Genomic DNA, 55,640 nt, shown 5'->3' with positions numbered 1-55,640 from the left:
CGCCGAGATGCCGAGCCGGCGGGCGCGGGCTCGCTGTGCTTCCGGCAGCTTGTTGGTCAGGATCGAGATGAAGATCAGGTTGTCGATGCCGAGCACGATCTCGAGCACCACCAGGGTCAACAGCGCGACCCAGGCGGTGGGATCGGACACGAAGGCGAAGTGCGGCGCCAGGAACTCGATAAGCTGCATGGAGGTCGTCCCCTCTACGATCTAGAGCAGTGTCGCCGGCAGTTAGGTATTGAGAGCCCCTATATCAATGTCACGTCCAGAAGGACGGCGCCGTTTCCTCGAGCCGCGGCCCGCGGCGAAACGGCGCGATCTTCTCGGTCAGCCCCGTGCGGTCGGAAATATCAACGCCGACGCCGCACAAGGTCGCGGGTCCGGTCGCCGCCTCGAAACGCCCCTTCGGCACTTTCGACAGGAACCGGTTGAGCGGCTCCTCCTTGTCCATGCCGAGCGACGAATCATAATCGCCGCACATGCCCGCGTCGGAAATGTAGCCGGTGCCGCCATTGAGGATATGGTGATCGGCGGTCGGCTGGTGGGTGTGAGTGCCGACCACGAGGCTGGCGCGACCGTCGACGAAATGCGCGAAGCACATTTTTTCGGAGGTCGCCTCGGCGTGGAAGTCGATGACCACGGCATCCGCCTGCTCGCCGAGCGGACAGGCGGCAAGCTCGCGCTCGCCAGCCTGGAAGGGATCGTCGAGCTCGGGATGCATGAACACCCGGCCCATGATGTTGGCGACCAGCACGCGCGCGCCGCTCCTGGCGATGTAGACGCCCGAGCCGCGCCCTGGCGTACCCTTGGGAAAATTGGAGGGGCGCAGGAAGCGCTCTTCGCGCGGCGCGAAGGCGAGCGCATCGCGCTGGTCCCAGACATGGTTGCCGGTGGTGACGACATCGGCGCCGGCCGCGATGGTCTCGCGAAAAATCTCCTCGGTGATGCCGAAGCCGCCGGCCGCGTTTTCGCCGTTGACGATGACGAAATCGAGCTTGAAGTCCGAGATCAGGCCCGGCAATTGCTCCCACACCGCCGTGCGGCCTGTCTTGCCGACCATGTCGCCGAGGAAGAGAAGTCTCATCACGCTTGACCCCGAAAAGTGGCATGACTTTCGGCAAAGATCATGCGTTCCAAAGAACTATCTACAATTCTGGCTCGAACCGGCGCAACCCGCTCTCGGTGAGTATTTCCGGGATGATGACGTCATGGTCCTCATTGGGAACCATCGTCACTTCCTGGCAGTCGAAAGCAATGCCGATCAGCCGGGGCGCATGCCCCTTGTCGACAAGCTTGGCGATCGCACGGTCATAATAGCCCGCGCCGTAACCGATGCGGTGGCCGCGCGCGTCGAAGCCGGCGAGCGGCACCAGCATGACGGAGGGGTCAAGAACTTCGGCCTCCTCATGCGGCCCGACGGTGCCAAATCCCATATCGATCATCGGCGCGCCGCGTACCAATTCGCGAAAGACGATGGTCGTCTTGTCGAGGATCGCCGGAAGGCAGAGCCGTGCGCCCTTTTCGCGCAAGGCGAACATCAGCGGCCGGACATCGACTTCCGAGCGCATTGGCCAGAAGCCGGACACGATTTGGCCTGGCTCGATGGCAAGCTGGTCGCGCGCGGTTTCGGCCATATCGAGCGCGACTTCCACCCGCCAGAATTCATCGAGCGCGTCGCGGCGGCCAAGTGCTTCCTTGCGCAGCTGTTTTTTCAGGTCTTTTGAGGATGCCATGCGCAGACGCTAGAAAAAGCCAGACCTGAATGGACGTTTTGGGAGCGACGTTTTCCATCGCATGATCCACGAAATACGTGGATGTGGCGAATAAGTGACGATCCACACAACCGGTGGAGAAGTCGATCCCGGGTGCCTACAAAGTAGGTGGGCGCCGTGTGAGAAAACCCACGGGTCTTCCCAGGGACAGCTCCCTAAGGATCGTTAAGGCCCCGGGGAAAAGTGTCTCCTGCCGGGAAGCGCAGACCGTCAGCCCCAATATAGGCCGATGCCCTCCCAAGCGCCAGAGACTTGGCGCCAGAGAGTTGGCGCTCTTGCCCTGCCGGCTTCACACTTCGCCGCCGCCAACCCACCCTTGCATGGGCCAAGCCGTCTCCTTACGGTCGTCCGTACTGAACCAAGGAGCAAAAATGCGTTTCGAAGGCACGGCGGCCTACGTCGCCGACAAGGATCTGATGGTGGCGGTCAACGCGGCGATCGCGCTGGAACGGCCCTTGCTGGTCAAAGGTGAGCCCGGCACCGGCAAGACGGAGCTTGCCAGGCAAGTGGCGGCGGCACTCGGGCTGGAACTCATGGAATGGCACGTCAAATCGACGACGCGGGCGCAGCAAGGCCTCTACGAGTACGATGCAGTGTCGCGGCTGCGCGACAGCCAACTTGGCGATACCAGGTTCAACGATATCAAGAACTACATCAAGCGCGGCAAATTGTGGGAAGCCTTCGCCGCCGGCAAGAAGGTTGTGCTTCTGATCGACGAGATCGACAAGGCCGATATCGAATTTCCCAACGACCTCTTGCAGGAACTCGACCGGATGGAGTTCTTCGTCTACGAGACCGGCGAGACGATCCGCGCCGCGGTGAGGCCGATCGTCATCATCACCTCCAACAACGAGAAGGAACTGCCCGACGCCTTCCTGCGTCGCTGCTTTTTCCACTACATCCGCTTTCCCGACGTCGAGACGCTGCACAGGATCGTCGATGTGCATTATCCCGGCATCAAGCAGAATCTGGTGCGGGCGGCGCTCACTCAGTTCTACGAAATCCGCGACGTGCCGGGACTGAAGAAGAAGCCGTCGACCTCCGAGGCGCTCGACTGGATAAGGCTGCTGGTCGCCGACGACATCGCGCCCGAGGATCTGCGCGCCGACCGGAAGAACGCGCTGCCCAAGCTGCATGGCGCACTGCTGAAGAACGAGCAGGACGTGCATCTGTTCGAACGGCTGGCCTTCATGGCGAGACGGCAAGGGTGACGAGCGGCTCGGCGTCCTGAGGCCGAGCCGCAAGGCATTGCTAGGAGCGCACCTTGCCAGCACCCTGCGCAGGACGCCCGCTTCGCTGCTGCGGCGCGACATGTTTTGGACCGAAGATAGCAAAGCTGATGACGGCAAGAGCCAGAACGCCGATCCCGCTATAGAGCATGACCCAGCCAAAACCGTTGACCAGGGAGGCATGAACGATGGCGCCCGTCGGGTCGAGGGTCGCAAGCTTGGGCGAGTATTGCGCCAGGCCGTCGAGATTGCCGGCTGCGATCTTCTCTGCCAGGGCGCGCAGTTCGTTCGGGTCGATAGCCGTGCCGAAGGCATTGCGCAGATAAGAAACGATCCCTTGCGTCAGCAGCAGTCCCAGCACCGCGATGTTGATGGCAAGGGTGATCAGCCGCGCACTGATATCGATGCCGGACGCCATGCCGGCACGATCGGGTGACACCGAGCCGGTCGTGGTGTTGGTGGTCGGCGAATTGGTCAGGCCGATGCCGATGCCGGCGATCAGCGTGCCGGGCAGCATGGTCAGCCAGTTGCCCTCGAGCCCGGAACCTATCCACATGGCGATGAAACCGACCCCCAATGTCAACAAGCCGAGCGGGATCGCCACCCGCGCCTGATAGCGTGCCCGCAGGCGCTCGGCGATCGACGGCATCAGCATGAAGGGTAGCGTGTAGACGAGCAGCAACAGCCCGGTCGTGGTGCTGTCGTAACCGAGGACCCTCGAAAAATAGATCGGCAGATAGATGATGAACGGCCAGTAGCTGAAATTCATGCCGATGCCGCCCATGATCGCTCCCGAGAATTGGCGGATGCGGAAAACGGAGAAATCGAACATCGGATAGGGATTGATCTTCTCGGCTACGAGGAACGCGACGAAGGCCAGCACGGCCGCGCTTGCCACGCCGATGCGCGCGCCAGCGCCCAGATCGGCCCCTTGCGTGATCAGATAGGAGAAGCCGAACACCGCGAACGACAGTGTCAATATGCCGGCCCGGTCAAGCTTCTGCGCGTTGCGATCGCGCGATTCGGTGACACCGGCGCCGATGAAAGCCAAGGCAAGAACGGCAAGCGGCACATGGATGAGGAACACCCATTGCCAACTCGACAGCGTCACAATCAATCCGCCAATGGCGGGGCCGAAGCCAAGGCCGATGCCCGAGACGACGCTCCAGGCGACGAAGGCTTTGCCGCGTTCACTGCCGTCTTGAAACTGGTGGGACAACACCGCCACGCTGCAGGTAAACATCGCTCCGCCCGCCAGGCCCTGAAGAAACCGGGCGATGATCAGCAGCGGAGCGCTCGTTGCGAGACCGCATAGCAGGGAGGCGAGGCCAAAGGCGACGGTGGTGCCCACCATCACGCGTTTGCGGCCGAGACGGTCGGCCAATGTCCCCGTCGCCATCAACACCGTGGTGCAGGCAATGGTGTAGGCATTCATGATCCATTGCAGATCCTTGAAATCAGCGCCAAGCACGGTTTCCAGTTTCGGCAGGATCACCGGGACGCTGGAGATTTCGAGGCCGAACAGCAGCGAGGCGAGGCAGACCCCCGCAAGAGCAACGGTGTTTCGGTCGATTGGAAACGTCATGTCGGTCACTTTCAGTCGGAGCATTCGGAAGTGGCTGCGAGCGTCGCTCTTCACACAGCGGTCGACATGACTTAAATGGCTTCCGATCATGAAAAAAGACTATGCATTTCTATTTCAGAAATGACAAAATGGAATGATTAGAGATGACCAGTCTTGATGTCGATGCCGTGCGGACCTTCGTCATGGTGGCCGACCTGCAGAGCTTCACGCGTGCGGCTGCCGCGCTGGGCAGCACCCAGGCGACGATCAGCGTCAAGCTGCGTCGGCTGGAAGAGAAGCTCGGCGCGCGTCTGATCGAACGAACGCCGCGCCGCGTGGCCCTCTCGGCAAGGGGAGCGGCTTTTCTCCCGGCGGCGCGTGAATTCCTTGCCTCCCACGAACGAGCCGTCACGGAATTTTCCGACGCGCCGTGTCGGCTTGCTCTCGGCTTTGTCGATCACGTCGCCGGGCCCGAGCTGTCCATATTGATAGCCCAGTTGCATGCCCATGATCCGTCGCTCGCGCTCAACATCAGGATCGATACGAGCTCCATGCTGGAGGAGGCTTTCGATCGCGGTGAGCTCGATGCGGTGATTGTCCATCAGGAAGACGACAGCCGCCGCGGCGAAGCCTTGTCGCGCACCCATTATGGCTGGTTCGCCGCCCCGGCCTTCGAATGGCGGCCGGGAACGCCATTGCGCTTGGCGCTGCTAAGCACCGTATGCAATTGCCCTGACCGCGTGAGAGCTGTCGAGACGCTGGATAAGGCAGGCATTGCCTGGAACGAGGCTTTCGTGGGCGGCGGCGGCGCAGCCGTCAATATCGCGGTGTCGGCCGGCTTCGCCGTCGCTGCGCTCGCCTACCGTGTCGCGCCGCCCGGCCTGGTCGAGGTGGGCCGCAAACTCGGCCTGCCGCCAATTCCCCCTTCCGAGATCGTTTTGCATTCGCACGGCTTGGCGCCAAGGGCACGAGAGGCGCTGCACATGCTCGCGACCGCTTTTCGCGAGTATAATTCGCCGGCGGGATAGGCAAGGGTGTTCCTGATCCCGATTCTGTTGGTATGGATTGGGTTCCAGACTTCAGAGGGAACGAAATGGCCGAGATCACTATCCGCCCGCTCACAGAATCCGACCACGCCGACTGGCGCCGGCTTTGGACCGCTTACCTTGCTTTCTACGAGACGAAGCTGCCGCAAGAGGTCTACGAGGTCACCTGGAAGCGCCTGTTCACGCAAGGCGAGTTCGAACCGAAGGGCTTCATCGCCCTCCTCGACGGCAAGGCTGTCGGCCTCACCCACTACCTGTACCATCGCTCTTGCTGGTCCGAGAAGAACAACTGCTACTTGCAGGATCTGTTCGCCGACCCCGAAGTGCGCGGCAAGGGGATTGGCGCTGCGCTGATCGAAGCCGTGAAGCAGGAAGCCGGCAAGATCGGCGTCAGGAATGTCTACTGGATGACGCACGAAACCAACGCCACGGCGCGCAAGCTCTATGACCATGTCGCGCGCCGCACCGGCTTCATCGAGTACGACCTCTTATAGACAGAAAATGTTCATCCCCTTCTTCCTCGAACTGAAGGCTGCACGCGTTCCCGTCTCTTTGCGGGAATACCTGTTGCTGCTGGAGGGGTTGGAAGCCGGGCTGGTCGACTATGACGTCGAAGGTTTTTACTACCTCGCTCGCGCCGCGCTGGTGAAGGACGAGTGCCATATCGACCGCTTCGACCAGGTGTTCGCGCATGTCTTCAAGGGTGTGGAGGCGCTCAGCGGTCCGAATGCCGTCAACGTCGCTGATATCCCCGAGGAATGGCTGCGCCGGCTGGCCGAAAAGCACCTGACCGAGGAAGAGAAAAAGCTGGTCGCGGCGCTCGGCGGTTTCGAGAAGCTGATGGAGACGCTGAAGCAGCGGCTCGAGGAGCAGAAAGGCCGCCACCAAGGCGGCTCGAAATGGATCGGCACTGGCGGCACCTCGCCTTTCGGCGCCTATGGCTACAATCCCGAAGGCGTGCGCATCGGCCAGCATGAGAGCCGCAACCGCCGGGCCGTGAAGGTCTGGGACAGGCGCGAGTTCAGGAATTTCGACGACGCCGTCGAGCTCGGCACCCGCAACATCAAGATCGCGCTGAAGCGGCTGCGCCGCTGGGTGCGTGAAGGCGCCGAGGAGGAGTTCGACCTGCCCGGCACCATCCACGCCACCGCCGAGCACGGTTATCTCGACGTCAAGACGCGGCCAGAGCGGCGCAACGCGGTGAAGCTTTTGATGTTCTTCGATGTCGGCGGCTCGATGGACGACCACATCAGAAGCGTCGAGGAATTGTTCTCGGCCGCCCGCGCCGAATTCCGCCAGCTCGAATATTTTTATTTCCACAACTGCCTCTACGAGGGCGTGTGGAAGGACAATCGCCGCCGCCATGCCGATACGATCCCGACCTTCGATCTCCTCCACAAATATGGACCTGACTACAAGGTGATCGTGGTCGGCGATGCCTCGATGAGCCCTTACGAAATCGCGCATCCCGGCGGCTCGGTCGAGCACTGGAATCCGGAGGCGGGCGCCGTCTGGCTCGGCCGTCTGCTGCGGCAGTGGCCGAACGCGGTATGGCTAAACCCCGAGAGCCAGAAGAACTGGGGTTTCACCCATTCGATCGCTATGATCCGCGACATGTTCGGCGGCCGCATGTTTCCGCTGACGCTGGCCGGGTTGGAAGGCGCCACCAGGCAATTGTCGCGCAAGCACTAAGCCGGGACAATGACGGGAGGTTCCATGACCTGTTTCCTCTGCCTGCAATGCGGCGTCCAGTTCGCGCAGAGCGAAGCGCCGCCTCGGCATTGTCCGATCTGCGAGGACGAGCGGCAATATGTGCGCTGGGAAGGCCAGGCCTGGATCACACCGGAAGAGCTCGCCGCCGGGCATCGGATCGTGATGAAGGATGATGCCGGCGTGCTCGCCTTCGGCATCGAGCCGCGCTTCGCCATCGGTCAGCGAGCGCTGCTGGCGCAGACGCCGCACGGCAATGTGCTGTGGGACTGCATCTCGATGGTGACCGACGAGGCGGTGGCCGAGATCAATCGCCGCGGCGGCCTTGCCGGGATCGCCATCTCGCACTGCCACTACTATTCGGTGATGGTCGAATGGAGCGAGGCGTTTGGCGGCGTGCCGATCTATCTCCATGACGACGACCGGCAGTGGATCATGCGGCCACACCCGTCGATCGTCAGCTGGCAAGGCGAGACACTGGACCTGAACCCGGCGTTGACGCTCATCCGCTGCGGCGGCCACTTTGCCGGCGGCCAGGTGCTGCACTGGAAGCGCGAAGGCGGCAATGCTCTCCTGGCCGGCGATATCTTGCAGGTGACGCCGACCCGCCGCCACGTCAGCTTCATGTACAGCTATCCCAACTACATCCCGCTCAATGCGGCCGCCGTGCGCCGCATCGCGGCCGCGCTGGAGCCTTTCACATTCGATGACATCTACGGCGCGTGGTGGAACCAGAACGTTATCGGTGGCGCGAAACAGGCGCTGGCGGCCTCCGTTGCGCGCTATCTCACGGCGATCGCGTGAGGAGCGCAGGCGGCACGCTCGAAAATGCGGGCAAATCTCGTAACAAACGCCTATCTTGTTGCGAATAGAGATTGCAATCAACAATGAGCCGTCAAGGCCGAGGAGTTTTCTGCATGGACACCCACACCTATCCCGTCACCCGCACCGACGCCGAATGGCGCGCCCGGCTGACGCCTGAGCAATATGCCGTCATGCGCAACCATGGCACCGAACGCCCGGGCAGCTGTGCGCTGCTTCACGAAAAGCGCGCCGGCACCTTCTTTTGCGTCGGCTGCGACCAGCCGCTGTTCGAATCCAAGCTGAAGTTCGAGAGCGGCACCGGCTGGCCGAGCTTCAACGACCCCGTTCCCGGTTCCATCGAGACCACGACCGACCGCAGCTACGGCATGGTCCGCACGGAATGCCATTGCGCTCGCTGCGGCAGCCATCTCGGCCACGTCTTCGAGGACGGCCCGCCGCCGACCGGGCTGCGCTACTGCATCAACGGTGTGGCGCTGAGATTCGAGCCGGCGGCCTGAGCGCGGCCTCGCCAACGCTTCCTGCGAAGGGCGGCCTCGGCCGCCTTTTTCGTGCAGCATTGTCAGACGACGACTGTTGCGATCAGCCAGAGCGCCGAACCCAGCATAGCAAGGGAGGCCTTGGCGCCCCCGGTTCGCTCCGCCGTCCGCCAGACGGCCGAGGTCAGGAAGATGTTGTAGGGCACCGGCGCGAAATGCACCGCCAGCACAAGACCGAGCGGCGTCTTCACCCCCAGCAGAATGAGCGCCGCCACGGACGATGCAATGTTGATCGCCGTGCCGACGAGCACCATATCGCGCCAGAACAGCCGGTCGAGCCGCACCTGGCCATCCCAACGCGAGCGGAAGAAATCCGCGAGCATCGGCGGCCTATCCCTGTCCCAGAACTTCGGTGACAGCGCACTCGAACCGCGAGCATTCGGTCACCAGCCAGTCCGTCATGGCCGGCCAATTGTCCTCGGCAAAGCAGTTGACCCGCCACTGTGAATTGATGCCGAGGTTTTGTGCGCTCTGCTCCGGCCTGAGCTTCAGCCGTTCCTCGATCGCCGGCTGAAACGGCTTGAGGCGCACCCAGACGTCGGTTGCGCCAAGCTTCTCGTTACGGCCGAAGAAGACGCCGACCACATTCTCGCTCGGCGCCACGTACATGGAGAGCACCAGCGCAAATTCCGGCAGCCCGCGCTGCCAGAACCAGGGCCCTCGCCTCGCCAGCCGGGTTCTTTCTTCCGGGTGACGCTCGGCAAACAGCGTCCAGAAGCCGCGTTGGCGGAACTCCGAGGCCCTTCGGCCGCCGAAGTCGAACTCACTCATCGCCGACCCCGGACGTCACGAGATGCCTCGCCTTACACCATGCCGAGGGCGGCCTTGTAGAGGTCCAGGATGGACTCCTCCTCCTGGCGCTCGGCCTGGTCCTTCTTGCGCAGCCGGATGATCGCGCGCATCGCCTTGGTGTCGAAGCCGGTGCCCTTGGCCTCGGCGAACACTTCCTTGATGTCGTCGGAAATGGTCTTCTTTTCCTCCTCGAGCCGCTCGATGCGCTCGATGAAGGCACGCAACTGGCCGGCGGCAACAGTCTGGCTGGTCTCTGTGATATCGTCGGCCATGTTTTTCTCCAAAAAAATCGGTGCTTCGCCGCGACTCGGGGGAACCGTGCCGCCGCAAATTTCTGCGGTTCGATGCCCGACCAGGGACCGCGGGTCAAGCGGTTATCGAACAGGCCGTCAGGGCTGCCGACAGAAGCCGACAGTCTGTGCCTCTCTCTTGCGAGCTCTCAATTGAAGGCGATCAGCAGGTCCTTGGCATCGATCTGGTCGCCGGCCTTGACCAGCACCTCGGCGACCGTGCCGTCACGCTCGGCATGCAGCGCCGTTTCCATCTTCATCGCTTCGATGGAGAGCAGCACGTCGCCGGCCTTGACGGCCTGGCCGGCGGCCACCGCGAGCGCCGAGACGACGCCCGGCATCGGCGCTCCGACATGCGCCTCGTTGCCGGGTTCGGCCTTGCGCCTTGCCTTGGCGGCGGACGCGCCATGCGCCCGGTCGGGCACCTTGACGCGGCGCGGCTGGCCGTTGAGTTCGAAGAACACGGTGACCATGCCCTTGTCGTCCACGTCGCCGATCGCTTGGCAGCGCACGACCAGCGTCTTGCCCTTCTCGATGTCCACGAACACCTCGTCTTCGGGCTTCATGCCGTAGAAATAGGTCGGCGTCGGCAGCACGCTGACGGGACCGTAGGTTTCCTGCGCGGCCGCGAAGTCCGAGAAGACCTTCGGATACATCAGCCAGGAAGCGAACTCGTATTCGCTGAGCTTGCGCTCGAGCTTCCGTTCGATCTCCTTGCGGCTGGCCTTGAGGTCTGCCGGCTTCAGCAGCGAGCCCGGCCGCGCCGTGATCGGCCTGTCGCCCTTCAGCACTTTCTTCTGCAGCGCCTGCGGCCAGCCGCCAGGCGACTGGCCGAGATCGCCGCGCAGCATCGAGACGACCGAGTCCGGGAAGGCGATGTCCCTCGCCGGGTTCTCGACGTCGGCGACGGTGAGATCCTGGCTGACCATCATCAGCGCCATGTCGCCGACCACCTTGGACGACGGGGTCACCTTGACGATGTCGCCGAACATCAGATTGACGTCGTGATAGGTCTGCGCCACCTCGTGCCAGCGCGTCTCCAGCCCAAGCGAACGCGCCTGTTCCTTGAGGTTCGTGAACTGTCCGCCCGGCATCTCGTGCAGGTAAACTTCGGACGCCGGCCCCTTGAGGTCGCTTTCGAAGGCGGCATACTGGTTGCGCACCGCTTCCCAATAGAAGGAGATCCTCCGGATCCATTGCGGGTCGAGCCCGGGATCGCGCTCGGTGCCCTTCAGCGCCTCGACGATAGAGCCGAGGCAGGGCTGCGAGGTGTTGCCGGAGAACGCATCCATCGCCGCGTCGATGGCGTCGACGCCGCTCTCTACCGCCGCCAGAACCGTTGCCGCTGAGAGCCCCGATGTATCGTGTGTGTGGAAATGGATGGGCAGGTCTGTCGCTTCGCGCAGCGCCTTGAACAGCACGCGCGCGGCGCTCGGCTTCAACAGCCCGGCCATGTCCTTGACCGCTATGATATGGGCGCCGGCCGCCTCGAGCTCTTTCGCCAGCCCGACATAATATTTCAGGTCGTACTTCGCCCGCGTGGGATCGAGAATATCGCCGGTGTAGCAGATCGCGGCCTCGATCAGCTTCCCCTCGGCGCCGACCGCGTCCATGGCGACGCGCATGTTCTCGACCCAGTTCAGGCAGTCGAACACCCGGAACAGGTCGATGCCGCCTGATGCCGCCTGTTTGACGAAATGCTGCACGACATTGTCGGGATAGTTGGTGTAGCCGACGCCGTTGGCGCCCCGCAGAAGCATCTGCAGCAGGAGGTTGGGCGCCGCCTCGCGTACCAGCGAGAGCCGCTCCCAGGGATCCTCGGTGAGAAAGCGCATGGCGACGTCGAAAGTGGCGCCGCCCCAGCATTCAAGCGAAAGCAACTGCGGCAGGGCACGCGCATAGGTGCCCGCTATGCCGGCGATGTCGTGCGTGCGCACACGCGTCGCCAGCAGGGATTGATGGCCGTCGCGCATCGTCGTGTCGGTGACCAGCACCTCTTTTTGCGTGCGCATCCAGGCGGCGAATTTTTCCGGACCGAGCACGTCAAGCTTCTGCTTGCTGCCGCCGGGCACATTGCCGTTGAGGTAGGGCACCACGGGTGCGGCGGCATCGGCTTTCGGCTGCGGCCGGCCGCGCGTCTCGGGATGGCCGTTGACGCTGACGTCGGCAAGATAGTTGAGCAGCTTCGTGGCGCGGTCCTGGCGCTTGACCTGCTCGAACAGCTCCGGCGTCGTGTCGATGAACTTGGTCGTGTAGGAATTGTCGGCGAAGTTCGGGTGATTGATGATCGCTTCGAGGAAAGTCAGGTTTGTGGCCACGCCGCGGATGCGGAATTCGCGCAGCGCCCGGTTCATGCGTGCGATGGTCTCGGCCGGCGTCGGCGCCCATGCGGTCACCTTTTCCAGCAACGGGTCATAGAAGCGGGTAATGACCGCGCCCGAATAGGCGGTGCCGCCATCGAGGCGGATACCGAAGCCGGTGGCGCCGCGATAGGCAGTGATGCGGCCATAGTCCGGGATGAAATTGTGCTCGGGATCCTCGGTGGTGATGCGGCACTGCAGCGCGTGGCCGTTCAGCCTGATGTCCTTTTGTGCCGGAACGCCCGATTCCGGCGTGCCGATGGCGAAGCCGTCGAGAATGTGGATCTGCGCCTTGACGATGTCGATGCCCGTCACCTGTTCGGTGACGGTGTGCTCGACCTGGATGCGCGGATTGACCTCGATGAAATAGAACTTGCCGGTGTCGGCGTCCTGCAGGAACTCGACCGTGCCGGCGCCGATATAGCTGGTTTCGCGCGCGATCTTCAGCGCATGGCCGCACAGCTCCTGGCGCAGCTCCTCGCTGAGATAGGGCGCGGGCGCCCGCTCGACGACCTTCTGGTTGCGGCGCTGGATCGAGCAGTCGCGCTCGAACAGATGCACCGCATTGCCACTGGTATCGCCCAGGATCTGCACTTCGACATGGCGGGCGCGCTCGATCAGCTTTTCGAGATAGACCTCGTCCTTGCCGAAGGCGGCTTTCGCCTCGCGCTTGCCCTCCGTGACCTCGCGGGCGAGATCGGCCTCGGCTCGGATGGCGCGCATGCCGCGGCCGCCGCCGCCCCACGAAGCCTTCAGCATCAGGGGATAGCCGATCTCCGTGGCAAGTTTCTTGAACGCCTCCATGTCGTCCGGCAACGGATCGGTGGCGGGAATGACAGGCACGCCGACCTCGATGGCCAGATTGCGCGCCGCGACCTTGTTGCCAAGCCGGCGCATCGTCTCCGGCTTGGGCCCGATGAAGGTGATCCCGGCTTCGGCACAGGCCTCGGCGAATTCGGGGCTTTCCGAAAGCAGTCCATAGCCGGGGTGGATCGCATCGGCGCCCGACAGCCTGGCGACGCGGATCACCTCCTCGATCGAGAGATAGCTTTCGATCGGCCCCATATCCTTGTTGAGGTGCGGCCCGCGCCCGACCTGGTAACTCTCGTCGGCCTTGAAGCGATGCAGCGAATATTTGTCCTCCTCGGCCCAGATCGCCACCGTTTTGAGGCCGAGTTCATTGGCCGCGCGAAACACGCGGATGGCGATTTCGGACCGGTTGGCGACGAGGATCTTCGTGATGGCCAAGGATTGGGCTCCAGCAGCGGAAGGGAAGAGCAAGCGGCGCCATGATTAGCGTGAAAATGCTGCAGTGCAAACAAAATTTGACGCACGTTTAAACCGATTTAAACCCGAGTCTTCGCCTTGAGAGCGTGGTCCCAAACGGCTGAACATCAGCGGAAAGCCGCCGCTGGCCTCAAAACGAGGATCCTCGCCAGCCAATAAACGCGCGATCGCTGCTTCAGCAAAAGAAAATGCCCGGCGCGAGGCGCCGGGCATTCCGTGAAGTCAATGCGGACAGGCTTACATCTTCTGGACGTAGGTGTACTTGCCGTCGTCGCCCTTCTTCCACTCGTACATGACGTAGCCGGGCAGCGTCGGGTCACCCTTGGCGTCGTAGGAGAGGTCGCCGAGCACGGTCTTGAACGGACCCTTCTCATGCAGCGCCTTGGCAACTTCCTGCGGGTCGTTGGACTTGGCAGCGGTGGCTGCCTCGGCGATCGCCTGCATGGCTGCGTAGGCGTAGAGCGTATAGGCCTCCGGCTCGAATCCCTGCGCGCGGAACTTCTCGACCAGTTCCTTGTTGGCCGGGATCAGGCGAGGGTCCGGGCCGAACGTGTTGAGTGTGCCCGCGACCGCGTCGCCAGCGATCGAAGCCAGTTCGTTCGACACGATGCCGTCGCCGGAAACCAGCGTCGCCTTGAGGCCCTGGTCGGCCGCCTGGCGGATGATCAGGCCGGCTTCAGTGTGCAGGCCGCCCCAGTAGATGATGGAGACGCCGGCTTCCTTCATCTTGGCGATCAGCGCCGAGAAGTCCTTGTCGCCGACATTGACGCCTTCATACATGACTTCCTTCACGCCCTTGGCGTTCATAGCCTTCTTGGTCTCGTCGGCAAGGCCCTGGCCGTAGGTGGTCTTGTCGTGCACGACGGCGATCTTGGCGTCCTTGAAATTGGCCGCCAGATAACCGCCGGCGATGCCGCCCTGCTGGTCATCGCGTCCGCAGGTGCGGAACACGTTCCACAGGCCGCGCTCGGTGAACTGGGGGTTGGTCGCGGCAGGCGTAATCTCGACGATGCCGTTTTCCGCGTAGACTTCCGACGCCGGAATGGAGACGCCCGAGTTGAAGTGGCCGACCACGAACTTGACGCCGTCGCCGACGAACTTGTTGGCGACCGAGATGCCTTGCTTCGGATCGGAGACGTCGTCGCCGACTTCGAGCTTGATCTGCTCGCCGTTGATGCCGCCCGCCGCATTGATGTCGGCGACCGCCTGCTCCGCGCCCTTCTGCAACTGTGCGCCGAAGGCGGCATTCGGACCCGTGATCGGGCCAGCAACGCCGACCATTAGATCAGCCCACGCATTGCCGCTGAACGCGATCAGCGCGGTCAGGGCGACGGCGGACAAAAGTGATTTTTTCATTTAAACGCTCCCATTAACGGAGTGGGCGTGGATGAAGCTTTCATGCGATGCCCACCCTTATCGCAGAAAGCATAGTTTGCCGATTTTCAGGCACTTGTCACGCCGATTCATCCCCGAAACGGCGTTAATGATGAACGTCAACCTTTCGGTTTCCAGCTCAAGATTGAAGCTCTTTCGTAGAGCCAATTATACTGTGTCACCATCTGGTTGGTTCGTGTGTATTGATAGCCGACGAAGCCGAGGATCATCAGCACGATGGTGTCGACGACATAGTAATGCAGCGAGAACATCGTGCCGTTGAACAGCGCGTGATGGATGAAGCGGATGCCGATGCCGAGACCCAGCAGATAGGCGAACAGCTGGACGAAGCTGCGCCAGGTCTGGGCACTGGCCTTGCCGGTCATCCATGCCGCCCAGCCGCCGAGCAGGCAGGTGACGAAGAAGAACTGCCAGATGGACGGTTCCTCGTAGAGAATGCCTTGCATGGTAAGGACTCCTGAACTCAGTGATGGCCGCCTTCGAGATAGGCGGCGCGCACTTCCGGGTTGGCGAGCAGTTCCTTGCCGGTGCCGCTCATGGTCACATTGCCGTTGACCATGACATAGCCGCGCGTCGCCAGCTTCAGCGCGCCGAAGGCGTTCTGCTCGACCAGGAACACGGTCAGCCCCTGCGTGCGGTTCAGCTCGCGAATGGCATCGAAGATCTGTTTGACGATCAGCGGCGCAAGACCGAGCGACGGCTCGTCGAGCAGAAGCAGCTTCGGCCGCGCCATCAGCGCGCGCCCGATCGACAGCATCTGCTGCTCGCCGCCCGACAGCGTGCCGCCGCGCTGGGCGATGCGCTCCTTCAGGCGCGGGAACAGCACGAACACCTTCTCGACGTCCTCGTCATAGTGCTTGAGGTTGTCGAGGCTGGCGCCCATCTGCAGGTTTTCCATCACCGTCATGCGCGGGAAGATGCGCCGGCCTTCGGGAGACTGGGCAATGCGCAAGCGCGCGATCTCGTGCGTCGGCAATTGGGTGATGTCGGCGCCGGCGAAGGTGATGGTGCCCGCGCGGGCGCGTGGCGCTCCAAAAATGGTCATCATCAGCGTGGATTTGCCGGCGCCGTTGGCGCCGATCAGCGCCACGATCTCGCCCTCGTTGACGGTGACGTCGACGCCGTTCAGCGCACGGATGTTGCCGTAATAGGTCTGCACGCCCTTGATATCGAGCAGCGTCTTCCCGGCCATCACTTGCCCCCTCCGCGCTTGGCCCGAACGGGCTTGCCCGCTCCTGTCGCGGGCTTTGCTGTCTGCTTACCGGAAGCATGGCTCGTCGCCACCTTGCCGGCGTCGACGCGGCGCGAGAATTCCGTGTCCTTGCCCTGGCTAAGCAGCCTGGCCTGCTTGACCCATTCTTCGCGGGCGATGCGTCCGTCAAAGGCGAGATACGCTTCGACGGCCTCGACATCGGCCTTCTTCCAAGCGCCGATCTGGTCGAAGTGGAAGATGCCGTGTTCGTTGAGCTTCTTCTCGTTGACCGCGCCGATCCCCTTGATGCGGGTGAGATTGTCGGCCTTGCCGCCGCGGGGCGCCGCCAGGCGGTTCGAGATGCCCGCGGCCTTCGCGGCCGGCGTCTTGGCCCCTGTCTTGACGCTCGCCTTGGTGGCCGGCTTCGCCACCGGCTTGGTCCGCGAAGCAGGTGCTGGCGCGACAGCCTTGGCCGCAACGCTCGCCGCCCGCGCATCGACCTGCGCCGCCTTCGAGGCGCCCTTCGACACCGTGATGCGCTCGCCTTCGCTGTGGCCGACCGTGTCGCTCACCGGGCCGGCGAGATAGGACGACGATGTTCCCGGACCATGCGCGGCATCGGGACCGGTATCGAGTTGCTCGATGACGTCCTCGTCGCCGACTTCGGTCAGCACGGTCTCGACCTCCTCATCGTCGACGCCGAGATAGGCCGCGATGACGCGCGGATCGGTGCGCACCGACTGCGGATTGCCGTCGGAGATCTTGCGGCCGTATTCCAGCACCACGACGTGATCGGAGATCTGCATGACCACCGACATGTCGTGCTCGATCAGCAGGATCGAGGTGCCGGTGTTGTTCTTGATGTCCATCAGCAGGTCGTTGAGCGCGGCCGATTCCTTTGGATTGAGACCGGCGGCGGGCTCGTCGAGGCACAAAAGCTCCGGGCCGGTGCACATGGCGCGCGCGATCTCGAGGCGCCGCTGCGCGCCATAGGGCAGGTCGCCGGCCGGATCGTCGGCGCGGTCGACCAGATCGGCTTTCTCAAGCCAGTGCTTGGCAAGTTCGACGGATTCGGCCGAGGCCTTGCGGTAACCGCTGAAGCCGAACAGGCCGAGCACCGTATAGCCCGAAGCCTTCATCAGCTTGTTGTGCTGGGCAACGAGCAGGTTCTCGAGCACCGTCATGCCCGAGAACAGGCGGATGTTCTGGAAGGTGCGCGCCACCTTGGCGCGCGCCGGGATCTCATGGTTGGGCAGCCGTTCGAGCAGGTAGATCGAGCCGTCCTGCCGGGTGAGAGTGATCATGCCTTCCGACGGCTTGTAGAAGCCGGTGATGCAGTTGAACACGGTGGTCTTGCCGGCGCCGTTGGGCCCGATCAGCGCGGTGATCTCGCCGCGCCTGGCGGTGAAGGACAGGTCGCCGATCGCGACCAGGCCGCCGAACTTCATCGACAGGTGTTCGACGTTCAGGATGGCGTCGTTCATGGAGGGGTTCGCGTTCATCAGCCGTGACCCTCCTTGGTGAAGGAACTTGAGACAGCCCTTCGCACCTTGAGGAAGGCGGTCGGCTCACGGCTGCCGACAAAGCCGCGCGGCTTCCACAGCATGACGATCACCATGGCCATGCCGAACAGCAGCATACGGTAGAGTTCCGGCGTGAAGTCGGGTCCGAAGACCTGCTTGAGGAAGTCGAGTTCGCGCAGCACCTCGGTGCCGCCGATCATGACCAGAGCCGCGACGGCAATGCCGACCAGTGATCCCATACCGCCAAGCACGACGATGGCCAGGATGATCGCCGATTCCAGGAAGACGAAGGATTCGGGGCTGACGAAGCCTTGCCGGGCGGCGAAGAACGAGCCGGCAAAACCGCCGAACATGGCACCGGTGGCAAAGGCGGTCAGCTTGGTGGTCGTGGTGTTGATGCCGAGCGAGCGGCAGGCGATCTCGTCCTCGCGTAAGGCTTCCCAGGCGCGGCCAACCGGCATGCGCCTCAGCCTGACCGTGACGAAGGCGGTGAGCAGCGCCAGCCCCAGGATGAGGTAATAGAGGAAGATCTTGTAATAGGCGCTTGATGTGGCGATGTTCAGCACCTTGCCGATATAGTTCGGATCCGAGACGTTGAAGCTCATCAGGCCGAAGAAGGTGACCTTCGGGATGCCGGAAATGCCGGCCGAGCCATTGGTCACCTCGCGCCAGTTGATGATCACCAGCCGGATGATCTCGCCGAAGGCAAGCGTCACGATGGCCAGGTAGTCGCCGCGCAGGCGCAGCACCGGAAAGCCGAGCAGCACGCCCCAGAAGGCGGCCATGGCGCCTGCGGCCGGCAGGAGGATCCAGAAGGAGAGGCCGTAATGCGTGCCGAGCAGCGCATAGGCATAGGCGCCGACGGCATAGAAGGCGACATAGCCGAGGTCGAGCAGGCCGGCCAGACCGACGACGATGTTCAGCCCCCAGGCCAGCATGACATAGATCAGGATCTGGATGCCGAAATTATCGACCCATTTCAGCGACCCTTGCAGCCCGCCGACGAGCGACCACGACATCAGCGACAGCATGCCCACGACAATGATCGGATAGAGCACCAGTGCGGCGATGCCGAGTTTTGTGAAGTTGGCATGGATGAAGCCGCGGAAATAGTAGATCACGCAGGCCAGCGCGTAGATGACCGCAAGGGCGCGCAGGAATTGCAGATAGCCGGCCGGCTCCGCCCCTACCCAGCCGGCGAGAGACCTGCTGAAGACGAACAGCAGCGCCGCGACGATGACGGCCACGATGAAGGCTGGAAAGAGGAAGAAGCGCGACGCCACGCTGGCCGGCAGCAAGCCGGTGGCGACGTCGGCGATCTTCTGGTTGGCCAAAAAGGGCTGGCCGTAGGCGACATAGAGGAAGCGGCCGACGGCGGTGGCGATGACCACTGCGGCGAGCAGGCCCCAGCGCTGCACCAGGATCAGCTCGTTTGAGATGTTCTGGTCGGTCTTGAGCCCGATGAACAGCACGAACAGGCCGAGCGCGATGGCACCGGCATAGAAGGCCTCGCGCAAGGCGCGCTGCATGGGCGTGGCTGCGACGGTGTCGCGCTCGGGAGATACGGTGACGGCCATGATCTCAGACCTTTTCGACTTCTGGCCGGCCGAGAATGCCGGAAGGCAGGAAGATCAGCACGATAGCCAGGATCGAGAAGGCGGCGACATCCTTGTAGTCGATCGAGAAATAGGCCGACCACATGCTCTCGATGAAGCCGATCAAAAGGCCGCCCAGCACCGCGCCCGGCAACGAACCGATGCCGCCCAGCACCGCTGCGGTGAATGCCTTCACGCCGGGCACGAAGCCGTCCGAGAAGGCGATGACGCCGTAATACATCAGGAACAGCGTGCCGGCGACGGCGGCAAGTGCCGCGCCCATGATGAAGGTGATCGAGATGGTGCGGTCGACATCGATGCCGAGCAGCGCCGCCATCTTGCGGTCCTGCTCGCAGGCGCGCTGCGCCCGGCCAAGCGAGGTCTTGTTGACCAGGTACCAGAACAACACCAAGAGCAACGCGGTGACGACGACGATGATGATCTGCTTCAGCGACACGCTGATGCCTTCGATGTTGTAGACCTTCGACACCATCGGCGGGATCGGCTTGTTGCGCGGGCCTTGCGTCACCTGCACGAAATTCGACAGCGCGATCGACATGCCGATGGCGGTGATCAGCGGCGCCAGCCGGAACGAGCCGCGCAGCGGCCGGTAGGCCACCTTCTCGATCGTCCAGTTGTAGAGGCTGGTCAGCAGCATCGCCACGATCATCATCACCAGCAGCGCGATGACCACGGGAACCGAATAGAACAGGGCACCCAGGATGAGGAAAACGATCAGCGCCGTGAAAGCGCCCACCATGAAGATATCGCCATGAGCAAAGTTGATCATGCCGATAATGCCGTAGACCATCGTGTAGCCGATCGCGATCAGCCCATAGATCGATCCCAGCGTCAGCCCATTGATAAGCTGCTGGACAAAATACTGCATGTGTACATGGCTCCCCTGGAATGTCGCCCATGCAGACGCATTCCTTTTCGTATTTCCCCTAGTCGTAAGGTTTCGAGGCGGGATTGCAACGTCATTTTTTGATCGTCATGCGTGTTTCCGACTGCACGCCGTTCGATTGCCCGTTTTTTCGCACCCGCCCCCTGGACTATCGCGGACCCTATCATTGGCATAACGCAATGTCTTTGACGATTAAGCGTCATCATGCGCTCCATTTCGAAGAAATCGCCGTCAAAATAAGTTGATGAGACGATTCGTTGCGCTCGTGACAGCAATCCTTTTTGTCCTTCCCGACCTTCCGCAGCGTGATGAATCGCCTATTTGACGACGAAGCCGTGCGCGAACGGATCGCGGTCATCGATGAAGATCGTGTTGAGCCCGGTCATGCGCGCCCAGCCGCCGATCGAGGGAATGATCGCCGGCTTGCCTGCGACCGTGACGTCTTTTTCAACCTTGCCCTTGAACAGCGAGCCGATGATCGATTCATGGACGAACGCATCGCCGGCCTTGAGCTTGCCCTTGGCATGGAGCTGCGCCATGCGTGCCGAGGTGCCCGTGCCGCACGGTGAGCGGTCGATCGCCTTGTCGCCGTAGAAGACCGCGTTGCGCGCGTCCGCACCCGACACCGTCGGCTCGCCGGTCCACAGCATGTGCGACAGCCGGTTGATGCCCGGATTCTCCGGATGCACGAAAGAGTATTTCTCGTTGAGCCGCTGCCGCACCACCGGGCTCCAGGCGATGAGGTCGCCCGCCGAATGGTCTGCCATGTCGCGATAGTTTTTCTGCGGCTCGACGATGGCGTAGAAATTGCCGCCATAGGCGACGTCGACGACGATCTCGCCGAGCCCGGGGCATTCGACCGTCAGGCCCTCGGCATGGAGGAAGGAGGGCACGTTGGTGATGCGCACCTCTTCGACATATTCGCCGACCTGTTTGTATTCGGCGATGACCAGGCCGGCCGGTGTGTCGAGCCTGAGCACGCCGGGCGTCGTCGGCTTGATCAGCCCGTGCTCGATAGCCATCGTCACCGTGCCGATGGTGCCGTGGCCGCACATTGGCAGGCAGCCCGAGGTCTCGATGAACAGGATGGCGATGTCGCAATCCTCACGCGTCGGCGGGTAGAGGATCGAGCCGGACATGACATCGTGGCCGCGCGGCTCGAACATCAGGCCGGTGCGGATCCAGTCATATTCGGCCAGGAAATGTGCGCGCCGCTCCATCATCGTCGAACCCTGGAGCAGCGGGCCGCCGCCGGCGACCAGCCGCACCGGGTTGCCGCAGGTGTGGCCGTCGATGCAGAAGAAGGATTTCCTGGCCATGACGCTCCTCGAAAAATCAAAACCGTTGTGGACTGAAGGGGGCCACGTCGATCGGCGGAGTCTGCCCCAGGACAAGCTCGCGGATCAACCGTCCCGTCGCAGCAGCCTGGGTCAGGCCAAGATGGCCGTGGCCGAAAGCGTAGACCACCGGCCGGCTTCCCGATGCGCGGCCCACGACAGGCAATGAATCCGGCAGCGAGGGACGAAACCCCATCCATTCGCGGCCGCCCGAAGGATCGAGGCCCGGCAGGAAGTCTTGCGCCTTGCGCAGCAGCGCCTTCGAGCGCGCGTAGTTGGGCGGCCGCTCGATGCCGCCGAGCTCGACCGCGCCGCCGATGCGCAGGCCCGTGTCGAGCGGCGTGATCACGAAGCCTTGGCCGGAGAAGATCAGCATCCGCTTCACCTCGAAGGCGGTCCTTGGCAACGTCGTGTTGTAGCCGCGCTCGGTTTCGAGCGGAATGCGATCGCCGAGCTGCCGCGCCAGCAGATGCGACCAGGCGCCGGCGGTGACGACCAGGTGCCGGGCTTGCCGCGTCGTGCCGTCGGCCAGGGTCAACGTCGCGCCGTTCCCGTCCGCGGCGACGCCGGCGATGCGGGCCTTCTCGAACCGCGCGCCCTTGGATTGCGCATAGTCCCAGATCGCCTTGCCGAGCAGTTTTGGATCGGCGATTGTCTTCCAGCCCGGCACGAACGTGCCTTTGCCGAAGCGCGGCGACAGGCCGGGCTGCAGCTCCGCCAGCTCCTCGCCGCAGACATGGCGGAAGCCGATGCCGAAGCGCTGGCGCGCCGCCCAGCCGGACAGCGAGGCCTGGAATTCGGCCTCGCTTTCGTAGAGTTCGAGCGAGCCATCCTCGCGCAGCATCCGCCTCGTGCCGGAGCGGTCGAGCAGGCCCATCCATTCGGCCTCGGCGAGCGCCATCATTGCGGCCTGCGCCACCAGGCCAGCCTCGTAGTGCTTCGCCGAGCCGGCACGCCAGAAGCGGATCAGCCAGGGCAGCAGCTTCGGCAGGTAGGCGGGCGGGATGGCGAGCGGGCCTAGCGGGTCGGCCAGCCATTTCGGCAATTTCCGGAGCATGCCCTTGTGCGCCAGTGGCAGCACGTCGGAAAAGGCGAAGGCGGCGGCATTGCCGGAGCTCGTCTCCTCGCAGATGCCGGTGCGGTCGTAGACCGTGACGTTTCGCCCCGCCTCGGCAAGAAACGCCGCCGCGCAGATGCCGATGATGCCGCCGCCGACGATGGCGATATCTATTTCTTCTCCCTGTTCACGGGGAGAAGACGCCCGCAGGGCGGGGCGCCGCCGCGCTTCCATCGATTTGGAACTTCCTGTCACCTCGGCGCCGCCTCTCGGAAGAAAGCCTCAGAACGCCGGTAGTGTCGGCCGCACCGCCAGTGCGTCCTTGACGATCTTCTCGACCGCCTTGCGGCGCTCGCCCGACAGCGGCTGGCGCGGCATGCGGACGCGGTCGTTGGTTTGAATGGCGAACACCTCGGCAAGCTTGATGTTCTGCACCAGATAGGTCGAGACGTCGAGATCAAGCAGCGGCCGGAACCAGCGATAGATGGCGAGCGCCTCTTCGCGGCGGCCCCGCTGCATCAGCTGGTAGATCGCCACCGTCTCGCGCGGGAAGGCGGTGACGAGACCGGCCACCCAGCCGATGGCGCCCACCGACAGCGCCTCGAAAGCGAGATTGTCGACGCCGGTAAACAGGTCGTAGCGGCTGCCCAGGCGATTGATGATCTCGGTCGAGCGCCTGATGTCGTCGGAGGATTCCTTGATGGCGACGAAGCGCTCGTCCGACGCCAGCTCCTCCATCTGGTCGACGGTGACATCCACGCGGTAGGCGAGCCGGTTGGAATAGATCATGACCGGCAAGTCGCCGGCCTCCGCGACGGCGCGCAGCGCCGCCACCGTCTCTTCCGCATTGGTATGGTAGATCGGGCTGGGCACCACCATCAGGCCGTTGGCGCCTTCCTTGGCGGCGCGGCGGGCGATGCTGGCGGCCTCGCGTGTCCCGGCCTCGTTCACCGTCAGCAGCACCGGTTTCTTGCCAGCCACCTTCTGCGCGGTTTTCAGCACTTCAATCTTTTCGTCATGGGACAGCATCGGCCCTTCGCCGAGCGATCCGCAGACGATGATGCCGTCGCAGCCGGCCTCCATCTGCAAGCCGAAGCAGCGCTCCATCTCGGCATGGTCGAGGCGGTCGTCCGTGGTGAATTTAGTCGTGACGGCTGGGAAAATTCCGGTCCACATGGTCATCGCTCCTCTGATATATCAGCCGTATATCTATTAAGAAAGCCGCTGTCAACACGGATTCTCCTATGATATATGCAAAATATATCAGGAGACCGCCTTTGATATCCATGCAAATGAGCACTGCATTCGAGCCGGCTGCGACCAAGGCCTACCGCATGCTCGAGCATATGATTGTCACGCTCGAACTGGCGCCGGCGAGTTTCGTCACTGAAGGCGGCCTGATCGAGAAGCTGGCGCTCGGCCGTACGCCGGTGCGCGAGGCGATCCAGAGGCTGGCCTGGGAAGGACTGCTCGACGTGCGGCCGCGCGCAGGCATCGCCATCGCGCCGCTGCACCCCGGCGACTGGCTGCGCGTCCTCGACGCGCGCCGCGGCGTCGAGGTGGTGCTGGCCCGCTCCGCGGCGCGCTTCGTCACCCGCGACGCAGCCGACCTCTTCCACGATGCCGCGCTTGCCATGCAGAAGGCTGTCATCTCCGGCAACGTGCTTGCCTTCATCCAGGCCGACAAGACGCTGGACGAGGCGCTGGCGCGGGCTGCCGACAACCCGTTCGCGGCCAGGCTGGCTGCCCCGCTGCAGACCCACAGCCGCCGCTTCTGGTTCCGCTACAAGGCCGATACCGGCCTGGCGGAATCGGCCGAGCATCACGTCGCGCTGATCCGCTCGATTGTCGACGGTGACGAGGAAGCCGCCGCGAAGGATGCCAAGCGGCTGATGGCATTGCTGCGCGCCCATGCCGAGGCGGCCGCCACACGTTGAAGCGTACCGCCAGACACCGACCCCGGTTCAGGACAGTGCATGCCCAAGCCTACGCGTCGCCTGAACCGCTTAGACGCGATGCGCCTCAGGCTCCTGGCAAGGCCGCCTTGATCGTCGGGCTGTCCCAGCCCTCGCCCACGGACAGGATGCAACTCTGGCCCTTGGTGTCGGAGGCGAGGACGGTCCAACTGCCCTGTTCGGAAACGAACACCTCAAGCACCACGTTGGGATTGATCAGACCACGCCCGGCCTCGCTTTCGTGGAAATTCTCGCCGAGCGCCTTGACGATGTCGGCGCGTGCCGCACATTGCCCGGCTGCATTCGCCGGCCCTATCGATAGCGCCGCCGCGGCGCATAGCAGCATGGACATAAGACGTTGTGCCATCGGACACCTCCTTGCGCCCGACGATGCGATGCTAACGGTCAGCCGTCGGCGCTCTGGTTGCCTGCCATGCCTCCTCCAGGGCAGGATCGTAGCTCTAAGTCCTGGCGCCCTCGCCGGTTCCATCACATTAGCGTTTGCAAAATAAACGGCCCGAGCCAGGGGACTCGGGCCGTAGATTTTTGGGTGGTCCTGCCGGCCCGCGCGGCCGCAGCCGAAGGACGCGCAAGCGGACAAGCGTCCGGCCAGTTCATCGTCGGGATGACGAACTCGGCGCCGTCCTTGATGCCGGCCCGCGCGCCCGCAGCCGAAGGCGAGGACGCGCTATCGGACAAGCGTCCGGCTAGTTCATCGTCGGGATGACGAACTCGGCCCCGTCCTTGATGCCGGACGGCCAGCGCGAGGTGACCGTCTTGGTCTTGGTGTAGAAGCGGAACGCGTCCGGACCGTGCTGGTTGAGATCACCGAAGGACGACGCCTTCCAGCCACCGAACGTGTAGTAGGCGATCGGCACCGGGATCGGCACGTTGACGCCGACCATGCCGACCTGCACCCTGGAAGCAAAGTCCCGCGCGGCGTCGCCGTCGCGCGTGTAGATGGCGACGCCATTGCCCATCTCGTGGTCATTGGCGAGCTTGATGGCGTTCTCGTAGGTCGGCGCGCGCACCACCGACAGCACCGGCCCGAAGATCTCTTCCTTGTAGATGCGCATGTCCGACGTGACGTTGTCGAACAGGCAGCCGCCCATATAGTAGCCGTTCTCGTAGCCCTGCATCTTGAAGCCGCGACCGTCGACGACCAGCTTGGCGCCTTCCTTGACGCCGATATCGACATAGCCCTTCACCCGCTCCAGCGCCTGAGCGGTGACCAGCGGGCCAAAATCGGCGGCGGAATCCGTCGAGGGGCCGACCTTCAGGCTTTCGACGCGCGGCACCAGTTTTTCCATCAGCCGGTTGGCGGTGTCGTTGCCGACAGGGACCGCCACCGAGATCGCCATGCAGCGCTCGCCGGCCGATCCGTAGCCGGCGCCGATCAGTGCATCGACGGTCTGGTCCATGTCGGCGTCGGGCATGATGATCATGTGGTTCTTGGCGCCGCCGAAGCACTGCACGCGTTTTCCCGACGCTGTGCCGCGCGAATAGATGTAGTGGGCGATCGGCGTCGAGCCGACGAAGCCGATAGCCTTGATATCGGGGTCGTCAAGGATGGCGTCGACGACTTCCTTGTCCCCGTTGACGACATTGAGGATACCGGCAGGCAGGCCCGCCTCGATGAACAGTTCGGCGATGCGGATCGGCACGCCCGGGTCGCGCTCGGAAGGCTTCAGGATGAAGGCGTTGCCGCAGGCGATCGCCGGCGCGATCTTCCACAGCGGGATCATCGCCGGAAAGTTGAACGGCGTGATGCCGGCGACGACGCCGAGCGGCTGGCGCATCGAATAGACGTCGATGCCGGGGCCGGCACCGTCGGTGAATTCACCCTTCATCATGTGCGGCGCGCCGATGCAGACCTCGACCACTTCGAGGCCGCGCTGGATGTCGCCCCTGGCATCGGCGATCGTCTTGCCGTGCTCGCGCGCCAGGATGTCGGCCAGTTCGTCATAGTCGCGGGCGACCAGTTCAAGGAACTTCATAAGGACGCGCACGCGGCGCTGCGGGTTGGTCGCGGCCCATTTCGGCTGCGCCGCCTTGGCGCTCTCGACCGCCGCGCGCAGTTCCGCCTGCGAGGCCAGCGCCACCGTGCCGCGCACAGAGCCGTCCATCGGCTGCATCACGTCCTGCTTGCGACCGCTGGTGCCGGCGACACGCTTGCCGCCGATGAAATGACCGTATTCGATCATGATGTCTCTCCCTGGGTTTGTGATGGTGCATTGTCCGCCTTTGGCACGCCGATGGCAACGCGAGGGAGAACGCAACCGTTGTGCGGAAAATAGACAACGGTTGACGGGAGAGCATCAATTCTCGCAAATGGGAAGGATCACGAAGACGACGCCAAGGATTGGCAGGTTGAGTTCCTTCACCACAGAACGCGACATTGAAAATTGTCATCCGGACCATCCCCATGAACTGGGATGACGTCCGCATCTTTCTCGCCGTGGCGCGCGCCGGGCAAATCCTTGGCGCGGCGAGGCGCCTGGAACTCAATCACGCCACCGTCTCGCGCCGCATCGCCGCACTTGAAGACGCGCTGCGCACGAAACTCTTTCGCCGGCTGACCACCGGCAGCGAGCTGACGCCCGCCGGCGAGCGCTTCCTCGACATTGCCGAGCGCATGGAGGGCGACATGATCGCCGCCCGCTCGACAATATCAGGCGAAGGCGACGACGTTTCGGGCACGGTGCGGATCGGCGCGCCGGACGGGTTTGGCGTCGCGTTCCTCGCCCGGCGCCTCGGCGCACTGACCGCGCTGCACCGTGAATTGACGATTCAGCTCGTACCGGTGCCGCGCTCCTTCTCCCTGTCTCGCCGCGAGGCCGACATTGCCATCACCGTCGAGCGCCCGACCGAGGGCCGGCTGGTAGCGGGCAAGCTGGTCGACTACTCGCTCGGCCTGTTTGCCTCACGTGCCTATGCTGAAGCCCACGGCCTGCCCCAGACCGCTGCCGAGCTGGGACGGCACACATTGATCGGCTATGTGCCGGACCTCATCGTCAGCCCATCGCTCGACTACGCCGCCGAATTCAGCGCGGACTGGCGCACCAGCTTCGCCATTTCCTCCGCGCTCGGGCAGGCCGAAGCGGTGCGGTCGGGCGCCGGCATCGGCATCCTGCACACTTTCGTCGCCCGCTCGATGCCGGAACTGGTGGCCGTCGACGTGGTGGCGCCCATCCGCCGTGCCTACTGGCTGGTCTATCACGAATCGGTCAGGCCGCTGCGCCGCGTCCAGATCGTTGCCTCCTTCATCACAAAGGCGGTGGAGCGGGAGAGAAATCTTTTCGTCTGACGCATGTCGGCCATCGCAGCTTCCTCCACGACACGGAGAACGGCATGATGGTGCTCGACCCCGCCTTCTTCGCCAGATGACGAGTATCTCGCCCATTCCAATCGGTCGCCACCGAAGTGACCATCCCGTGGGCCTACCGGCTGCTGTTCGACGAGGGTTGGTGAAACAGGCGTTCTGACGCGATATCCCCCGGCCGCGCCCGCCGATGGCGAGCGGGCGGCGTCTATTTCAGATAGCGCTCCTGCGCCAGCGCGCGGGCGTCGATATCGGGCACTTTGTTCGAGATGATGTCGGCCAGCACCTTGGCCGAGCCGCAGGCCATGGTCCAGCCGAGCGTTCCATGGCCGGTGTTGAGGTAGAGGTTGGAAAGCTCCGTGCGCCCGATCAGCGGCGGCCCGTCCGGCGTCATCGGCCGCAGGCCGCACCAGAACGTCGCCTCCCGCATGGCGCCGGCTCCCGGGAACAGGTCGCCGACCGAGTGTTCGAGCGTGCGCCGTCGCGATTCGTGCAGCCGGAGGTCGAACCCGGAAATCTCGGCCGTGCCGCCGACGCGGATGCGGTCGCCGAGCCTCGTGATCGCGACCTTGTAGGTTTCGTCCATCACCGTCGACACCGGCGCGGCGGCGGCATCCTTGATCGGCACCGTGATCGAATAGCCCTTGACCGGATAGACCGGGATCGGCCGCTTCATCCGGCGCATGAAGTCCGCCGAATAGCTGCCCAGCGCCATCACATAGGCATCGGCGGACAGCCAGCCCTTGCTGGTGCTCATATTGTTGACGCGGTTGCGGCTGCGGATGACGCGCCATATCGTCGTGTCATATTCGAACTTGACCCCGCGTGCCACGCAAAGCTCGGCCAGCCTGTCGGTGAACATCTTGCAGTCGCCGGTCTCGTCGCCCGGCAGTCTCAGGCCGCCGACGAATTTTTCGCGCACCGCGGCCAGCGCCGGTTCCGCCGCGATGCAGCCGTCCTGGTCGAGAATTTCGTAGGGCACGCCATATCTCTTCAGCACCTCGACATCGCCTGATGTGCCGTCGAGCTGCTTTTGCGTGCGAAACAGCTGCAGCGTGCCCTGCGTCCGCTCGTCATAGGCTATGCCGGTCACCTCGCGCAGCGCCTTCAGCGTGTCGCGGCTGTATTCGGCCAGCGGCACCATGCGCGATTTGTTGACCGCGTAGCGTTCGGCAGTGCAGTTGCGCAGCATCTTGACCAGCCACGTCCACATATGCGGATCGAAGGCCGGCCGCACCACCAGCGGACCATGCTTCATCAGCAGCCATTTGATCGCCTTGAGGGGGATACCGGGCCCGGCCCAAGGCGAGGCATAGCCGGGCGAAATCTCGCCGGCATTGGCGAAGCTGGTTTCCAGTCCCGGCCCTTTCTGGCGGTCGATCACGGTCACCTCGTGGCCAGCCTCGGCGAGATAATAGGCCGTGGTCACCCCGATCACGCCACTGCCCAGCACCATGATTTTCATTCATTCACTCCTTGCCGCGCCGAGCGTCCTCAGGACGCCCGTGGACGCGGCCGTATTTCGATTTGCGCATGATCCCGAGCGAAAATCGATGTCGATTTTCGAGACCACGCGCCGTTGCCCATTCACGCCGCCGAGGGACCGGGGTCGTCTTCTTCTGTCTGCCGCATTCCGGCCGTCTCGCCAAGAGGCCGCCAATCGGCTGCGGCACTGTAGACGAGCCTGAGCCCGTGCGGTCGCCGCTCGTCAGCTTGGTCTGTTTGCCTGACCGTGCGCCGGGCAGCTTCGGGCTGGTAGAGCACGGCCTTGATCAGGATCGACTCCCGCCTGCCGTCGGCGTGTTCGACCGTTGCCGTCTGGCCTTGCGCCATGCCAAGCATGCAGAGCCCGCGCCTCGTTGCGACCGACAGGCTCGAGCCGACCGGCCCGCGCACCTCGTGCTGCACCAGGGTTCGCGTCTCGGCGGGACCGGCATCGACGCCGAACACCACCCTGCTGTTCAGCGTAACGATGTCGGGGCCGACCGAATCGATCGGCACGACATCGGCGCCTGAAAGCTTGTGTTCGAGCATGCGCACGATCGGATCCGCGAACGCCCGTCGGCGCTCCAGCATGAATTCGAGAACGGCGAAGTCCTTCGTCGTCAGGCAACAATTCGTGCTCGTCATCACCGCCTCGCCATCAAGCTCGTTGCGGGCCGGAAGCCGGCGCATCGACGGCCTCGACGGTCACTGACAGTTCCCGACCGCCACGACCGTTCCAGCAAACCGCCTGCCCAACACTCGCGCCAATGAGCGCGGTTCCCATCGGCGTCAGCACCGAGATGCGGTTCTCGGCTATGTCGGCCTCACCCGGGTAGACCAGCATGATGCGCTGGGCGTCGCCGCTTTCGCCGCGCACGATCACCGTCGAACCCATTCGCACCACACCGGCCGGCATCGCCGCGGCGTTCGTGACGACGGCCCTGTCCATTTCCGAAAGCAGCTCCTCGGCCGTCTCGGGCGCGTGATCGAGCAAAGCCCTCGCCAGCCCCGTTAGCCTGTCATGGTCGGCGTCGCTGATCAGAAGATGGCTGTTTGGACGCAGTTCTTTCGCGTGTTGCATGGCAAACCTCATGGACCGGCGCATCGAGCGGATGCGCGCCTGCCGGCGCGCTGGCGGCGGCGTGATGAAAGGCCGGCAGCCGCGAAGGGCTGTTCGGCTTGATGGCGATTGTGGATGGATGGATGCCCCGGTACGGACGGACGCCGGAAGGCGGCCGCGCCGGGGCTACGATCCCGCGATCGGGCAGACCCTGAAGAAGGTTTTGATATAAGCGAGCTTGCTCATGTGCCAAAGCTTGCCGAATGGCGCCCGCTTGTCAAGCGCGGCCAAACCGCTCAGCCGCCCAGATAGCGCCGGTGAAAACGCGTTCCGAGGCTGGCCAGGATTTCATACCCGATGGTGCCGGCATGGTCGGCAGCATCATCGACGCTCTGTGAGGGCCCTAGCAACTCCACCAGGTCGCCCTCTCCGAGCCGGCCGGGCGGCAAGGCGGAAATGTCGAGAATGATCGAATCCATCGACACGCGCCCGAGGAAAGGCAGGCGCACCGCCTCGAACCATGCGGCCGAAGCGGAGCGGCGCAGCCAGCCGTCCGCATAGCCGAATGAAATCGTCGCCAGGCTGAGCGGGCCCTGCGCATGGTAGCTGTGGCCATAGCCGACGCCAGTGCCCTTTTGGACACTGCGCGTCTGCGCCACCTTGGCCTGCAGCCCGACCACGGGCAGCATCGGGTTGGCTTCGCCAGGCGTCGGGTTGATGCCGTAGAGGGCGGCACCGGGCCGGGCGAGATCGCAATGATAAAGCGGGCCTAAAAAGATGCCGGAGGAGTTGGCGAGCGAGGCCGGCGCCACGGGTAGCATGGCACGCAACCGCGCGAATGCCAGCCTCTGCTGTTCATTGGCCGGGTGGCGCGGTTCATCGGCGCAGGCCAGGTGGCTCATCACATATCTGACGTCGATGCCATCGAAAGCGCCGAGATCCCCGGCCACCGCCTCGACCTCGGCTGGCGCCATCCCAAGCCGCGACATGCCGCTGTCGACCTGGACGGCAGCCGGGAGCCGGCGCCCGGCGCGGTGTGCCGCTGCGCGCCAGGCTTGCAACTGTGCGCCACTGTTGATGACAGCGCACAAGCCAGCCGCCATCGCTTCCGGCTCGGAACCCGGCGGCAGCCCGTTCAGCACGTAGATGTCCGGTCCGGCCCCCACCGCCTTGCGCAGCGCGATGCCTTCGGACAGCAGCGCGACGAAGAAGATGTCGCAGCCTTCCTTCATCAGCGCCGATGCCACTTGCGCGGCGCCGAGACCGTAGCCGTCGGCCTTGACCACGCCCGCGCAGCGCACGCCGCCCAGCCGCGCCTTCAGCCGCCGGTAATTTTCGCGGATCGCGCCAAGGTCGATGGTGAGGATGGCCCCGGCAGCAGCCTCGCTTGTGGCGTCGGCTTCCTCGGGCAGCGATCTTTTGGGGGCGTCGTGCATGGCGGCCCTTCTTGTGGCGGATGGACATCAATAAGACGGTCGAACCGGCGCGGCAACCGCTGGCGTTTGAACCGCGGCCTCGGCCCGTCCAGCTATGGCACAAGGTGACGGAACGCCGTCACCACGTCTTCATAGACCTTGCGCTTGAACGGCACGATCAGGTCGGGCAGCTCCTGCATCGGCCGCCACGACCATTTGTCGAATTCGGCGGTGTGGCCGCCGGGCGGCGGATTGATCTGGATCTCGCTGGTATCGCCATGGAAGCGGAAGGCGAACCATCGCTGCGTCTGACCCCGATAGCGCCCCTTGAAGGCGACGCCGACGAGGTGGTCCGGCAGATCATAGTTGATCCAGTCCGGCGCCTCGGCGAGCAGCGAGACGCTGCGCATGCCGGTCTCCTCATAAAGCTCCCGCTCCGCCGCCTGCAGCGGCTCCTCGCCCTTGTCGATGCCGCCTTGCGGCATCTGCCAGAGCTGCGTGGTGCCGGCGAATTCGCTGTCCGGCTCGGCGATACGATGGCCGACCCAGACCAGGCCCTCGGCGTTGAGGATCATCAGCCCGACACAGGGACGGTAGGGCAGCGTCTCGCGGTCGACCTTCTTCGTCTTCGGCATCATTCAGTCTTTCAAGCTGTTTCCCGGTGGCTAGCCCTTTTGCGGATCGATCGCCACCGCTGAAATCGGCACGATCTCGATGCCGCGTTTCTTGGCCTCGGCCGCCCATGACGACACCGTGTCGACCGTCAGGTCGAAAGCGGAGCCGATGCCGACCGCAGTGCCCTTGGCACGGGCGGTCGCCTCCAGGCTGTCCAGTTTCTTCAGGATGGCGCCGCGATCCTGCACGGCGTCGATCGCCGTGTCGCCGGCGACGAAGGGCACGCCGTCCTTCAGCGCCAGATCCGGCGCCAGGCTGCGCGCCGACGAGCCGTCGTCGATATAGGCGAGCCCGCGCTTGCCGAGCTCGGCCATGAAGGGTTCCATTGCCGCCGGGTCGGCGGAAAACCGCGCGCCCATATAGTTCATGACACCGGTATAGTTCGTCGTCCGCGACAGTGCCCAGCGCAGGTTCTTCAGGTTCTCTTCCGCGCTCGCCGCCACCGTCAGCGTGTTGCGCCCAGGGTTGACATTGGGATAGTCGAACGGTTCGAGCGGCACCTGCATGACGATCTCGTGGCCGCTCTGCCGGGCGGCCTGCATCCAGCGGCCGATGCTGTTGCCTTGCGGCGCGAACGCCAGCGTCACTTCCGCCGGCAGCTTGGCGATGGCCGCCTGGGTGCCGGTCTGTGAAACCGCGAGCCCGCCGATGACGATCGCCACGCGGGCGCCGCGCGCGCCTGACCACGGCCGCGCGTAGACATCGAAGGGCCGCCGGCCGTCTGCGGCGCGCACCGGCAAGGGGCCGGCATCGCCGGCCTCGATCAGCGCCCTGTCGGGAATATGCGCGATCTTCAGGTTTTGGCCGATGGTCGACGGATCGCGGATGACGATTGCCGCCTTGGGCGGACCATCGCCTTCCTCTGTCTGCACATGGATGATCTGCGGGCCCCCAGCCTTGGCCGGCATTTCCGCCTTTGGCGTCGTGACCGGCGCTAGAGCGGACGGCGCAGCGGTCGGCTCCGGCACCACTTTCGGCGTCGAAACCGCGACTTCCTGCGGCTTGCGAAACGGCTTGTCCCTGAGCGCGATCGCGCCGGAGACGCCGACAACGGCCAGCACGACGAACGCAGCCACGAGCGCACCCGCGCTGACCTTGCCGGCAGTGCGCGGCGGACGGACAGTCAGCCCGAGCGGTCGTTCGATGTCCTTGCCGATATCAGCCAAGCCCTGTCCCCGTCCGCATGGCTTCGAACATGGAACCGTTTCGAAGAGACATGCGCGAATTCTTCATGCCGGCGCACCCCTGGCGCCCTGTATCGAGGGATTCGCGTTACCCCCGAATCAAACTGCCGGAACCTTTCGGTCCCGGCAGCATCGCATTGCTTCCATCGGGCGGCCAGACCCGTTGTTGGCCGCCACCTGTTACTGGTTGAGGACAGCCTTCTGCGGATTGGGCGGGAAGGACGGATCGGTCTTCTGGCCGCGCAGAAGCTGCTCGGCATAAATGAGCTGGAGGTCGTTCTTCGGATCCGGCGGCACATAGGCTGCCGAGCCCGAACCGGTCGAGCTCTCGTCGGCACCCTTGATGTGGCCCTTGAGGTCGGATTCGCCGCGCGTCAGGTCCCTGCCCTGCAGTTCCGGCGGCAGCGGCTGGTCGACCTTGATGTCGGGCGTGATGCCCTTGCCCTGGATCGACTTGCCGGACGGCGTGTAATAGAGCGCCGTCGTCAGCCTGAGCGCGCCGTTCTCGCCAAGCGGGATGATGGTCTGCACCGAACCCTTGCCGAAGGACTGCGTTCCGACCACCGTGGCGCGGCGTAGGTCCTGCAGCGCGCCAGCGACGATTTCGGACGCGCTCGCCGATCCGCCATTGACCAGCACGATCAGCGGCTTGCCGCCGATATCGTCGACCTGCTTGGACTTGGCGTCGAAGCGGGTAACGTCCTTGGGATCGCGGCCGCGCGTCGAAACGATCTCGCCACGGTTGAGGAAGGCATCCGATACGCTCACCGCCTGATCGAGCAGACCGCCGGGATTGAGGCGCAGATCGAGCACATAGCCCTTGAGCTTGTCGTTCGGCACCTGCTTCTTGATGGTGTCGATGGCATTCTCGAGGTCGTCATAGGTCTTTTCGGTGAAGGAGGTGATCTTCATGTAGCCGATGTCGTTCTCGACCCGGAACTTGACCGCCTTGACCTTGATGATGTCGCGCACCACCGTCAGCTCGATCGGCTTGTCGGCGCCCTGGCGCAGGATGGTGAGCTTGATCGGCGTGTTGACCAGGCCGCGCATCTTGTCGACCGCGTCGTTCAGGGTCAGGCCGCGAACCTCCTCGCCATCGATCTTGGCGATGTAATCGCCTGCCAGCACGCCCGCCTTGGCGGCCGGCGTATCGTCGATCGGCGTGATCACCTTGACCAGGTCGTTCTCCATGGTGACCTCGATGCCGAGGCCGCCGAATTCACCCTTGGTCTGCACGCGCATGTCCTGCGCCTGCTCGGCGTTCATGTACGAGGAGTGCGGGTCGAGCGAGGCAAGCATGCCGTTGATGGCGTTCTCGACCAGCGATTTGTCGTCGGGCGGCGTCACATACTGCGCCCGCACCCGCTCGAAGATATCGCCGAAGATCGCCAGTTGCTTGTAGGTCTCCGACCCCGCAGCGTTCGCTGCCGAGCCGGGCGCGCCATAGACCAGGCTCATGGCGGACGCGCCCATCAGCGCACCGGCAAACAGAAGCGACAGTTTCCGCATCATTTCACGTCCTTCCAGAAAAACGGTCCGCCCACCATGGGGTCGGATCGACGGGTTTTCCATCCTTGCGGAACTCGACATAGAGCTCCGGCGTGGCATTTCCATTCTTCGAAGCCGAGGTGCTTGCCACCCGGGCCTCTCCCATCGCACCGACCGGCTCTCCTGCGAGCACTGATTGGCCGGTTGCGACGCTGATTCTGCTCATCCCCGCCAAGACGACATGATAACCGTCGCCGGCATTCAGGATCAAGAGTTGACCGTAGGAGCGAAACGGCCCCGCATAAAGCACATTCCCATCCGCCGGTGCGGTGACGATGGCGCCCGATTGTGTCGCAACCATGTCCCCAAGCATCACCGCGCCGTTACCGTCTTCGGCGCCGAACCGGCGTTTGATGCGGCCGATGACCGGCAGCGCGATCTGTCCTTGCAGCGCCGAGAAGGGTGCCGCAGCGGCAAGCCGGTTGGCCTCGGGAACCGGCAGCGACGCCGTCATATCGCCGCCCGCCTTATCCCTGCCCGCCTTGTCGCCGCCCGCCTTGTCGCCGCCGGCTTGGCCGGCCTCCGCGGCCTTTGCGGCATCCGCGGCCTTGCGGTTGCGTTCGGCCTGGGCTTCGAGCGAGGCGATCAATTCCTTCAGGCTGCTGGCCTTGGCCGCGAGCTCCTCGGAATGCTGTCGCTCGGCCGACAACTGCGCCTGCGTGTCGGCTTCGAGCTTCTGCTTGGCTTCCAGCAGCATGCCGAGCCGCTTCTTTTCCGCAGTCTGCTCGCCGACTGCCGCCGTCAGCCGTGCCCGCTCGGCCTCGATCGAGGCCGTCACTCTTGTCTGCTCCTTGAGGTCGGCCAGGAGCCTGTCGGTCTGCTGGCGCAATTCAGGCACCACGGCGCCAAGCAAGATGGCGCTGCGCACCGACGACAGCGCGTCCTCCGGCTTGACCAGGATCGCCGGCGGCGGGTTCAGCCCCATGCGCTGCAATGCGCCCAGCACCTCCGCCAGCACGTCGCGCCGCGCCATCAGCGAGGCGCGGATCTTCTGCTGCTGGGTCTTCAGCCCTTCCAGCTTGGCGCCGATGTCCTCGATGTCCTGCCCAAGCTTTTGCTCGGTCATTGCCGACTGGATCAGCGCGGCGGTGATCGAGGCGTGGTCCTTCTTGACTGCGGCGATGTCGGCGGCCAGCTTGGCCAGCCGCTCGGACGACAGGCTTATCTCCTTGGAGATCTGTTCGTATTCGGCGCGGCTCTGGTCCGGATCGGGGGCCATGTCGAGCGTGTTCTCGGCCCATGCGGCATTGAGCGAAAGGATGACCACCGCCGCCGCGATGCCGCAGCGCGCGCGCCAGGAGCCCGCTGTCGATGAGCCCGTCGTCGATTTCCAGCCTTCAGCCATGCGGGATGGACTCTATCTGCGGCTTCGTTAACGAACCATCAACCATATTAATGCGCATCGCCCAAAACTGTGCAGCGGTTTCGCACACCGGTGAGCAAAATAGGGAAAGCCGGCCCGAAGCCGTGATCTTGCGCGGCATTGGGGCGGAATTCGGTGCGATGCGACCTTCAGGTTCTGTGATAGGGGTGGCCGGACAGGATCGTCGAGACCCTGTAGAGCTGCTCTGCCAGCATCACCCGCACCAATTGGTGCGGCCATGTCAGCGCACCGAAAGACATCACCAGCTCGGCCTGGGCGCGCAACGACGGATCGTGGCCATCGGCGCCGCCTATGGCCAGCGCCAGCGCCTTGCGGCCAGCGTCGCGCAATTGGCCGATGCGGCCGGCGAAATCTTCCGAGGACAGGTTCTTGCCGCGCTCGTCGAGCAGGATCAGCGCCGAGCCGGGCTGCAACTGCGCCTGCAGCCTTGCGCCTTCATCGCGCCGGCGTTCATCGGCGTTCTGGGCGCGGCCTTCGGCGATCTCGGCGATGCCGGAGAATTCGAGGCCGACAGCCGGGCCGCTCTTGGAGAAACGCTCGAAATAGCGGTCGGCGAGTTCTCTCTCGGGGCCGCTTTTCATCCGGCCCACGGCATGAACGGTAATCTTCATCCTCGCCTCAGAGGGCCGCCGATGCGTGTCGCCCGAAAATCGTCAATGGGCCAGGAACCACGGCACGCATCCAACCAACCGGCTCAGTGCAAGGTCTCTTCCTCGAGGTCCGGCGCCTGCCACATCTTTTCGAGATTGTAGAATTCGCGGACTTCGGGGCGGAAGACATGGACGATGATGTCGCCTGAATCGATCAGGACCCAGTCGGCGCCGGACAGCCCCTCGACGCGCGCCGTGCCGAGGCCGGCATCCTTCAACGCCTTGAGGAGATGATCGGCAACAGCCGACACATGACGGTGCGATCGGCCCGACGCGACTACCATGTAGTCGCCGAGGCTCGATTTTCCCTGGATGTCGATTGAGACGATGTTTTCGGCCTTGGAGTCTTCCAGACTGGCAAGGACTGTCTTGATGGCGCGGGACACGGCGTCGTTTACGCTGATCCCGGCCGGCGAAGGCACGATGTCGGCCTTCTTCCGCAGTGCTGTTCTCAGTGTATTTCCTTTCGCAGCAAGAACAACCAAATCACCCCTGAAAGCGGGTGACACCGCTTAGATAGGCAGAGTTCCGTTGCAGTTTCAAGACGGAGCCCCGCTTCCATGCGAACTCATTGAGGCTCCGCTTGTTCCGCGCGACACGCAAAAGATCGGAACCCAGGCGTTCCGCAGGGGTTATCGGCTGATTGATCAACCGGAATCCCATTATGCCGATCGACCCGCAAAATGCCCTCCTGACCGTGCAGGCGGGGCTCTCTCAGCTCAGCGCGCTCATTGTCTCCTATTCCCTTTCGGCGGTCGGCGCCGTCATCCTTCTGGTTGTCGGCTACATCGTCGCCGGCTTTGCCGAGCGCTCGATCTTTGCCGGCCTGGGCCACATCCACGGCTTTGACCAGACGCTGCGGCACTTCTTTTCCAAGATCGTCCGCTACGCCATTCTCGTTCTGGTCGTCATCATGGTGCTCGGCCAGTTCGGTGTGCAGACGGCCTCGATCATCGCCGCGATCGGCGCCATCGGCCTGGCCATCGGCCTGGCGCTGCAAGGCACGCTGCAGAACATTGCCGCCGGGATCATGCTTTTGGCATTGCGGCCGTTCCGCATCGGCGAATCCGTCGAAGTCGGGTCCATTGCCGGCTCGATCGAGGAAATCGGCCTTTTCGCCACCAAGCTCCGGAGCGCCGAAGGCGTCTACATCCTGGCGCCCAACTCGACGCTGTGGAACCAGCCGGTGCGCAATTTTTCGCGCAACGGCGTGCGGCGCGGCGACATCACCCTCTCGATCGGCTCCTGGAACGACATCGACCGCGCCCAGAAGACGCTGCTTGCGATCGCCGCCGCCGAGCGCCGCATCAGGCGTGAGCCGGCGCCGACCGCCTTTGTCGCGGCATTGGGCGAAAGCACCGTCTCGATCACCTTGCGTTACTGGACATCATCGGCGGATTTCTTCGCCACCCAGGCCGATCTCACCAAGCGGGCCAAGCAGGAATTCGACCGCGAACGCATATCGATCCCGCTGCCGCCACCGCAGGCTCCGGCCCCGGAAACCCGCCGGCAATAGTCAATCGCTCCCGTGCCGGTGCTGTTCGTCCGGCGCGAAGGCCAGTTCCACCGGCAGCGGCGCTTGCGCCGTCATCGGCGCGAAGCTGCCGGTTTCGGTTGCCGGCACCGGCCGCGTGGTGAACACGCGCAAAAGCACGAACAGGCAGAAGACGCAGGCGATGACCACAGTCACATAGATGAAGGCCTGCGTGCCGAAGACGGCCGACAACGCGGTCACGATGCCCGGCACGATGAAGCCGGACAGCGACCAGGCAAATAACAGCGAACTCGACAGCGCCACCATGTCGTCCTTGCCGGCGCGGTCGGCGGCGTGCGCACTGGCCAACGAGTAGATCGATTCCGAGGCGCCGTCCCACATCACATAGATCACCAGCAGCACCGCCAGCGTACCGCCGTCGAAGCCGAGCGCAAACATCCCTGCCGCCGCGGCGATCGCGGATGCCGCGACCAGCACATAGCGGCGATCGGTGCGGTCGGAAATCCAGCCGAGCGGAACCTGCAGGATCAGCGTGCCCAGCGGCATCACCGAAAGCAGCAGCGCCACGTCGGCCTGGCTGTACCCCTTCGCGGTGGCGTGGATCGGCGCAAAACCGGAAATCGACATGGACAGGCCACCGACCGCCAGCATGCCGGCGACGCCGACCGGCGAAATCCGCCAGGCCCGGCGCAGCGCCACCGATGCCGCCTGCGGCGCCGGCGGCTGGGCCAGCCGGGTCATCCCGACGGGCAGGATGGATAGCGCGGTGAAGGCTATGCCGATCAGCGATGCATCCGCCGTCCTGATGTCGACCAGCGCCAGCGTCGCATAGCCGATGCCGAGCCCGCCGACATAGGCGACGTAGAAGACGGCCATTACCCTGCCGCGTATGGCGTTGGCCACGGCATCGTTGAGCCAGCTCTGCGCGACGATGAAAAGCCCGCATATGGCAAAGCCGTAGAGAGCGCGCGCCGCGATCCACAACAGGGGGTGCGGCCCGGCGCCGATTGCGGCATTCGACAGCGCGATCAGCGCCGACAGCACCATGAAGGCACGGGCATGGCCAACCCTGCGCACCAGCGGTCCGGTCAGGATGCAGCCGGCGAGACCACCCGCCGACAGACCGGTGACGATCAGACCGGCCCAGGTCGGATCGAAGCCTTCCACGCCGAGCCGGACGGGGATGTAAGCGAACATCAGCCCGTTGCCGATGGCGATCAGCGCCATCGACACCACGACGCTGGCAATCGCGATCAGCGGCGTGGGCGTGTCGCCGTGCCTCGGTTCCGTTTCGGTTTGGCTTTTCACGAGAGTGGTCATATCAGCGCAAGATCATCCATTCGATGACGAAAGGCCGCCGCAAAAGCGACATTGCCAGACTTGCCTTCCTCCTTGCGAAGAAAGGGCGCTGTGCCGATCAGCCCTTCGCCTGCTCGCGGATAGCCGTCGACGACAGCGACGAGCGCGGGCCGTGGATGAAGGTCCACGCGGGCGCCTTCATGCGGGCGAGCCTTGGCGCATCGCCTTCGTCGATGCGGGCATAGTCGAAGGTCTTGGCCACGACCGACGACAGGAACGACAGCGTCGCGCCCGGACGATCGATGACCGCGATCGGGAAGGTCATGACGATTTCGCGCCAGCGCTGCCAGCGGTGGAAATCGCGCAAGCTGTCGGCGCCCATGATCCAGACGAAGTCGACGCCGGGATTGCGCGCCTTGACCAGCGCCAGCGCGTCGGCGGTGTAGCGCACATGATGCGCCGCTTCGAAGGCGGTGACCTTGATCTTCGGGTTCTTGGCGATCTTCTCGGACAGGCACAGCCGTTCGGCCAGCGGCGCCAGCTCGTGCGTGTTCTTCAGCGGATTGCCCGGGGTGACCATCCACCACAACTGATCGAGCGCCAGCCGCCTGAGCGCGATCTCGGCGACCAGCGCGTGGCCGGCATGCGGCGGATTGAACGAGCCGCCGAACAGGCCGACGGCAAGGCCTTTGCCGGCATGCGGCATTTTGAGGTAGCTGGACGGGATAGGTTGCTCAAGCAGGGAAAGCATTCGCTAGGCACCCCCCTCTGTCCTGCCGGACATCTCCCCCGCAAGGGGGGAGATTAGCAGCTTCGGTGAAGGCACAAATCTTGGAGCATTGAAGATCGGCGAAACCAAAAATGTCAGCCGATCTCCCCCCTTGCGGGGGAGATGTCCGGCAGGACAGAGGGGGGTGGCTGGGCGCAAGCTTCAGGCCCTTTGGACGAAAAGCGTCAAGGCCTCACCTGTCCCGAGCCGCGCACGCGGTATTTGAACGAGGTCAGTTGCTCGACGCCAACGGGCCCGCGCGCGTGCATCTTGCCGGTGGCGATGCCGATCTCGGCGCCCATGCCGAACTCGCCGCCATCGGCGAACTGCGTTGAGGCATTGTGCAGCAGGATCGCCGAGTCGATCTCGTTGAAGAACCGTTCCACCGCCTGCGCGTCCTCGGCGACGATCGCCTCGGTGTGATGGGAGGAGAAAGTCTCGATATGCTCGATTGCGCCAGCGACACCGTCGACCAGCTTCACCGCGATGACGGCGTCGAGATATTCGGTGACCCAGTCGGCATCGGTCGCCGGCTTGGCGTCGAAGAACAGCTTCAGCACCTCGGCATCGGCATGGATCTCGCAGCCGGCGGCGCGCAAGGCGTCGAGGATCGGCACCAGGTGGGTGGAGGCAACCGCACGGTCGACCAGCAGCGTTTCGGCCGCGCCGCAGACACCGGTGCGCCGCATCTTGGCGTTGACGGCGATGCCGACTGCCATGTCGAGCTTGGCCGAGCGGTCGACATAGAGATGGCAGATGCCTTCGAGATGCGCGAAGACCGGCACCCGGGCCTCGGTCTGCACCCGCTCGACCAGGCTCTTGCCGCCGCGCGGGATGATGACGTCGAGATTGCCGCCGAGGCCTTTCAGCATTTCGCCGACGGCGGCGCGGTCGGCGGTCGGCACAAGCTGGATGGCGTCCTGCGGCAGGCCGGCTGCCTTCAAGCCGTCGACCAGGCAAGCGTGGATCACCGACGACGAGTTCAGCGAATCCGAGCCGCCGCGCAGGATCACCGGGTTGCCGGCCTTGAGGCAGAGCGCGCCGGCATCCGCCGTGACGTTCGGCCGGCTCTCGTAGATGACGCCGATGACGCCGAGCGGCGTGCGCACGCGTTCGATCCTGAGGCCGTTCGGCCGCTCCCAACTGGCGATCACGTCACCGACCGGATCGCCGAGTTCGGCAATTTCGCGAATGCCTTCGGCCATGGCGCGGATGCGGGCGGGATTGAGTTTCAGCCGGTCCATGGAGGACGCCGAGAGGCCGGCTTCATGCCCGTTCGCGATGTCGTTGGCGTTGGCGTCGAGTATGGCTCGCTCGCGGGCGATGATCGCCTGCGCCATGGCGGCAAGTGCCGCGTTCTTGGCGGCTGTCGTGGCGATGGCCAGCGGTCGTGCGGCGGCGCGGGCACGGCGGCCGAGGTCGGCCATGGTCGCCACTGTATCGTTCCGGGATTTTTCATGCAGCTTCAGCATGGCTCATCCTCCGCTCGTTACTTGGTCGCCCGCGAGGCTGACCACAAGGTCGTCGCGGTGGATCATCGCCGAACGCGCCTCGTAGCCGAGCACGGTCTCGATTTCGGTTGTCTTCAGGCCTGCGATCCTTACGGCATCCGCGGCATCATAGGCAACCAGCCCGCGGGCGATCTCGCGACCCTCGGGCGACAGGATCGCCACCGTATCGCCGCGCGAGAAATTGCCGCTGACCAGCTTCACACCGGCCGGCAGCAGCGACTTGCCCGATGTCAGCGCCCCGACGGCGCCGGCATCGACGGTGAGCCTTCCCGCCGGTTCGAGCTGGCCGGCGATCCAGCTCTTGTAGCCTTTCACCGGGTTGGCGCTCGGCCGGAAGAAGGTGGCGCGCTCGCCGCGCTCGATCGCCATCAGCGGCGAAAGCCGCGTGCCGGCGGTAATGATCATGGCCGTGCCGGCCGCAGTGGCGATCTTACCGGCGTCGAGCTTCGTGCGCATGCCGCCGCGCGACAGTTCGGAAGCCGCGGCACCCGCCATCGCTTCGATCTCAGGCGTGATGCGATCGACCACCGCGACGAATTTGGCCTCCGGGTCACGCGCCGGCGGCGCGGTGTAGAGACCGTCGATATCCGAGAGCAGCACCAAAAGGTCGGCGCCCATCATCGTCGCCACCCGCGCGGCCAGTCGGTCATTGTCGCCATAGCGGATCTCGGAGGTCGCCACGGTGTCGTTCTCGTTGATGACCGGCACCGCCTTCATCTTCAAGAGCGTCGAGATCGTCGCCCGGGCGTTGAGGTAGCGGCGGCGCTCCTCGGTGTCGCCAAGCGTGAGCAGGATCTGGCCCGATTTCAACCCGCCCTTGCCGAGCGCATCCGACCAAGCGCCGGCCAGCGCGATCTGGCCGACGGCTGCGGCCGCCTGGCTCTCCTCGAGCTTCAGCGCCCTTTTTCCAAGATCCAGAATGGTACGGCCCAGCGCGATGGCGCCCGACGACACGACCAGGATTTCCGCGCCGCCTTGAGCCAGCACGGCAATGTCGTCGGCCAGCGACGCCAGCCAGTCGCGCTTCAGCCCGGCGGTGCGGTCGACCAGAAGCGCCGAACCGATCTTGACGGTGATGCGCCGGTATTTCTTCAGCGACTGCACGGTCATGCTATTTTTCCCAGCGCGTGTCGACCGGCGCCGCGATCGCGTCGCGCGCTTCGGCCACGACCGCCATCAGCGCGCGCAGCACCGCTTCGACCCCTTCGCCGGTGACCGCCGACAGAAGCATCGGCGCACGGCCGGCGGCGCGCTTCAGCGACGCGACCTTCTTCTTGCGCTCATCCGCATCAAGCGTGTCGACCTGCGAAAGGGCCAGTATCTCGGCCTTGTCGGTCAAGCCATGGCCATAGGCTTCGAGTTCGGCGCGCACGGTCTTGTAGGCCTTGCCGGGGTTCTCCTCCTGCGCCGACACCAGGTGCAGCAGCACGCGCGTGCGCTCGACATGGCCAAGGAAGCGATCGCCAATGCCGACGCCCTCATGCGCGCCTTCGATGAGGCCGGGAATGTCGGCGATGACGAATTCGCGCGCATCGATGCGTGCCACCCCCAGGCCGGGATGCAGCGTGGTGAAGGGATAGTCGGCGATCTTCGGCTTGGCGGCGGTGACGGAGGCGAGAAAGGTCGATTTGCCGGCATTGGGCAGCCCGACCAGCCCGGCATCGGCGATCAGCTTCAGCCTGAGCCAGATGTTGAGCTCCTCGCCGGGCTGACCCGGATTGGCGCGGCGCGGCGCCTGGTTGGTCGAGGTCTTGAAGTGCTGGTTGCCGAAGCCGCCATTGCCGCCCTTGGCCAGCAGGAAGCGCTGGCCGACCACGGTGAGGTCGCAGATCAGCGTCTCGTTGTCCTCTTCGAACACCTGCGTTCCAGCCGGCACTTTCAGCGTGACGTCGGCGCCCTTGGCGCCGGTCATGTTGCGGCCCATGCCATGAGTGCCGGTCTTGGCCTTGAAATGCTGCTGGTAGCGGTAGTCGATCAGCGTGTTCAGCCCGTCGACCGCTTCCAGCCAGACGTCGCCGCCGCGGCCGCCATCGCCGCCGTCCGGTCCGCCGAACTCGATGAACTTCTCGCGCCGGAACGACACGGAACCCGCGCCCCCGTCGCCGGAGCGGACATAGACCTTGGCTTGATCGAGAAATTTCATCGGACAGCAGTTTCTTTATTGGCCTTGCGGCATTGCTCTAAACCTTGCGCCTTGCTCTAAACCAAGGCGCGGCGAAGGGCGAGGCCGTTTTGTGACAGTGGCCGCGCGGGGTTGGCCGGAGATGACGGATGAAGCTTGTAACCTACAACATCCAGTACGGCATCGGTCTTGACGGGCAGTACGATGTCGCGCGCATTGCCGACGCGGTGCGCGGTGCCGACGTGATCGCGCTGCAGGAGGTCACCCGCAACAATCCCAGGAACGGCGGACGCGACATGGTCGCCGAGATCGGCGAGGCGCTGCCCGACTATTTCGCCGTCTATGGCAGCAATTTCGAGGCCAATATCGGCTCGCGCATCGAAAACGGCCGCGCCATCACCACCACCTTCCAACTCGGCAACATGGTGCTTTCGAAGACGCCCATTCATCTGTCGCGCAACCTGCTCCTGCCGCGAAGCCGCAGCTTCGAGATGATGAACTTCCAGCGCGGCGCGCTGGAGGCGCTGATCGAGACGCCGCTTGGTTTCATCCGCTTCTATTCCATCCATCTCGATCACCGCAGCCCGGTCGAGCGCGCCAGCCAGATCCAGTTCCTGCGCCGGCGCCTGTTGAACTATGCGCTTGAAGGCGGCGCGCTGTCCGGCGTCGCCGAGATCGGCCTGCCGGAACTGCCGCACCCCGAGGCCTTCGTCGGCATGGGCGACTTCAACATGCTGGCCGGATCGCCCGAATATGTCGAACTCGCCGGCCGGCCGGACCACGAATTCGGCATGCCGCTGACCGCCGACTTCGCCGTCGATGCCGCCCTGCGCCTCAATGTCGCCGGCGACGATCTCGTCAGCTGGGTCGACCCCAAGGACCCCGGCAATACCGACCGCCACAAGCGCATCGACTATATCTTCACCAGCGCCTCGCTTGCCCGGTCGCTGAAGCGCCTGTGGGTCGACCGAAAGGCTGTTGGCTCGGACCATCTGCCGGTATGGGCTGAACTGGGCTGAGCCCAAATCGATGCACGATTCTTTCCGAACCTTTGACCAGAGGCCCAGCGCCGATGTGTGCTGAGATTCAGGTCAGGCCGAGCCGAAAACGTTGGTTTTCGAGAACCGGAGCGGAGCGTACTTAAAGTACGCGAGCACCGGAAGCGCAGAAAATCAGCGTTTGCAGGCCGGCCTCACCTGAATATCGGCACACATCAAAAATGTACCCAGTTGCGCAGGCTGGTCCATGTCTTCCGGTCGAGGCGGTAACGCTCGACCGGCACCTGGCCGGCGACAATCGAGTTCAGCATGCCCTGGCCGGCATACTGGAAGCCGCATTTGTGGATCACCCGGCGCGAGGCCGGATTGATGACCCGCGTCGAGGCATGCAGCACCTGGATGTTTGTGCGCTGGAACGCGAGATCGACCAGGGCGTGCGACGCCTCGGTGGCGAAGCCGCGCTTCCAGTAGGGTTCTCCGATCCAGTAGCCGAGCTCCAGTCCGCGGTCGGTGGTGTTCAATCCGGCGCAGCCGACGAAGGTTTCAGTGCCTGCCAGCGTCAGCGCATAGGCGATGCCGGCGCGGCGCGACTTGGCCATGGCCAGGAAAGCGCGTGCCTCGGCCTCGCCATAGGGATGCGGCATGCGCGCCAGCATCTCGGCGACATGACGGTTGTCGGCGAGCTCGACCAGTTGCGCGATGTCGCTTTCGCACGGAGCCCGCATCACCAGCCGCTCGGTGACCAGCACCGGGCAATCGATCGCATAACTTTCGTCTTCTGAGTCTTCCGCTTCGGCAACCATGTCAAAGTCCTCCAGGCACAAGAAAAAAGGGAGATGGAAACCCATCTCCCCTGATCCTTTTCCTGGCTTTGCCAAACCTTCTGGCTTCCAGACACCGGTTCCCGAGATGGGCTGCCGGTGTTGTGGTGCGGAACCGGCTACTCCGCTGCTTTGGTAATCGGGTTGACCGATACGTAGGTTCGGCCGTTGGCTTTTTTGTTGAACGTCACGGCGCCGGCTTCAAGCGCGAAAAGCGTGTGATCCGTACCCATGCCGACGTTGACGCCGGGATGCCAGGTGGTGCCGCGTTGACGAATGATGATGTTGCCCGGGATGACGGCTTCGCCGCCGAACTTCTTCACGCCCAGACGCTTGGAATGCGAGTCGCGACCGTTGCGCGACGAGCCGCCAGCTTTCTTGTGTGCCATCTAACTAACTCCGATGCGCCCAGGGGCGCTTGAATGGTCTTATGAACGCGTTCGCGTTCCGTTTCAAGTCCGATCCGGCGACGTTTCGCGCCGGTTGGCCTTACTTCTTCGCCAGTTCCTTGGCCTGCTCGCGCCAGTCCTTGATCTGGTCGGCGCTGAACGGCATGTTCTCGTCGATCTTGGCCACATCCTTCTCGGTCAGCTTGGCGAGCTGCGCGAAGGTGATGATGCCCTGTTCGTTGAGATCCTTGGCGGCGACCGGGCCGATGCCCTTGATCACGGTCAGATCGTCCGGCTCGCCCTTCGGCGCCTTGAACAGCGGCGCTGCCGCGGTCTCGGCCTTTGCCTCTTCCTTCGGGGCGTCCTTCTTGGCCTTGGCTTCCTTCGGCGCCGCGTCGGCGGCTACCTCGGCCTTGGCTTCCGCCTTGGCAGCTGCCTTCTTGGCCGGCTTGGCGCCACCCAGCAGGATCTCGGAGATCCTGACCGTGGTCAGCAACTGGCGATGGCCGATCTTGCGGCGCGAATTCTGGCGGCGGCGCTTCTTGAAGGCGATGACCGTGCGGTTCTTGCCCTGCTCGACGACTTCGGCGGTGACAACCGCGCCGTCGACGAACGGTGCGCCGAACGTGACATTCTCGCCCTCGCCATGCGCGAGCACGTGGCCGATCTCGACGATATCGCCGACATTGGCTTCGACTTTTTCGATCTTCAGGAGATCGTTGGCGGCGACGCGATACTGCTTGCCGCCCGTTTTGATGACTGCGAACATTTTTTGCCTTTCGCTGTTCGGTCGGCATCGATGAACCGCCTGTGGCGGTTCGGCCGTCTTTTTGTCAGTCTGCGGGTTCAAAAAACAAGCGGCGCGGAAGAACCCTCCACGCCGATTGCGCGCTGTCCCTAACCGAAGGTTTGTTGCGAGTCAAGGCAAACGGCCAGATTCTCAGGGCAACGAATCCGGGCTAACGGGTTCCTTCGGAGCTTTCGTCGGCGCGCTGTTGATGGAGCCTTGAACGGAAAAACCCGCCTGTGCGGCGGGTCCCTGGCGCAACTCAGCACCATAACCAGATCTCTACCATAGTTGCCTTCACCCCGTCAAGAAAAAATTCCTATCAGGAGGTCGCCGGCACCGCCGGACCGGCGTCCTCAGGCCTCGTTAACCCGAGTTCGAAATCTTGGCCGGATTGCTGGCCGGCGAAGTGGCTGGCATCGTCTACCGCGGTCGGGACCGCGTCGCTCCGGGCCAGCCTCTGACGCAAGCTGACTTTCCGGCGGATTTGGCCTTGTAACCTGCCCGTTCAGCCGTTATCTAGTGCGCCGCGCCGGCAACGGCCGACCATGACCGCGGAGAGGTGGCAGAGTGGTCGAATGCACCGCACTCGAAATGCGGCATGGGTGCAAGCCCATCGGGGGTTCGAATCCCTCCCTCTCCGCCAGTCCGAATTGATTTCCTTACCTTATTTGGCTTTTCCCGCCCAGCCATAAACGTTTGCTAAAGCGAAGCAGCCGCACCGGGGGAGTGCGTGCAGCCCTGAGCTCCTGCGGCGCTGTAATTGTCTGGCATCGGGATTGCCGTGTAATCATCTGACGATGAGCTTCGCCAGCGAGCCCGGTGCCGAAACCCACGGGTCATCGAGGCACGAAATAGCGGGCGCGGCCACCAGCTGCGTCCTCTCTCGCCAGTCCGGTCGCAACCAGCGTTTCCAAAACCTGGGCCACACGTCCGCTGCGCTTGCTGGTGTTCCTGCCATCGAACGATAAGGAAACATCATCCAAATGCGCCGGCGCCGGGAGCTTGGCGAACAGGTCACGCACGAGCCTAATTTGTTCCAACCGTCGGACGGCCATTTGGCCAGTCCGAAATCTCGATCACGGTTGCGTCCGCCTCGATTTGTTCTTCCCTCGCGCCGGGCCGACCAGCTAAAGCCGGGATCAAGTCCTCCCACCCATAGGCTGCAAGCACAGCCAAGACTGATTGAACGATTTCGGACCTGGTCGACACGAAAAGCGCCGTCCAAGCGGCGATGCAGGTCTATAGGGCGGGCACGGCGACGGCCGTTGCGCACTGCGCACTGACTGCCCCCATTTCGACGGTCTCGCCGCGTCTGGTAGGCTCGGCGGCTTACGGTACTGGCAAGCTCGCCAAGCAGTTGACAGGCTGACGCCGACACAGCGTCGCCTACTCAGTCGTCTGCTCGTCCAGGCGGGCCGCGTGACAGCGCCAGTCAGCGACGAGCAACGGAGGCAGCGCGGGTACTGATCGAAGCAACCCCGCTGTTAGGGCAGCGTAGCTGGGGCGTAGCAGCTCACAAAAGGCGCTTTTCCAGTGCCTGATATCATTGCGCAATGATAGGCTTTCCTCGACGCGGAATTGAACACCATCATACCGTCGCCGGGTGCCACTAACCAATCGGCTGGCGACGCCGCCAGCGGAGCTTGCGTCCTGGCGAGCATTCCACTGCCCAACAGAATAGCCGCTGCTATTATCAAGGTATCGGCTCGGATTTGCATTGGTTGTTGCCTCCCTTTCGTCGTTCGTCAGGGCGGTGCCTGCCTTGACGACTGCCAATCTAGCACCAGTGTCAAGGCATGGAAGACAGTCGAGAGGATGGTTATCGTTCTGGCGCACGGTCTTCCGTGATCTCGCCGGAACGAAGGAAGTCGATCATTGACGCGACGAACGCACCAGCCGCCACGGCAAGCGGCACCGAAAAGCAGACGGTGCCATATTGATCAGCTCAGACAGCGAGGTGACGTCACGAAGGCACTTCTGTCTGGATGGCCGCTGTAGCCTGTGCGTGACGCGTCGACCGGTTCAGCTCAATTCGGATGATGCCCGGCAATCGCGGCGAGAAAAATCTCCCCGAATTCCCTAAGCTTCGCCGCTCCCACGCCATTCACCTCGGCGAAGGCGTCGAGGTCGCGCGGGCGGCGTTCGGCCATGTCGATCAGCGTGCGGTCCGAGAACACGACATAGGCCGGCACCTGCCGCTCCTTGGCCAGCCGCAGCCGCAGCGCCTTGAGCGCGCCCAGCAGCGATGCATCCACACCCTCGGCGCTGGCGGCGGAGCTTTCCCCGGAACGCTTCCTGCCGCGCGCGAGAGGGTCCCGCATCTCGACGCGATAATGGAACGCAACCTCGCCGCGCCCGAGGGCGCGGCCGCTTTCGGAAATGGCGAGGCCGCCATGGCCGTCCGGATCCGGCACAAGGAACCCGCCGGCGACCAGTTGCCGGATAAGCGACAGCCAGACCGTTTTCCTATACGCCGCGCCGGCCCGGAAACTGGTCAGCGTTTGATGGCCTCTCGCCAGTACTTTCTCGGTCTCGTGGCCGAGCAGGATGTCAATGACATGGGCGGCGCCGAAGCGCTCGCCGGTCTGCGCGACTGCCGTCAGGATGATCCGCGCTTCCGCTCCGCCATCGGCGCGCGGCGCCTGGTCGAGGCAGTTGTCGCAATTGCCGCAGGGCGCTGCCTGTTCGCCGAAATAGCCGAGCAGGATCTGCCGGCGGCACTGTACCGCCTCGCAATAGCCGATCAACGTATCGAGCCGGCGATGCCCGCGCCTCTTGTGCTCAGGTGATGATTCTTCGTCGTCGATGAACAGGCGCCGCATGCGGATATCGCCGAGCCCGTAGAGCATATGCGCCTCGGCTGCCCGCCCGTCGCGGCCGGCGCGGCCGATCTCCTGATAGTAGGCTTCGAGGCTGCCCGGCAGGTCGGTGTGGAAGACATAGGCGACGTCGGGGTTGTCGATGCCCATGCCGAAGGCGATGGTCGCCACCATGACGACGCCGGAGAGCGTCATGAAAGCGTTTTGGTTCGCCTCACGCGCCTCCTTGCTCATCCCGGCGTGATAGGCGAGCGCGGTCACGCCGTTCTTCTCGAGGAAGGCCGCCATCTCCTCGGTCTTCTTGCGCGACAGGCAGTAGACGATGCCGCTTTTGCCCGCGTGACGCTCGACGAAGCGCAGCAACTGGCGCTTGCTGTCCTGCTTGGCCTCAAGGGCAAGCTTGATGTTCGGCCGGTCGAAACCCAGCACCACGGTTTCGGCGCGCCCGGCGAACAGACGCGCTTCGATATCGATGCGGGTAGCCTCGTCCGCCGTCGCCGTCAGCGCGATGATCGGCACTTGCGGGAAAATGGAGCGCAGCCGCGACAGATCCTCATATTCGCGCCGGAACGCCGGACCCCATTGCGAGATGCAATGCGCCTCGTCGATGGCGATCAGGCTGACGTCGAGCTTGGCCAGCGCCTCGAGCATCCGCTCGGTCATCAGCCGCTCCGGCGCGAGGTAGAGCAGGCGCGTCTGGCCAGAGGCGACACGGCGCCATGCCGCCACATTGGCCTCGCGCTCGATCGAGGAGTTGATCGTATCGGCTGACACGCCGGCAAGGCGCAACGCCGCGACCTGATCCTGCATCAGCGCCACCAGCGGCGAGACGACGATGGCAAGGCCGCCCAGGACCAGCGCCGGAACCTGGTAGCAGAGCGATTTCCCCGCACCCGTCGGCATGACGGCCAGCACATGGCGTCCGCCCAGCAGCGCGTCCATGATTTCGGCCTGGCCGGGACGAAAATCGTCGAAGCCGAACACGTCCTTCAGCACGCGTTGCTTGGGGTCTGGTGCATCCGGCGGAACGCTCGCCGTCGATATTGGCATCTCGCAATGGTCCCCGGTTTGGCTGAGGCAACGTTCTTAAAGCGAAGATCGCCGGAACGCTATCCGCGGATGCGCGGGGTGGCATGTCCACCGGCCCCAATTCGTGCCTTCCCTTGCGACATCAGCACCCCTGCTGGATTCTCTCACGTGCTGCGATGTAAGCTTGCCCGGGACGACCAGGGAGAGAGCGATGCTGCAGACCAGACAGGATGCTCTCGGCGAACGCTTCGAGCAGCAGCGCGCCGCCTTCGAGGCGCAGCCCTTTCCGGGCCTCGATGTCCGCAAGGATCGCCTCGCCCGGCTGCTGGCGCTCACGGAGAGGCATGAGGCCGACATCTGCGCGGCAATCGACACCGACTTTGGCGGCCGCTCGGCGCATGAGACCCGCCTTGCCGAGCTGTTCGTGGTGCGGGCCGGCATACGCCACGCACTGTCCCACCTGAAAGGCTGGATGCGGGAACGGCGCGTCGCCACCACCTTGCCGTTCCTGCCGGGCAGGAACCGGCTCGTCGCGCAGCCGCTCGGTGTCGTCGGCATCGTATCGCCCTGGAATTATCCTTTCCAGCTCGCCGTCGCGCCGGTCACCGCGGCGCTCGCCGCCGGCAATCGCGTGCTGGTCAAACCCTCCGAATTTACGCCCGCCTTTTCAGCGCTGCTGGCGCGCCTGGCCGCCGAGCATTTCGCACCGGACGAACTCGGCGTCATCACCGGCGACGCGGAGGTCGGCAAGGCTTTCGTGTCGATGCCTTTCGATCACCTGCTGTTCACCGGTTCGACGGCCGTCGGCCGCCAGGTCGCACTGGCCGCCGCGGCCAACCTGACCCCGGTTACGTTGGAACTCGGCGGCAAGTCGCCGGCGATCTTCGACCCCTCATGCGACCTCGATGCGGCGGCGGCCAGCGTCGCCTATGGCAAGCTCCTCAATGCCGGGCAGACCTGCATCGCGCCGGACTACCTGCTGGTGCCCAAGGGACAGTCAGGCATCGCGGCAGAGAAACTCGCGGCGGCTATGGCGAAGCTCTACCCCAGCCTGCGCGACAATCCGGACTATACCGCCATCGTCAGCGACCGGCATTATCAGCGCCTGCGGGCCATGATCGCGGAAGCCCGCGACGCCGGCGCCGATGTCACCGAAATCAACCCGGCCGGCGAGGCGTTCGGCGCCACAGGCCGCAAATTGCCGCCGACCCTGGTCAGGAACGCCGATCCCGACCTGCGGCTGATGCGCGAGGAGATTTTCGGGCCGGTGCTGCCGATCCTCGAATATGCCGGGATCGACGACGCCATCGCCCATGTCAACCGGGCCGACCGGCCGCTGGCGCTCTACTGGTTCGGGCGAGACGGCGGCAACCGGCAACGCATTCTGCACGAGACCATCGCCGGCGGCGTCACCATCAACGATTGCATGCTGCATCTGGTGCAGGAGAACCAACCCTTCGGCGGCGTCGGCGCCAGCGGCATGGGCGCCTATCACGGGGAATGGGGCTTTCGCACCTTCAGCAAGGAGAAGCCGGTTTTCCTGCAGTCGCGCTTGAGCGCGGGAAGCCTTCTGCGTCCGCCCTACGGCAAGACCTTCGAACGGCTTTTCGGCCTGCTCAGGCACATCACTTGAACGCCGTGCGGCGCCCGCCGCCGGCGACGCGATCACATGGCGGCGCTATCACATGGCGTCCGCGCGTTAAGCCTATCTTCACCATGATTCGGCAGGCTCCATTTCCTGCGGCCACGTTTCGAGTACCGCGGCGCGCAAGCGCCCAGGCAACAGACCCGCGCCTCTCCGGAGGCGCGGGTTTTTCATTTGGAAACAGCGCGCCGAAACGAGCGTCCATCGCTCATCGCATGGCCGGCCCTCAGGCGAGGAAATCGGCGCGGTGCGGCGTAAAGCTGTCGACCAGCCGGCCGGCTTCGAGCGCCTTGACGCCATGCACCAGGCCTGACGGCACGATGAAGCTGCCGCCTGTCTCGATGATTTCGGTCCGGCGGTCGATGGTCACCTCGAAGCGGCCCTCGGCGACGTAGCTTGCCTGTACATGCGGATGCGAATGCAGGGCGCCGACGCCGCCCTTGTCGAAGGCGAACTCGACCATCATCAGTTCATCCGTGTGCAGGAGAACGCGCCGCCTGTTGCCATCCGGCGTCGCCGTCCAGGCGCCCGCGCCGGCCTGGGAGAAGATTTTCGTTTCGCTCATCGCAATATCCTCATCGCGCCAGCCAGCCGCCGTCCACTGGCACCACCGCGCCATGCATATAGTCCGACGCCGACGCCAGCAGGAAGGCCGCCGCATCGCCAATGTCTTCCGGCCGGCCCCAGCGGCCGGCCGGAATGCGCGCCAGGATCGAGGCGCTGCGGTCGGGATCGGCGCGCAGCGCCTGCGTATTGTTGGTTTCGATATAGCCCGGCGCGATGCCGTTGACGTTGATACCTTTCGCTGCCCATTCGCAGGCGAGCAGCCGGGTGATGCCGAGCACGCCGTGCTTCGAGGCGGTGTAGGACGCGACGCGGATGCCGCCCTGGAAACTCAGCACCGAGGCGATGTTGACGATCTTGCCCCTGCGTCCGCCGGCAAGGACGCGCCTGGCGAAGCCTTGGCAGAGCAGAAAAGCCGTCTTCAGGTTGAGGTCGAGCACCTCGTCCCAATCGGCTTCCGAGAGATCGACGGCGTCGGCGCGCCGGATGATGCCGGCATTGTTGACCAGCCCGTCGAGCGGCCCGCTTTCGTCCCAGACGCGCTCCAGCATCGGACCTGCGGCGGATGTGTCGGCAAGGTCGGCCGCGACCGCCTCGAACCGACCGCCCGCCGCGGCGATCCTTGCGGCCGTCTCATCCATCGAGGAGCGGCCGACGCCGACGACCATGCCGCCGGCGCGCGCGATCGAGACGGCAATGCCTTGGCCGATTCCGGTGTTGGCGCCGGTGACGAGGATGCGCCGACCGGTCAGGCTGAAGGCGGAGAAATCGCTCACCGCAGGTCTTCCATCGCAACCGGATCGACATCGGTGTAGTCGACATTGTCGCCGGCCATCGCCCAGATGAAGGCATAGCTGGAGGTGCCGGCGCCTGAATGGATCGACCAGCCGGGCGACAGCACGGCCTCCTCGTTGCGCATGACGATATGGCGGGTCTCGTCCGGCTCGCCCATGAAATGGAAGACGCGCGCCGCCTCCGGCAGGTCGAAATAGAGATAGGCCTCCATGCGCCGGTCGTGCACATGGCACGGCATGGTGTTCCAGATGGAGCCCGGCGCGAGTTGCGTCATCCCGACGACGAGCTGGCAGGTCCTGGCCCCGTCGGCATGGATGAACTGGAAGATCGAGCGTTCATTGCAGGCCTCCTTGCTGCCGAGATCGAGACGCCTGGCGTCACCGATGCGGATCAGCCGGCTGGGAAAGGTTTGATGCGCCGGCGCGCTGAGCAGATAAAACTTTGCCGGCGCCGCCTTGTCGACTGAGGCGAATGACACATCCTGCGTGCCCATGCCGAGATAGAGCATGTCGCGCGCCTGCAGCTCATGGAGCTGGCCTCCGGCTTCGATCGTGCCGGCGCCGCCGATATTGACGGCGATCAACTCGCGGCGCTCGAGAAAGCCTTTCGTTCCAGTCGGCTTGATTGCCTCCAGCCGAAGCGGCGCGCCGGCCGGCATCGCGCCGCCCACGATCATGCGGTCGTAATGTGTGTAGGTCAGGCTGACGCGGCCGGGCTGGAACAGGTCTTCGATGTGGAAATTGTGGCGCAACTCGTCGGTCCCCATGGCCGCGGCGGCGGCGGGGTCGATGGCAAAGCGCGATGTGTAGTCGGTATGGTTCTGGCTCATTGCTGTCCTGACTTGAGATGGATCATTCGCCGCCGGCCGCCTTGACCGAGTCGGAATAATAGACCTGCCGCGCATGCAGGCGCTCGCGATAGCGCTGCTGGCTGGCCGAGAGGTGCGTGCGCATCGCCTCGCGCGCGGCTTCGGCATCGCCGGATGTGATCGCGTTCAGGATCACCAGGTGCTCACGCTGCAGCCCGCGCTGATAGCTGTCGGACTGCACAAGCTCGGTCGACCAGGGCGAGGTCACATCGCACGGAATGGCGCGCCGGCCGAGCACGTCGAGCATCTCGACATAGAACGGGTTATTGGTGGCGCTGGCGATGGCGCGATGGAAGGCGAGATCGGCCGGACCGGTCGGCTCGCTGGCGAGCAACAGCCGCTCGAACTCGAAGAAGGCTTCCTGGATCGCCGCTTCCTGGGCCGCGTTGCGGCGGATAGCGGCGAGCCCGGCCGATTCGATCTCGATGGCGAGCCGCACTTCGAGCACGTTGAGTGCGATCGAATCCTTGCTGCCCATATCGGCCGCGAGCGCCCCGAACATCGTCGAGATGTGCTCTGTGACGAAGACGCCGGCGCCCTGCCGCGGCTCGACCAGGCCATCGGCGGCGAGCTTGGCCAGGGCTTCGCGGATGACGGTGCGGCTGACGCCGAAGGTTTCGGTCAACTGGCC

53 protein-coding genes, 1 tRNA gene and 1 other RNA gene (2 of these 55 only partly in view) are annotated in these 55,640 nt (G+C 64.3%); 12 read left to right on the top strand and 43 right to left on the bottom strand.

What is annotated here, in order from left to right; translation table 11 throughout:
• From FJ426_RS23445 to ssrS, 4 genes are all read right to left on the bottom strand, one after another.
• Positions 1 to 189: the start of a TerC family protein gene (locus tag FJ426_RS23445; protein WP_140517541.1), read on the bottom strand. Its footprint begins 579 nt before the window's first position; only the first 189 of its 768 coding nucleotides appear in the window; its start codon is at positions 187 to 189; the stop codon falls past the left edge of the window.
• A gap of 70 nt (positions 190 to 259) precedes the next feature.
• Positions 260 to 1,084 (bottom strand): YmdB family metallophosphoesterase, encoded by an 825-nt coding sequence (locus FJ426_RS23440; RefSeq protein WP_140493122.1) that lies wholly within the window; start codon positions 1,082 to 1,084, stop codon positions 260 to 262.
• 61 nt (positions 1,085 to 1,145) lie between these two features.
• On the bottom strand, positions 1,146 to 1,733 hold the full coding sequence (locus FJ426_RS23435; RefSeq protein ID WP_140517540.1) for a 5-formyltetrahydrofolate cyclo-ligase: 588 nt from the start codon (positions 1,731 to 1,733) through the stop codon (positions 1,146 to 1,148).
• A gap of 95 nt (positions 1,734 to 1,828) precedes the next feature.
• Positions 1,829 to 1,984: non-coding RNA, 6S RNA (gene ssrS, locus FJ426_RS23430), on the bottom strand.
• Positions 1,985 to 2,143: 159 nt separating this feature from the next.
• Here ssrS and FJ426_RS23425 point away from each other — a divergent pair.
• A complete protein-coding gene (locus FJ426_RS23425) occupies positions 2,144 to 2,983 on the top strand; it encodes a MoxR family ATPase (protein ID WP_140560785.1) in 840 nt (279 codons plus the stop codon).
• Positions 2,984 to 3,023: 40 nt separating this feature from the next.
• Here FJ426_RS23425 and FJ426_RS23420 read toward each other — a convergent pair whose 3' ends face one another.
• On the bottom strand, positions 3,024 to 4,586 hold the full coding sequence (locus FJ426_RS23420; protein ID WP_246675585.1) for an MFS transporter: 1,563 nt from the start codon (positions 4,584 to 4,586) through the stop codon (positions 3,024 to 3,026).
• A 143-nt stretch (positions 4,587 to 4,729) separates the two neighbouring features.
• Between FJ426_RS23420 and FJ426_RS23415 the strand changes: the two genes are divergently transcribed.
• The 5 genes from FJ426_RS23415 (at position 4,730) to msrB (ending at position 8,643) form a co-directional block, all read left to right on the top strand.
• Positions 4,730 to 5,593 (top strand): LysR family transcriptional regulator, encoded by an 864-nt coding sequence (locus FJ426_RS23415; protein ID WP_140560783.1) that lies wholly within the window; start codon positions 4,730 to 4,732, stop codon positions 5,591 to 5,593.
• Between the two features lie 65 nt (positions 5,594 to 5,658).
• On the top strand, positions 5,659 to 6,105 hold the full coding sequence (locus FJ426_RS23410) for a GNAT family N-acetyltransferase (RefSeq protein ID WP_140493107.1): 447 nt from the start codon (positions 5,659 to 5,661) through the stop codon (positions 6,103 to 6,105).
• Positions 6,106 to 6,112: 7 nt separating this feature from the next.
• Positions 6,113 to 7,303: a VWA domain-containing protein gene (locus FJ426_RS23405; protein WP_140670706.1), complete on the top strand. Its 1,191-nt coding sequence runs from the start codon at positions 6,113 to 6,115 to the stop codon at positions 7,301 to 7,303.
• Between the two features lie 24 nt (positions 7,304 to 7,327).
• Positions 7,328 to 8,125, top strand: coding sequence for an MBL fold metallo-hydrolase (locus tag FJ426_RS23400; RefSeq protein ID WP_140560781.1), 798 nt, complete (start codon positions 7,328 to 7,330; stop codon positions 8,123 to 8,125).
• Positions 8,126 to 8,238: 113 nt separating this feature from the next.
• Positions 8,239 to 8,643 (top strand): peptide-methionine (R)-S-oxide reductase MsrB, encoded by a 405-nt coding sequence (gene msrB, locus FJ426_RS23395; protein ID WP_140560780.1) that lies wholly within the window; start codon positions 8,239 to 8,241, stop codon positions 8,641 to 8,643.
• 62 nt (positions 8,644 to 8,705) lie between these two features.
• On the opposite strand, the gene FJ426_RS23390 is transcribed toward msrB, so the two are convergent.
• The 13 genes from FJ426_RS23390 to FJ426_RS23330 all read right to left on the bottom strand — a co-directional run bounded on the left by FJ426_RS23390 (position 8,706) and on the right by FJ426_RS23330 (position 23,593).
• A complete protein-coding gene (locus FJ426_RS23390; RefSeq protein ID WP_140517534.1) occupies positions 8,706 to 9,005 on the bottom strand; it encodes a hypothetical protein in 300 nt (99 codons plus the stop codon).
• A 7-nt stretch (positions 9,006 to 9,012) separates the two neighbouring features.
• Positions 9,013 to 9,453 carry a hypothetical protein gene (locus FJ426_RS23385; RefSeq protein ID WP_140517533.1) on the bottom strand — a complete coding sequence of 147 codons (441 nt, stop codon included), beginning with the start codon at positions 9,451 to 9,453 and terminating at the stop codon, positions 9,013 to 9,015.
• A gap of 32 nt (positions 9,454 to 9,485) precedes the next feature.
• Entirely contained in the window at positions 9,486 to 9,746 is a 261-nt protein-coding gene (locus tag FJ426_RS23380) for a DUF2312 domain-containing protein (protein WP_140493089.1), read from the bottom strand.
• 167 nt (positions 9,747 to 9,913) lie between these two features.
• Complete coding sequence (gene pyc / locus FJ426_RS23375) at positions 9,914 to 13,372, bottom strand: pyruvate carboxylase (protein WP_140560779.1); 3,459 nt, start codon at positions 13,370 to 13,372, stop codon at positions 9,914 to 9,916.
• A gap of 276 nt (positions 13,373 to 13,648) precedes the next feature.
• Positions 13,649 to 14,767, bottom strand: coding sequence for a branched-chain amino acid ABC transporter substrate-binding protein (locus tag FJ426_RS23370; RefSeq protein ID WP_140517531.1), 1,119 nt, complete (start codon positions 14,765 to 14,767; stop codon positions 13,649 to 13,651).
• Between the two features lie 137 nt (positions 14,768 to 14,904).
• The gene (locus FJ426_RS23365; protein ID WP_140493080.1) at positions 14,905 to 15,252 is read right to left on the bottom strand and encodes a DUF6867 family protein; all 348 of its coding nucleotides are present in this window, start codon (positions 15,250 to 15,252) and stop codon (positions 14,905 to 14,907) included.
• A 17-nt stretch (positions 15,253 to 15,269) separates the two neighbouring features.
• On the bottom strand, positions 15,270 to 15,998 hold the full coding sequence (locus FJ426_RS23360) for an ABC transporter ATP-binding protein (protein WP_140517530.1): 729 nt from the start codon (positions 15,996 to 15,998) through the stop codon (positions 15,270 to 15,272).
• Entirely contained in the window at positions 15,998 to 17,500 is a 1,503-nt protein-coding gene (locus FJ426_RS23355; protein WP_140554900.1) for an ATP-binding cassette domain-containing protein, read from the bottom strand. The genes FJ426_RS23360 and FJ426_RS23355 overlap by 1 nt, the downstream gene beginning before the upstream one ends.
• A complete protein-coding gene (livM, locus tag FJ426_RS23350; protein WP_140493070.1) occupies positions 17,500 to 19,098 on the bottom strand; it encodes a high-affinity branched-chain amino acid ABC transporter permease LivM in 1,599 nt (532 codons plus the stop codon). The genes FJ426_RS23355 and livM overlap by 1 nt, the downstream gene beginning before the upstream one ends.
• 4 nt (positions 19,099 to 19,102) lie before the next feature.
• Complete coding sequence (locus tag FJ426_RS23345) at positions 19,103 to 20,005, bottom strand: branched-chain amino acid ABC transporter permease LivH (RefSeq protein WP_140493067.1); 903 nt, start codon at positions 20,003 to 20,005, stop codon at positions 19,103 to 19,105.
• 335 nt (positions 20,006 to 20,340) lie between these two features.
• Positions 20,341 to 21,342, bottom strand: coding sequence for a 4-hydroxyproline epimerase (locus FJ426_RS23340; RefSeq protein WP_140554899.1), 1,002 nt, complete (start codon positions 21,340 to 21,342; stop codon positions 20,341 to 20,343).
• A gap of 16 nt (positions 21,343 to 21,358) precedes the next feature.
• Complete coding sequence (locus tag FJ426_RS23335; RefSeq protein ID WP_181172767.1) at positions 21,359 to 22,651, bottom strand: FAD-binding oxidoreductase; 1,293 nt, start codon at positions 22,649 to 22,651, stop codon at positions 21,359 to 21,361.
• Between the two features lie 48 nt (positions 22,652 to 22,699).
• On the bottom strand, positions 22,700 to 23,593 hold the full coding sequence (locus tag FJ426_RS23330; RefSeq protein ID WP_140560778.1) for a dihydrodipicolinate synthase family protein: 894 nt from the start codon (positions 23,591 to 23,593) through the stop codon (positions 22,700 to 22,702).
• 116 nt (positions 23,594 to 23,709) lie between these two features.
• Here FJ426_RS23330 and FJ426_RS23325 point away from each other — a divergent pair, with 116 nt between their 5' ends.
• The gene (locus FJ426_RS23325; protein ID WP_246673019.1) at positions 23,710 to 24,354 is read left to right on the top strand and encodes a GntR family transcriptional regulator; all 645 of its coding nucleotides are present in this window, start codon (positions 23,710 to 23,712) and stop codon (positions 24,352 to 24,354) included.
• Between the two features lie 85 nt (positions 24,355 to 24,439).
• Here the strand turns inward: FJ426_RS23325 and FJ426_RS23320 are convergent, their stop codons facing one another.
• Both FJ426_RS23320 and FJ426_RS23315 read right to left on the bottom strand, forming a co-directional pair.
• Positions 24,440 to 24,739 (bottom strand): hypothetical protein, encoded by a 300-nt coding sequence (locus FJ426_RS23320; RefSeq protein ID WP_140517526.1) that lies wholly within the window; start codon positions 24,737 to 24,739, stop codon positions 24,440 to 24,442.
• 340 nt (positions 24,740 to 25,079) lie between these two features.
• The gene (locus FJ426_RS23315) at positions 25,080 to 26,576 is read right to left on the bottom strand and encodes a CoA-acylating methylmalonate-semialdehyde dehydrogenase (RefSeq protein ID WP_140560776.1); all 1,497 of its coding nucleotides are present in this window, start codon (positions 26,574 to 26,576) and stop codon (positions 25,080 to 25,082) included.
• A 221-nt stretch (positions 26,577 to 26,797) separates the two neighbouring features.
• Here FJ426_RS23315 and FJ426_RS23310 point away from each other — a divergent pair, with 221 nt between their 5' ends.
• Entirely contained in the window at positions 26,798 to 27,679 is an 882-nt protein-coding gene (locus tag FJ426_RS23310; protein WP_140517524.1) for a LysR family transcriptional regulator, read from the top strand.
• 223 nt (positions 27,680 to 27,902) lie between these two features.
• Here FJ426_RS23310 and FJ426_RS23305 read toward each other — a convergent pair whose 3' ends face one another.
• The 10 genes from FJ426_RS23305 to rsfS all read right to left on the bottom strand — a co-directional run bounded on the left by FJ426_RS23305 (position 27,903) and on the right by rsfS (position 37,517).
• On the bottom strand, positions 27,903 to 29,159 hold the full coding sequence (locus tag FJ426_RS23305; protein ID WP_140560775.1) for a D-amino acid dehydrogenase: 1,257 nt from the start codon (positions 29,157 to 29,159) through the stop codon (positions 27,903 to 27,905).
• Between the two features lie 122 nt (positions 29,160 to 29,281).
• Positions 29,282 to 29,869, bottom strand: a complete 588-nt coding sequence (locus FJ426_RS23300) for a nucleoside-diphosphate kinase (RefSeq protein WP_140560774.1) — start codon at positions 29,867 to 29,869, stop codon at positions 29,282 to 29,284.
• Positions 29,838 to 30,260, bottom strand: coding sequence for a nucleoside diphosphate kinase regulator (rnk, locus tag FJ426_RS23295; protein WP_140560773.1), 423 nt, complete (start codon positions 30,258 to 30,260; stop codon positions 29,838 to 29,840). The genes FJ426_RS23300 and rnk overlap by 32 nt, the downstream gene beginning before the upstream one ends.
• Before the next feature lie 275 nt (positions 30,261 to 30,535).
• Positions 30,536 to 31,675, bottom strand: coding sequence for an alanine racemase (gene alr, locus FJ426_RS23290; protein ID WP_140825531.1), 1,140 nt, complete (start codon positions 31,673 to 31,675; stop codon positions 30,536 to 30,538).
• 92 nt (positions 31,676 to 31,767) lie between these two features.
• On the bottom strand, positions 31,768 to 32,289 hold the full coding sequence (locus tag FJ426_RS23285; protein WP_140493512.1) for an RNA pyrophosphohydrolase: 522 nt from the start codon (positions 32,287 to 32,289) through the stop codon (positions 31,768 to 31,770).
• A 30-nt stretch (positions 32,290 to 32,319) separates the two neighbouring features.
• On the bottom strand, positions 32,320 to 33,495 hold the full coding sequence (locus FJ426_RS23280) for a divergent polysaccharide deacetylase family protein (RefSeq protein ID WP_140560771.1): 1,176 nt from the start codon (positions 33,493 to 33,495) through the stop codon (positions 32,320 to 32,322).
• A gap of 198 nt (positions 33,496 to 33,693) precedes the next feature.
• Positions 33,694 to 35,025, bottom strand: a complete 1,332-nt coding sequence (locus tag FJ426_RS23275) for a S41 family peptidase (RefSeq protein WP_181165202.1) — start codon at positions 35,023 to 35,025, stop codon at positions 33,694 to 33,696.
• Between the two features lies 1 nt (position 35,026).
• Positions 35,027 to 36,406 carry a murein hydrolase activator EnvC gene (locus FJ426_RS23270; RefSeq protein WP_140517518.1) on the bottom strand — a complete coding sequence of 460 codons (1,380 nt, stop codon included), beginning with the start codon at positions 36,404 to 36,406 and terminating at the stop codon, positions 35,027 to 35,029.
• Positions 36,407 to 36,573: 167 nt separating this feature from the next.
• Entirely contained in the window at positions 36,574 to 37,056 is a 483-nt protein-coding gene (gene rlmH, locus FJ426_RS23265; RefSeq protein ID WP_140517517.1) for a 23S rRNA (pseudouridine(1915)-N(3))-methyltransferase RlmH, read from the bottom strand.
• 83 nt (positions 37,057 to 37,139) lie between these two features.
• Entirely contained in the window at positions 37,140 to 37,517 is a 378-nt protein-coding gene (gene rsfS, locus FJ426_RS23260) for a ribosome silencing factor (protein WP_135902362.1), read from the bottom strand.
• A gap of 242 nt (positions 37,518 to 37,759) precedes the next feature.
• On the opposite strand from rsfS, the gene FJ426_RS23255 reads away from it, so the two are divergent.
• Positions 37,760 to 38,611 carry a mechanosensitive ion channel domain-containing protein gene (locus FJ426_RS23255; protein WP_140560770.1) on the top strand — a complete coding sequence of 284 codons (852 nt, stop codon included), beginning with the start codon at positions 37,760 to 37,762 and terminating at the stop codon, positions 38,609 to 38,611.
• Here FJ426_RS23255 and FJ426_RS23250 read toward each other — a convergent pair whose 3' ends face one another.
• The 5 genes from FJ426_RS23250 to obgE all read right to left on the bottom strand — a co-directional run bounded on the left by FJ426_RS23250 (position 38,612) and on the right by obgE (position 44,312).
• Positions 38,612 to 39,910, bottom strand: coding sequence for an MFS transporter (locus FJ426_RS23250; protein ID WP_140560769.1), 1,299 nt, complete (start codon positions 39,908 to 39,910; stop codon positions 38,612 to 38,614).
• Positions 39,911 to 40,007: 97 nt separating this feature from the next.
• Entirely contained in the window at positions 40,008 to 40,595 is a 588-nt protein-coding gene (locus FJ426_RS23245; protein ID WP_140560819.1) for a nicotinate-nucleotide adenylyltransferase, read from the bottom strand.
• Between the two features lie 248 nt (positions 40,596 to 40,843).
• Positions 40,844 to 42,130, bottom strand: coding sequence for a glutamate-5-semialdehyde dehydrogenase (locus tag FJ426_RS23235; RefSeq protein WP_140560768.1), 1,287 nt, complete (start codon positions 42,128 to 42,130; stop codon positions 40,844 to 40,846).
• Between the two features lie 3 nt (positions 42,131 to 42,133).
• Positions 42,134 to 43,273, bottom strand: coding sequence for a glutamate 5-kinase (proB, locus tag FJ426_RS23230; protein WP_140517608.1), 1,140 nt, complete (start codon positions 43,271 to 43,273; stop codon positions 42,134 to 42,136).
• 7 nt (positions 43,274 to 43,280) lie between these two features.
• Positions 43,281 to 44,312, bottom strand: a complete 1,032-nt coding sequence (gene obgE / locus FJ426_RS23225) for a GTPase ObgE (protein WP_140493021.1) — start codon at positions 44,310 to 44,312, stop codon at positions 43,281 to 43,283.
• 128 nt (positions 44,313 to 44,440) lie between these two features.
• Between obgE and FJ426_RS23220 the strand changes: the two genes are divergently transcribed.
• The gene (locus FJ426_RS23220; protein ID WP_140517513.1) at positions 44,441 to 45,310 is read left to right on the top strand and encodes an endonuclease/exonuclease/phosphatase family protein; all 870 of its coding nucleotides are present in this window, start codon (positions 44,441 to 44,443) and stop codon (positions 45,308 to 45,310) included.
• A gap of 194 nt (positions 45,311 to 45,504) precedes the next feature.
• On the opposite strand, the gene FJ426_RS23215 is transcribed toward FJ426_RS23220, so the two are convergent.
• The 3 genes from FJ426_RS23215 to FJ426_RS23205 all read right to left on the bottom strand — a co-directional run bounded on the left by FJ426_RS23215 (position 45,505) and on the right by FJ426_RS23205 (position 47,268).
• Positions 45,505 to 46,092 carry a GNAT family protein gene (locus tag FJ426_RS23215; protein WP_181167376.1) on the bottom strand — a complete coding sequence of 196 codons (588 nt, stop codon included), beginning with the start codon at positions 46,090 to 46,092 and terminating at the stop codon, positions 45,505 to 45,507.
• A 137-nt stretch (positions 46,093 to 46,229) separates the two neighbouring features.
• Positions 46,230 to 46,499 carry a 50S ribosomal protein L27 gene (gene rpmA, locus FJ426_RS23210; RefSeq protein WP_140493012.1) on the bottom strand — a complete coding sequence of 90 codons (270 nt, stop codon included), beginning with the start codon at positions 46,497 to 46,499 and terminating at the stop codon, positions 46,230 to 46,232.
• Positions 46,500 to 46,599: 100 nt separating this feature from the next.
• Positions 46,600 to 47,268, bottom strand: coding sequence for a 50S ribosomal protein L21 (locus FJ426_RS23205; RefSeq protein WP_140517511.1), 669 nt, complete (start codon positions 47,266 to 47,268; stop codon positions 46,600 to 46,602).
• A 574-nt stretch (positions 47,269 to 47,842) separates the two neighbouring features.
• On the opposite strand from FJ426_RS23205, the gene FJ426_RS23200 reads away from it, so the two are divergent.
• Positions 47,843 to 47,932, top strand: a tRNA-Ser gene (locus FJ426_RS23200).
• Between the two features lie 1,384 nt (positions 47,933 to 49,316).
• On the opposite strand, the gene recQ is transcribed toward FJ426_RS23200, so the two are convergent.
• The gene (gene recQ / locus FJ426_RS23190; protein ID WP_140560748.1) at positions 49,317 to 51,158 is read right to left on the bottom strand and encodes a DNA helicase RecQ; all 1,842 of its coding nucleotides are present in this window, start codon (positions 51,156 to 51,158) and stop codon (positions 49,317 to 49,319) included.
• Positions 51,159 to 51,348: 190 nt separating this feature from the next.
• Here recQ and FJ426_RS23185 point away from each other — a divergent pair, with 190 nt between their 5' ends.
• Positions 51,349 to 52,770, top strand: coding sequence for a coniferyl aldehyde dehydrogenase (locus FJ426_RS23185; RefSeq protein WP_140560747.1), 1,422 nt, complete (start codon positions 51,349 to 51,351; stop codon positions 52,768 to 52,770).
• A gap of 238 nt (positions 52,771 to 53,008) precedes the next feature.
• On the opposite strand, the gene FJ426_RS23180 is transcribed toward FJ426_RS23185, so the two are convergent.
• The 4 genes in view from FJ426_RS23180 to FJ426_RS23165 are tightly spaced (at most 22 nt apart) and all read right to left on the bottom strand, a layout consistent with a single transcriptional unit that may run on beyond the window.
• Positions 53,009 to 53,347 (bottom strand): cupin domain-containing protein, encoded by a 339-nt coding sequence (locus tag FJ426_RS23180; RefSeq protein ID WP_140825530.1) that lies wholly within the window; start codon positions 53,345 to 53,347, stop codon positions 53,009 to 53,011.
• Positions 53,348 to 53,357: 10 nt separating this feature from the next.
• Entirely contained in the window at positions 53,358 to 54,122 is a 765-nt protein-coding gene (kduD, locus tag FJ426_RS23175; RefSeq protein WP_140518250.1) for a 2-dehydro-3-deoxy-D-gluconate 5-dehydrogenase KduD, read from the bottom strand.
• On the bottom strand, positions 54,119 to 54,970 hold the full coding sequence (kduI, locus tag FJ426_RS23170) for a 5-dehydro-4-deoxy-D-glucuronate isomerase (protein ID WP_140560746.1): 852 nt from the start codon (positions 54,968 to 54,970) through the stop codon (positions 54,119 to 54,121). Before kduI ends, kduD begins: the two co-directional genes overlap by 4 nt.
• Positions 54,971 to 54,992: 22 nt before the next feature.
• Positions 54,993 to 55,640, bottom strand: partial view of a FadR/GntR family transcriptional regulator gene (locus FJ426_RS23165; RefSeq protein WP_140518248.1) — the 3' portion only. 129 nt of this gene lie beyond the right edge of the window; 648 of the gene's 777 nt are visible here — the last part of the coding sequence; the start codon falls outside the window, past its right edge — the gene reads right to left on this strand; its stop codon occupies positions 54,993 to 54,995.

It is taken from the genome of Mesorhizobium sp. B2-6-4, assembly GCF_006441495.1.
Lineage (GTDB): Bacteria > Pseudomonadota > Alphaproteobacteria > Rhizobiales > Rhizobiaceae > Mesorhizobium.
This window is presented reverse-complemented; position numbering and strand designations above follow the sequence as displayed.

Excerpts from the sequence above, each read along its gene's own strand:
- FJ426_RS23440 (WP_140493122.1), bottom strand. The coding sequence starts at position 1,084 with ATGAGACTTCTCTTCCTCGGCGACATGGTCGGCAAGACAGGCCGCACG.
- FJ426_RS23435 (WP_140517540.1), bottom strand. The coding sequence starts at position 1,733 with ATGGCATCCTCAAAAGACCTGAAAAAACAGCTGCGCAAGGAAGCACTT.
- FJ426_RS23425 (WP_140560785.1), top strand. The coding sequence starts at position 2,144 with ATGCGTTTCGAAGGCACGGCGGCCTACGTCGCCGACAAGGATCTGATG.
- FJ426_RS23420 (WP_246675585.1), bottom strand. The coding sequence starts at position 4,586 with ATGACGTTTCCAATCGACCGAAACACCGTTGCTCTTGCGGGGGTCTGC.
- FJ426_RS23415 (WP_140560783.1), top strand. The coding sequence starts at position 4,730 with ATGACCAGTCTTGATGTCGATGCCGTGCGGACCTTCGTCATGGTGGCC.
- FJ426_RS23410 (WP_140493107.1), top strand. The coding sequence starts at position 5,659 with ATGGCCGAGATCACTATCCGCCCGCTCACAGAATCCGACCACGCCGAC.
- FJ426_RS23405 (WP_140670706.1), top strand. The coding sequence starts at position 6,113 with ATGTTCATCCCCTTCTTCCTCGAACTGAAGGCTGCACGCGTTCCCGTC.
- FJ426_RS23400 (WP_140560781.1), top strand. The coding sequence starts at position 7,328 with ATGACCTGTTTCCTCTGCCTGCAATGCGGCGTCCAGTTCGCGCAGAGC.
- msrB (WP_140560780.1), top strand. The coding sequence starts at position 8,239 with ATGGACACCCACACCTATCCCGTCACCCGCACCGACGCCGAATGGCGC.
- FJ426_RS23390 (WP_140517534.1), bottom strand. The coding sequence starts at position 9,005 with ATGCTCGCGGATTTCTTCCGCTCGCGTTGGGATGGCCAGGTGCGGCTC.
- FJ426_RS23385 (WP_140517533.1), bottom strand. The coding sequence starts at position 9,453 with ATGAGTGAGTTCGACTTCGGCGGCCGAAGGGCCTCGGAGTTCCGCCAA.
- FJ426_RS23380 (WP_140493089.1), bottom strand. The coding sequence starts at position 9,746 with ATGGCCGACGATATCACAGAGACCAGCCAGACTGTTGCCGCCGGCCAG.
- FJ426_RS23370 (WP_140517531.1), bottom strand. The coding sequence starts at position 14,767 with ATGAAAAAATCACTTTTGTCCGCCGTCGCCCTGACCGCGCTGATCGCG.
- FJ426_RS23365 (WP_140493080.1), bottom strand. The coding sequence starts at position 15,252 with ATGCAAGGCATTCTCTACGAGGAACCGTCCATCTGGCAGTTCTTCTTC.
- FJ426_RS23360 (WP_140517530.1), bottom strand. The coding sequence starts at position 15,998 with ATGGCCGGGAAGACGCTGCTCGATATCAAGGGCGTGCAGACCTATTAC.
- FJ426_RS23355 (WP_140554900.1), bottom strand. The coding sequence starts at position 17,500 with ATGAACGCGAACCCCTCCATGAACGACGCCATCCTGAACGTCGAACAC.
- livM (WP_140493070.1), bottom strand. The coding sequence starts at position 19,098 with ATGGCCGTCACCGTATCTCCCGAGCGCGACACCGTCGCAGCCACGCCC.
- FJ426_RS23345 (WP_140493067.1), bottom strand. The coding sequence starts at position 20,005 with ATGCAGTATTTTGTCCAGCAGCTTATCAATGGGCTGACGCTGGGATCG.
- FJ426_RS23340 (WP_140554899.1), bottom strand. The coding sequence starts at position 21,342 with ATGGCCAGGAAATCCTTCTTCTGCATCGACGGCCACACCTGCGGCAAC.
- FJ426_RS23335 (WP_181172767.1), bottom strand. The coding sequence starts at position 22,651 with ATGGAAGCGCGGCGGCGCCCCGCCCTGCGGGCGTCTTCTCCCCGTGAA.
- FJ426_RS23330 (WP_140560778.1), bottom strand. The coding sequence starts at position 23,593 with ATGTGGACCGGAATTTTCCCAGCCGTCACGACTAAATTCACCACGGAC.
- FJ426_RS23325 (WP_246673019.1), top strand. The coding sequence starts at position 23,710 with ATGAGCACTGCATTCGAGCCGGCTGCGACCAAGGCCTACCGCATGCTC.
- FJ426_RS23320 (WP_140517526.1), bottom strand. The coding sequence starts at position 24,739 with ATGGCACAACGTCTTATGTCCATGCTGCTATGCGCCGCGGCGGCGCTA.
- FJ426_RS23315 (WP_140560776.1), bottom strand. The coding sequence starts at position 26,576 with ATGATCGAATACGGTCATTTCATCGGCGGCAAGCGTGTCGCCGGCACC.
- FJ426_RS23310 (WP_140517524.1), top strand. The coding sequence starts at position 26,798 with ATGAACTGGGATGACGTCCGCATCTTTCTCGCCGTGGCGCGCGCCGGG.
- FJ426_RS23305 (WP_140560775.1), bottom strand. The coding sequence starts at position 29,159 with ATGAAAATCATGGTGCTGGGCAGTGGCGTGATCGGGGTGACCACGGCC.
- FJ426_RS23300 (WP_140560774.1), bottom strand. The coding sequence starts at position 29,869 with ATGCGCCGGCTTCCGGCCCGCAACGAGCTTGATGGCGAGGCGGTGATG.
- rnk (WP_140560773.1), bottom strand. The coding sequence starts at position 30,260 with ATGCAACACGCGAAAGAACTGCGTCCAAACAGCCATCTTCTGATCAGC.
- alr (WP_140825531.1), bottom strand. The coding sequence starts at position 31,675 with ATGCACGACGCCCCCAAAAGATCGCTGCCCGAGGAAGCCGACGCCACA.
- FJ426_RS23285 (WP_140493512.1), bottom strand. The coding sequence starts at position 32,289 with ATGCCGAAGACGAAGAAGGTCGACCGCGAGACGCTGCCCTACCGTCCC.
- FJ426_RS23275 (WP_181165202.1), bottom strand. The coding sequence starts at position 35,025 with ATGATGCGGAAACTGTCGCTTCTGTTTGCCGGTGCGCTGATGGGCGCG.
- FJ426_RS23270 (WP_140517518.1), bottom strand. The coding sequence starts at position 36,406 with ATGGCTGAAGGCTGGAAATCGACGACGGGCTCATCGACAGCGGGCTCC.
- rlmH (WP_140517517.1), bottom strand. The coding sequence starts at position 37,056 with ATGAAGATTACCGTTCATGCCGTGGGCCGGATGAAAAGCGGCCCCGAG.
- FJ426_RS23255 (WP_140560770.1), top strand. The coding sequence starts at position 37,760 with ATGCCGATCGACCCGCAAAATGCCCTCCTGACCGTGCAGGCGGGGCTC.
- FJ426_RS23250 (WP_140560769.1), bottom strand. The coding sequence starts at position 39,910 with ATGACCACTCTCGTGAAAAGCCAAACCGAAACGGAACCGAGGCACGGC.
- FJ426_RS23245 (WP_140560819.1), bottom strand. The coding sequence starts at position 40,595 with ATGCCGCATGCCGGCAAAGGCCTTGCCGTCGGCCTGTTCGGCGGCTCG.
- FJ426_RS23235 (WP_140560768.1), bottom strand. The coding sequence starts at position 42,130 with ATGCTGAAGCTGCATGAAAAATCCCGGAACGATACAGTGGCGACCATG.
- obgE (WP_140493021.1), bottom strand. The coding sequence starts at position 44,312 with ATGAAATTTCTCGATCAAGCCAAGGTCTATGTCCGCTCCGGCGACGGG.
- FJ426_RS23220 (WP_140517513.1), top strand. The coding sequence starts at position 44,441 with ATGAAGCTTGTAACCTACAACATCCAGTACGGCATCGGTCTTGACGGG.
- FJ426_RS23215 (WP_181167376.1), bottom strand. The coding sequence starts at position 46,092 with ATGGTTGCCGAAGCGGAAGACTCAGAAGACGAAAGTTATGCGATCGAT.
- rpmA (WP_140493012.1), bottom strand. The coding sequence starts at position 46,499 with ATGGCACACAAGAAAGCTGGCGGCTCGTCGCGCAACGGTCGCGACTCG.
- FJ426_RS23205 (WP_140517511.1), bottom strand. The coding sequence starts at position 47,268 with ATGTTCGCAGTCATCAAAACGGGCGGCAAGCAGTATCGCGTCGCCGCC.
- recQ (WP_140560748.1), bottom strand. The coding sequence starts at position 51,158 with ATGCCAATATCGACGGCGAGCGTTCCGCCGGATGCACCAGACCCCAAG.
- FJ426_RS23185 (WP_140560747.1), top strand. The coding sequence starts at position 51,349 with ATGCTGCAGACCAGACAGGATGCTCTCGGCGAACGCTTCGAGCAGCAG.
- FJ426_RS23180 (WP_140825530.1), bottom strand. The coding sequence starts at position 53,347 with ATGAGCGAAACGAAAATCTTCTCCCAGGCCGGCGCGGGCGCCTGGACG.
- kduI (WP_140560746.1), bottom strand. The coding sequence starts at position 54,970 with ATGAGCCAGAACCATACCGACTACACATCGCGCTTTGCCATCGACCCC.